Source organism: Telluria sp. LT2P34, from assembly GCF_059685915.1.
On record NZ_JCASIN010000003.1, the window covers coordinates 340,010 to 397,680 of the forward strand.

At 62.2% G+C, this 57,671-nt stretch carries 41 protein-coding genes (2 of these 41 running past the window's edge); 21 read left to right on the forward strand and 20 right to left on the reverse strand.

What is annotated here, in order from left to right; translation table 11 throughout:
• From AC56KZ_RS12175 to AC56KZ_RS12195, 5 genes are all read left to right on the forward strand, one after another.
• Positions 1-1,021, forward strand: partial view of an NAD(P)-dependent alcohol dehydrogenase gene (locus AC56KZ_RS12175; protein ID WP_497162424.1) — the 3' portion only. Its footprint begins 38 nt before the window's first position; only the last 1,021 of its 1,059 coding nucleotides appear in the window; the start codon falls outside the window, past its left edge; its stop codon occupies positions 1,019-1,021.
• A 54-nt stretch (positions 1,022-1,075) separates the two neighbouring features.
• A complete protein-coding gene (gene paoC / locus AC56KZ_RS12180; protein WP_497162425.1) occupies positions 1,076-3,283 on the forward strand; it encodes an aldehyde oxidoreductase molybdenum-binding subunit PaoC in 2,208 nt (735 codons plus the stop codon).
• 20 nt (positions 3,284-3,303) lie between these two features.
• A complete protein-coding gene (locus tag AC56KZ_RS12185; RefSeq protein ID WP_497162426.1) occupies positions 3,304-3,891 on the forward strand; it encodes a flavodoxin in 588 nt (195 codons plus the stop codon).
• 1,160 nt (positions 3,892-5,051) lie between these two features.
• Positions 5,052-5,408, forward strand: a complete 357-nt coding sequence (locus tag AC56KZ_RS12190; protein ID WP_497162427.1) for a hypothetical protein — start codon at positions 5,052-5,054, stop codon at positions 5,406-5,408.
• Positions 5,409-5,589: 181 nt separating this feature from the next.
• On the forward strand, positions 5,590-7,161 hold the full coding sequence (locus tag AC56KZ_RS12195; RefSeq protein ID WP_497162428.1) for a S41 family peptidase: 1,572 nt from the start codon (positions 5,590-5,592) through the stop codon (positions 7,159-7,161).
• A 593-nt stretch (positions 7,162-7,754) separates the two neighbouring features.
• Here AC56KZ_RS12195 and AC56KZ_RS12200 read toward each other — a convergent pair.
• The 4 genes from AC56KZ_RS12200 to paoA form a co-directional block, all read right to left on the reverse strand.
• Positions 7,755-8,555 (reverse strand): formylglycine-generating enzyme family protein, encoded by an 801-nt coding sequence (locus tag AC56KZ_RS12200; RefSeq protein WP_497162429.1) that lies wholly within the window; start codon positions 8,553-8,555, stop codon positions 7,755-7,757.
• A gap of 72 nt (positions 8,556-8,627) precedes the next feature.
• Positions 8,628-10,844, reverse strand: coding sequence for an aldehyde oxidoreductase molybdenum-binding subunit PaoC (gene paoC / locus AC56KZ_RS12205; protein WP_497162430.1), 2,217 nt, complete (start codon positions 10,842-10,844; stop codon positions 8,628-8,630).
• Positions 10,841-11,797 (reverse strand): FAD binding domain-containing protein, encoded by a 957-nt coding sequence (locus AC56KZ_RS12210; RefSeq protein ID WP_497162431.1) that lies wholly within the window; start codon positions 11,795-11,797, stop codon positions 10,841-10,843. The genes paoC (AC56KZ_RS12205) and AC56KZ_RS12210 overlap by 4 nt, the downstream gene beginning before the upstream one ends.
• Positions 11,794-12,474, reverse strand: a complete 681-nt coding sequence (gene paoA / locus AC56KZ_RS12215; protein ID WP_497162432.1) for an aldehyde dehydrogenase iron-sulfur subunit PaoA — start codon at positions 12,472-12,474, stop codon at positions 11,794-11,796. Before paoA ends, AC56KZ_RS12210 begins: the two co-directional genes overlap by 4 nt.
• Before the next feature lie 232 nt (positions 12,475-12,706).
• Between paoA and AC56KZ_RS12220 the strand changes: the two genes are divergently transcribed.
• The 4 genes from AC56KZ_RS12220 to AC56KZ_RS12235 all read left to right on the forward strand — a co-directional run bounded on the left by AC56KZ_RS12220 (position 12,707) and on the right by AC56KZ_RS12235 (position 19,691).
• On the forward strand, positions 12,707-15,934 hold the full coding sequence (locus AC56KZ_RS12220; protein ID WP_497162433.1) for an efflux RND transporter permease subunit: 3,228 nt from the start codon (positions 12,707-12,709) through the stop codon (positions 15,932-15,934).
• A complete protein-coding gene (locus tag AC56KZ_RS12225) occupies positions 15,924-17,072 on the forward strand; it encodes an efflux RND transporter periplasmic adaptor subunit (protein ID WP_497162434.1) in 1,149 nt (382 codons plus the stop codon). Before AC56KZ_RS12220 ends, AC56KZ_RS12225 begins: the two co-directional genes overlap by 11 nt.
• The gene (locus AC56KZ_RS12230; RefSeq protein WP_497162435.1) at positions 17,069-18,508 is read left to right on the forward strand and encodes an efflux transporter outer membrane subunit; all 1,440 of its coding nucleotides are present in this window, start codon (positions 17,069-17,071) and stop codon (positions 18,506-18,508) included. Before AC56KZ_RS12225 ends, AC56KZ_RS12230 begins: the two co-directional genes overlap by 4 nt.
• Positions 18,509-18,590: 82 nt before the next feature.
• Positions 18,591-19,691 (forward strand): MBL fold metallo-hydrolase, encoded by a 1,101-nt coding sequence (locus AC56KZ_RS12235; RefSeq protein ID WP_497162436.1) that lies wholly within the window; start codon positions 18,591-18,593, stop codon positions 19,689-19,691.
• A gap of 531 nt (positions 19,692-20,222) precedes the next feature.
• On the opposite strand, the gene AC56KZ_RS12240 is transcribed toward AC56KZ_RS12235, so the two are convergent.
• On the reverse strand, positions 20,223-21,125 hold the full coding sequence (locus tag AC56KZ_RS12240; RefSeq protein ID WP_497162437.1) for a LysR family transcriptional regulator: 903 nt from the start codon (positions 21,123-21,125) through the stop codon (positions 20,223-20,225).
• A 168-nt stretch (positions 21,126-21,293) separates the two neighbouring features.
• Here AC56KZ_RS12240 and AC56KZ_RS12245 point away from each other — a divergent pair, with 168 nt between their 5' ends.
• The 3 genes from AC56KZ_RS12245 (at position 21,294) to AC56KZ_RS12255 (ending at position 24,246) form a co-directional block, all read left to right on the forward strand.
• Positions 21,294-22,343, forward strand: coding sequence for an NAD(P)-dependent alcohol dehydrogenase (locus AC56KZ_RS12245; RefSeq protein ID WP_497162438.1), 1,050 nt, complete (start codon positions 21,294-21,296; stop codon positions 22,341-22,343).
• Positions 22,344-22,393: 50 nt separating this feature from the next.
• Positions 22,394-22,918, forward strand: coding sequence for a (R)-mandelonitrile lyase (locus tag AC56KZ_RS12250; RefSeq protein WP_497162439.1), 525 nt, complete (start codon positions 22,394-22,396; stop codon positions 22,916-22,918).
• A 341-nt stretch (positions 22,919-23,259) separates the two neighbouring features.
• On the forward strand, positions 23,260-24,246 hold the full coding sequence (locus AC56KZ_RS12255; protein ID WP_497162440.1) for an aldo/keto reductase: 987 nt from the start codon (positions 23,260-23,262) through the stop codon (positions 24,244-24,246).
• A 24-nt stretch (positions 24,247-24,270) separates the two neighbouring features.
• Here the strand turns inward: AC56KZ_RS12255 and AC56KZ_RS12260 are convergent, their stop codons facing one another.
• From AC56KZ_RS12260 to AC56KZ_RS12270, 3 genes are all read right to left on the reverse strand, one after another.
• Complete coding sequence (locus AC56KZ_RS12260) at positions 24,271-25,269, reverse strand: helix-turn-helix domain-containing protein (protein ID WP_497162441.1); 999 nt, start codon at positions 25,267-25,269, stop codon at positions 24,271-24,273.
• Positions 25,270-25,754: 485 nt separating this feature from the next.
• Positions 25,755-26,591, reverse strand: coding sequence for a glycoside hydrolase family 16 protein (locus AC56KZ_RS12265; RefSeq protein WP_497162442.1), 837 nt, complete (start codon positions 26,589-26,591; stop codon positions 25,755-25,757).
• Between the two features lie 16 nt (positions 26,592-26,607).
• Complete coding sequence (locus tag AC56KZ_RS12270) at positions 26,608-27,480, reverse strand: polysaccharide deacetylase family protein (RefSeq protein ID WP_497162443.1); 873 nt, start codon at positions 27,478-27,480, stop codon at positions 26,608-26,610.
• A 646-nt stretch (positions 27,481-28,126) separates the two neighbouring features.
• On the opposite strand from AC56KZ_RS12270, the gene AC56KZ_RS12275 reads away from it, so the two are divergent.
• The 5 genes from AC56KZ_RS12275 to AC56KZ_RS12295 all read left to right on the forward strand — a co-directional run bounded on the left by AC56KZ_RS12275 (position 28,127) and on the right by AC56KZ_RS12295 (position 36,083).
• Positions 28,127-31,114: a TonB-dependent receptor gene (locus AC56KZ_RS12275; protein WP_497162444.1), complete on the forward strand. Its 2,988-nt coding sequence runs from the start codon at positions 28,127-28,129 to the stop codon at positions 31,112-31,114.
• A 134-nt stretch (positions 31,115-31,248) separates the two neighbouring features.
• On the forward strand, positions 31,249-32,820 hold the full coding sequence (locus AC56KZ_RS12280) for a tryptophan halogenase family protein (RefSeq protein ID WP_497162445.1): 1,572 nt from the start codon (positions 31,249-31,251) through the stop codon (positions 32,818-32,820).
• A 30-nt stretch (positions 32,821-32,850) separates the two neighbouring features.
• Positions 32,851-33,561: a SapC family protein gene (locus tag AC56KZ_RS12285; protein WP_497162446.1), complete on the forward strand. Its 711-nt coding sequence runs from the start codon at positions 32,851-32,853 to the stop codon at positions 33,559-33,561.
• Positions 33,536-34,558: a cupin-like domain-containing protein gene (locus AC56KZ_RS12290; protein ID WP_497162447.1), complete on the forward strand. Its 1,023-nt coding sequence runs from the start codon at positions 33,536-33,538 to the stop codon at positions 34,556-34,558. Before AC56KZ_RS12285 ends, AC56KZ_RS12290 begins: the two co-directional genes overlap by 26 nt.
• Positions 34,559-34,568: 10 nt before the next feature.
• Positions 34,569-36,083, forward strand: a complete 1,515-nt coding sequence (locus AC56KZ_RS12295) for a tryptophan halogenase family protein (protein WP_497162448.1) — start codon at positions 34,569-34,571, stop codon at positions 36,081-36,083.
• A 34-nt stretch (positions 36,084-36,117) separates the two neighbouring features.
• Here the strand turns inward: AC56KZ_RS12295 and AC56KZ_RS12300 are convergent, their stop codons facing one another.
• The 9 genes from AC56KZ_RS12300 to AC56KZ_RS12340 form a co-directional block, all read right to left on the reverse strand.
• A complete protein-coding gene (locus AC56KZ_RS12300; RefSeq protein WP_497162449.1) occupies positions 36,118-37,428 on the reverse strand; it encodes a sugar MFS transporter in 1,311 nt (436 codons plus the stop codon).
• A gap of 42 nt (positions 37,429-37,470) precedes the next feature.
• Positions 37,471-38,433, reverse strand: coding sequence for a glucokinase (locus tag AC56KZ_RS12305; protein WP_497162450.1), 963 nt, complete (start codon positions 38,431-38,433; stop codon positions 37,471-37,473).
• Positions 38,430-40,931: a glycoside hydrolase family 3 protein gene (locus AC56KZ_RS12310; protein WP_497162451.1), complete on the reverse strand. Its 2,502-nt coding sequence runs from the start codon at positions 40,929-40,931 to the stop codon at positions 38,430-38,432. The genes AC56KZ_RS12305 and AC56KZ_RS12310 overlap by 4 nt, the downstream gene beginning before the upstream one ends.
• A 16-nt stretch (positions 40,932-40,947) precedes the next feature.
• Positions 40,948-42,330: a GH1 family beta-glucosidase gene (locus AC56KZ_RS12315; RefSeq protein ID WP_497162452.1), complete on the reverse strand. Its 1,383-nt coding sequence runs from the start codon at positions 42,328-42,330 to the stop codon at positions 40,948-40,950.
• Between the two features lie 89 nt (positions 42,331-42,419).
• Entirely contained in the window at positions 42,420-43,451 is a 1,032-nt protein-coding gene (locus AC56KZ_RS12320) for a LacI family DNA-binding transcriptional regulator (RefSeq protein ID WP_497162453.1), read from the reverse strand.
• Positions 43,452-43,475: 24 nt separating this feature from the next.
• The gene (locus AC56KZ_RS12325) at positions 43,476-44,591 is read right to left on the reverse strand and encodes an ABC transporter ATP-binding protein (RefSeq protein WP_497162454.1); all 1,116 of its coding nucleotides are present in this window, start codon (positions 44,589-44,591) and stop codon (positions 43,476-43,478) included.
• A 5-nt stretch (positions 44,592-44,596) separates the two neighbouring features.
• Positions 44,597-45,454, reverse strand: coding sequence for a carbohydrate ABC transporter permease (locus AC56KZ_RS12330; protein WP_497162504.1), 858 nt, complete (start codon positions 45,452-45,454; stop codon positions 44,597-44,599).
• A gap of 32 nt (positions 45,455-45,486) precedes the next feature.
• Complete coding sequence (locus AC56KZ_RS12335; RefSeq protein WP_497162455.1) at positions 45,487-46,362, reverse strand: carbohydrate ABC transporter permease; 876 nt, start codon at positions 46,360-46,362, stop codon at positions 45,487-45,489.
• 5 nt (positions 46,363-46,367) lie between these two features.
• Positions 46,368-47,627 (reverse strand): ABC transporter substrate-binding protein, encoded by a 1,260-nt coding sequence (locus AC56KZ_RS12340; RefSeq protein WP_497162456.1) that lies wholly within the window; start codon positions 47,625-47,627, stop codon positions 46,368-46,370.
• Positions 47,628-47,918: 291 nt separating this feature from the next.
• Between AC56KZ_RS12340 and AC56KZ_RS12345 the strand changes: the two genes are divergently transcribed.
• The 3 genes from AC56KZ_RS12345 to AC56KZ_RS12355 all read left to right on the forward strand — a co-directional run bounded on the left by AC56KZ_RS12345 (position 47,919) and on the right by AC56KZ_RS12355 (position 50,192).
• Entirely contained in the window at positions 47,919-48,125 is a 207-nt protein-coding gene (locus tag AC56KZ_RS12345) for a hypothetical protein (RefSeq protein WP_497162457.1), read from the forward strand.
• Positions 48,126-48,351: 226 nt separating this feature from the next.
• Positions 48,352-49,815, forward strand: a complete 1,464-nt coding sequence (locus tag AC56KZ_RS12350) for an ATPase domain-containing protein (protein ID WP_497162458.1) — start codon at positions 48,352-48,354, stop codon at positions 49,813-49,815.
• Positions 49,816-49,823: 8 nt separating this feature from the next.
• Positions 49,824-50,192, forward strand: coding sequence for a response regulator (locus AC56KZ_RS12355; protein ID WP_497162459.1), 369 nt, complete (start codon positions 49,824-49,826; stop codon positions 50,190-50,192).
• 30 nt (positions 50,193-50,222) lie between these two features.
• On the opposite strand, the gene AC56KZ_RS12360 is transcribed toward AC56KZ_RS12355, so the two are convergent.
• The 3 genes from AC56KZ_RS12360 to AC56KZ_RS12370 all read right to left on the reverse strand — a co-directional run bounded on the left by AC56KZ_RS12360 (position 50,223) and on the right by AC56KZ_RS12370 (position 54,185).
• On the reverse strand, positions 50,223-51,728 hold the full coding sequence (locus tag AC56KZ_RS12360) for a DASS family sodium-coupled anion symporter (protein ID WP_497162460.1): 1,506 nt from the start codon (positions 51,726-51,728) through the stop codon (positions 50,223-50,225).
• 96 nt (positions 51,729-51,824) lie between these two features.
• On the reverse strand, positions 51,825-52,877 hold the full coding sequence (locus tag AC56KZ_RS12365; protein WP_497162461.1) for a zinc-dependent alcohol dehydrogenase family protein: 1,053 nt from the start codon (positions 52,875-52,877) through the stop codon (positions 51,825-51,827).
• Positions 52,878-52,994: 117 nt separating this feature from the next.
• Positions 52,995-54,185 carry a PAS domain-containing sensor histidine kinase gene (locus tag AC56KZ_RS12370; protein WP_497162462.1) on the reverse strand — a complete coding sequence of 397 codons (1,191 nt, stop codon included), beginning with the start codon at positions 54,183-54,185 and terminating at the stop codon, positions 52,995-52,997.
• Positions 54,186-54,882: 697 nt separating this feature from the next.
• Here AC56KZ_RS12370 and AC56KZ_RS12375 point away from each other — a divergent pair.
• Positions 54,883-57,671 carry the 5' portion of a cation-translocating P-type ATPase gene (locus tag AC56KZ_RS12375; RefSeq protein ID WP_497162463.1) on the forward strand. The gene runs 37 nt beyond the window's last position, so the window shows 2,789 of its 2,826 coding nt (coding positions 1-2,789); the start codon lies at positions 54,883-54,885; the stop codon falls past the right edge of the window.

Consider the following 57,671-nt stretch of genomic DNA (forward strand, 5'->3'; position numbering starts at 1 on the left):
ACCCCTGGCACCCTACGAATTCGAGCGCCGCGAACTGCGCCCAAACGATATTGCGATGGAAATCCTTTACTGCGGGGTCTGCCACTCCGACCTGCACACGGCGCGCAACGACTGGGGCTGGAGCTATTATCCGATCGTCCCCGGGCATGAGATTGTCGGCCGCGTGCTGGCAGTCGGCGCGCAGGTAAAGCGCTACAAGGCAGGTGACAACGTCGCAGTCGGTTGCATCGTGGATAGCTGCCAGCAGTGTGACCAATGCCGCAAAGGCGAAGAGCAGCTTTGCCGCGAAACGGCGACAAACACCTATTGCGGGAAAGACCGCATTACGGGTGAAGAAACGCAAGGCGGCTATTCGAAGCATATCGTGGTGCGCGAAGAGTTCTGCCTGCGCATTCCCGAAGGCCTCGACCTGGCCAAGGCGGCGCCACTGCTGTGCGCGGGCATCACGACCTATTCGCCGCTGCGCACCTGGAATGTCGGCCCCGGCAGCCGCGTCGGCGTGATCGGTCTCGGCGGCCTCGGACACATGGCTGTCAAACTGGCAGTCGGCCTTGGTGCGGACGTGACGGTCATGAGCCGCACAATGGACAAGGAAGCCGATGCGCTCGAACTCGGCGCAAGCCGGCTTCTGGCCTCCTCGGATACGGCAGCCATGGCGGCGGCCGCATCGAGCATGGACCTGATTATCGACACGGTTCCGGTCAAGCACGACATCAACCCATACACGGCGCTGCTCGATATCGACGGCACGCTGGTGCTGGTCGGCCAGGTGGGGCCGCTGGCGGAGCCTAGCACGGTCCCGTTGCTGCTGGGACGGCGCCGGGTGGCGGGTTCGCCCATCGGGGGCATCCGCGAAACCCAGGAAATGCTCGACTTCTGCGCGAAGAAAAACATCCTGCCCGAGTGCGAGATGATCGGCATGCACCAGATTAACGAGGCCTTCGAGCGGATGGAGCGTGCCGACGTGCGCTACCGTTTCGTGATCGACATGGCGTCCCTTCCGGCGCCCGCAGTTGGCTAAGGATTCAGACGCGGTGCAAGCCGCGCCGCCCTTTGAGATGAGGATGACAACACGATGAAGTTCGATACCCCGGCAACGCGCAATCCCATCGACCAGCTGAAAATTGTCGGCAAACCCACCGTGCGGGTAGAAGGCAACCTCAAGACCACGGGCACCGCCCGCTATGCGTATGAGCAGACCAGGGCAGCGCCAGGGGCGGTGTACGGCTATGTGGTGGGGGCGGCGATCGGCAAGGGGCGCATCGCGTCGATCGACCTCAACGCGGCAAAGTCGGCGCCGGGGGTGCTGGGCATCGTCACGTCTGAAAACGCAGGGAAACTCGGAATCGGCAACTTTTACGTGGCGCCGGCCCTGGCCGGGTCGGAAGTCGTCCACTATCACCAGGCCGTGGCGATTGTGGTTGCCGACACCTTCGAGCGGGCCCGCGCCGCGGCGCAGCTGGTGCGCGTCAGTTATGTTCGCACGAAGGGCAGCTTTGACCTGGCAGCAAGCAAAGGCACGGCGCCCGCTCCCCAGCCGCTGCAACCCGGTCCGGTGATGGACACCAAGCTGGGCGACTTCGACGCCGCATTTGCCGCGGCGCCGGTCACCCTCGACGAAACTTATACGACGCCCGACCACTCCCACGCCATGATGGAGCCGCACGCGACCATCGCCGCATGGAAGGGCGACAAGCTGACCCTGTGGACCTCGATCCAGCTGGTGAGCTGGGGCATGCGCGACATCTCGAAGACGCTCGGCATCCCGCGTGAGAGCGTGCGCATCGTATCGCCCTATATCGGTGGCGGCTTCGGTGGCAAGGGCTCGATCATGTCGGACGCCGTGCTGGCGGCGCTTGCGGCGAAGCTGGTCGGGCGTCCCGTGAAGGTGGCGTTGCAGCGCCATCTCATGTTCAACAACACCACGCACCGGCCCGCCACCATCCAGCGCATCCGGATCGGGACCACGCGCGAGGGACGCATCACCGCCATCGGTCACGAAAGCTGGTCGGGCAACCTCGGCAACCGGCCGGAAAGCGCGACCGTGCCGACGCGCCTGCTCTACGCCGGCGCCAACCGCATGACGCGCCTGCGCGTGGCCCATCTTGACCTGCCCGAGGGGAACGCCATGCGCGCCCCGGGCGAAACCCCCGGCATGATGGCGCTCGAAGTCGCGATGGACGAGCTGGCCGAAAAGCTTCGCCTCGACCCCGTCGAGTTCCGCATCCTGAACGACACCCAGGTCGATCCTGAGGCGCCTGAAACGCCGTTCTCGCGGCGCCAGCTGGTCGAGTGCCTGCGAACAGGCGCCGCCCGCTTTGGCTGGGACAAGCGAAATGCCCGTCCGGGCAGCCGACGCGAGGGCGACTGGCTGATCGGCATTGGCGTAGCCGCCGCGATCCGGGGCGCGCCGGTCATCAAGTCGGCCGCGCGCGTGCGGCTCGCGCGCGACGGCAGCGTCACCGTCGAAACCGACATGACCGATATTGGCACCGGCAGTTATACGATCATTGCCCAGACGGCGGCCGAGATGATGGGTCTCACGTTGGCCCGGGTGACCGTCCGGCTTGGCGACTCTGCCTTTCCCGAAGGGGCCGGTTCCGGCGGCCAGTTCGGCGCAGCGTCCTCGACCGCCGGGGTGTACGCGGTATGCATGAAACTGCGTGCGATGGTCGCTCAGCGCCTTGGCTACACGTCCGCCGACATCGAATTCACCGGGGGACGCGTGCGCGCCGGCGGCTTGAGCCGCCCGCTCACCGATGCCGTCACTGCCGGCGAACTGGTGGCGGAAGACGCGATGGAGTACGGCGACTTGGCGAAGCGGTTTTCGCAGCAGACCTTCGGCGCCCATTTCGCCGAAGTCGCGGTCGATGCCGCAACCGGTGAAATCCGCGTCCGGCGCATGCTGGCCGTGTGCGCCGCCGGGCGGATCATCAATCCGCTGGCTGCGCGCAGCCAGATCATCGGCGGCATGACGATGGGCGCCGGGGCGGCGCTAATGGAAGACCTGGTGGTCGACAAGCGCGGCGGCTTTTTCGTCAACCACGACCTGGCCAGCTATGAAGTGCCGGTTCACGCCGACATCCCCCATCAGGACGTCATTTTTCTTGATGAAACCGATCCGACGGCAGGGCCGCTGAAGGCGAAGGGAGTGGGGGAGCTCGGCATCAGCGGCGTGCCCGCAGCGATTGCCAACGCGGTCTACAACGCCACCGGCATCCGCGTGCGCGATTATCCGATCACGCTCGACAAACTGCTCGATCGTTTGCCGGTACAGGCTTGAAGCCGCTCACAGGAGAATCAATGGACACCCCCGACTCCGTCTCGCGCAGGCAGTTCGTGGGGCCTTGCACAGCACTTGCGCTTGCCATAGTGGCAGCGCCCCTCGGTGCCGCAACCGATACCAGCCAGCGCAAGGGCGCGCGTGTGCTCGTCGCGTATTTCTCGCGTAGCGGGAATACCCGTGTGATCGCCGGCCAGATCGGACGCTCGCTGGGCGCCACGGTGTTCGAGATCGAGCCCGCCAAACCGTATCCGGAGGATTACTTCCAGACGGTCGAGCAGGCGCGGCGTGAGCGCGACAGCGGGTTCAAGCCCGTGTTGAAGGGGAGGGTGGCGAACCTGGACGTCTACGATGTGGTCTACCTCGGGTTTCCGATCTGGGGCGAAACGGCGCCGCCTGTCATCCGCTCTTTCCTCGCTTCACACAACCTGGCGGGGAAGACCCTGATTCCATTTATTACGCACGGCGGCTATGGCGTCGGTGACAGCCAGAAAGTCCTTGCTGCGCATGCGCCAGGAGCGCGATTGCGCAGTGCTGCGCTGGTCATGGAGGCGGACCAGGAGCGGCGGACGGTCGAGCGCGTTACGCGCTGGCTTGGCGAGACCTAAAAATAGGACGCCGATTTAGAAAATGCCCGTAGCAGCTCTTCGACATGTGGCTAACAGATGGGCGGTACTTGGGAGGGCAACGTGACGTGGCTATGTACAGGTGAACGCTCACATTCGATGATTTGCCTACTCAGTGTCGAATTCACCGCCGTTTGCTATTCCCGCTGATGTTACTTATTTGTTAGCTGGTAGGGACTTCATAGATCATGCGCGCTCGCAATGTGCAAGAGCTAGTGAACTCGATAGGCCAGTTCACGCTGCGGTAGGCACTTCGGAATCGCTCGCCCATACGCTTGGCTTATCTATACAAAAAAAATCCCATCGCAAGCATGTGCCGTATCTCGTTGCGTCTAGTTGCTTGACTCAGCTTTGTGCAGCAGCTGCTCCGCGTCCGATCTCGAGCTGTTCCTTTCTTCTCTGGTGTAGCTCAAAATTTCCTATTTATGTTTTGCCGTCTTGCGGCAATATTGATGCTAACTCCACCGTTTGAAGCTACATTGGGAATATACTTGTGCGTCCGCCAACTGGAGCGAAGCTGTATGAGGACGAAGATTGAGAGTGCCTAACAAAACATCTTACTTGCTCTGAATGCAACAATCTCGTACACTGAGCCATTCCGCCGTCGGCTCTCGGCCGATGGGTTGAAAAAAATCCGAATACATTGTTATCTGGACAGAAATTCTACCAGTCTCGACTGACCAGAATCGCCCGCTATTAAACGATCAGGGCATGATTGGCCATCTGGCACCTTGCAAAATTGTTGCTGCTCGACTTTTTCACCGTAATAGGCCAATTGCAGTCATTGAAGCATACCAAGGATAGACAGGGTGGTTGCAAGAGATGATAAGAAATTAGATAGGGAATACGTGCACGATCCTCTCGTACGCCGAAGGGGGAGCCTCTCCGGTCTTACAGGTTTTCTGATAACGGCGCTAATCCATTGTGGAGTATGGTTTGTACTTAGTCCGCCTCGGCCCCATGTCTCTGTGCATCATGAACATGTAATTCAACGACCGTCTTCGGTCATGATTTATATTCAACCAGCGCTAATCCGGCCTCGCCAAGTCCCAGTCGATAAGTTCTTAAAGCCAGAGACGCCACTTTTGGCATCACCTCTTCCCTCTAGCCGAGCGCGAAAGCTTCATAAGCTGGAGCAGAATGTGGATCCGCAGGATACCCATCTGAAGACGCTTGAAGAAGTAGTCGCGCCAAACGTAACGAATGTGCCACCCGCAGACAATCTAGCTGAAACACCGTCACGACTGAATATTGAAGAACTTAAAGCATTGGCGAGGCGAGATATGGAACGACAGGGTCATGCTCAACCAGGTCATACTGTGCAACTTTCAGAACCAAGCAGCCTGACCGCTAATGCTAGGCAAGAAGCTCTTGAACGTGCGTGGCGCCCAAAGTGCGACAATAATTACAAGCCTAAGATCGGATCGGCGGAATTCAGCGGATTGATGAAACTTCCTTTTCTTTTAAAGGGAACACTTTCTGATAATGGCTGCAAATGATGAACGACCCGCAAGGAATTCTTTTTGCTGTGATTGCTTCAGCTCGGCAGAGGTCCTGCTCAGGTAGACTACTTATGGCTTAAAGCGGCCGATTGCAGTAGCGTGACGACAAAGAAGATCGCCCTGTTCCAAGAGGAAGCAGGCGGAGAAATTCATTCAATAGAACTTAGCTAGGAGCCGTATGCACAAGGTTGGACAACGATCGTTTGCTGATAAATCGACTCGTTTCATGCTGGCTGTAAGCTTTGCCGGCATAACCGCGCTTGCAGGCTGCGAGGCTATTTTTGGGAAGGGCGCTGTAGATAAAACGCCGGAACAGTGGCAGTCCGTCGCCCGCGCTGACCTGGACGCTGTGCATGGGGCGATTATCGCCGCCCATCCTGGCTACATCGACGACGCTAATCCAGGGCCCCGTGCCTGGGCCGAACAGGGCTACCTTGAAGCACAGGCCCTGATCCCGCGAGTGGAAAGCTACGACACGATGATGTCGGCAGTACGCTACTACGTCGCTGGCTTTCGCGATGGCCATTTTATTTATTCCGACAACGTCCGCAGCCTGAACTACCGGGAACGGGTCAACGGCTGGCGCGTCGACTGGCAAGGTGGAAAAGCCGTAGTTACCGCCGTCATGCCTGGGTGGGACGGCCCGTTGCCGCCGCTGGGAGCCAGCTTGCTCGACTGCGACGGCCGCACGCCAGACGCCATTGTGGCTACCGACGTGGCGCCCTACGTCGATTTGCGCGCGCTGCCGACGGTGCGCGATTGGCTGTTCTCGGAACTGAGGTCGCCGCACCTGTCCGGCCTTGAACTGAAGCACTGCACCTTCCGCCGCCCCGACGGCACTTCGCTGGTACTTGACGTTGGCTACCGCAGGGTATCAACCAAGGAGGTTTGGGATACGCTGCGTAATGTTCGCATGAATGTCCCGGATTACCGCAACGGTTACGACTTCCAGGATGGCGTGCTGTGGATCCACGTCTCTAACTTCAATCTCGACCAGAACCAAGCCAAGGAACTGGACACCATGCTGAGGGAACTGGCCAGCTTGGGCAGCGTGCGTCGTATTGTGTTCGACACGCGGGGGAACGCCGGCGGGGACAGCGCGGTTGGGCAGCAGATCCTGGACGCCGCCACCGGTGGCCTGGAGTTCGATACCGACGGCCTTAACCGCCTGCCACGCGTCTACGCCCAATGGCGGGTGTCGGACGTTGCGATCTCCGGCGTGGACCGCTATATCGGTATGATGACGGAGCGCTACGGCACCAGCGATGCGCGCACGCGCGAGCTTGTGAGCCTGCGCGCGCGTCTGCTCGACGCCCGGCGCGACGGCCGGGCCTGGGTCGACACTGCCGGCAGCCCGCGCCTGACAAATGCGGAGATAGCTGCGCGCCGCGGCCGCTTGCGTCGTTTCAACGGCGCAGTGGCTGTCATCACGGACGGCAACTGCGCCAGTGCCTGCCTTGACTTCGTGGATCAGGTGCGCTTGATCCCAGGAGCGGTTCAGCTAGGCCGCGCTACCGCCTCCGACACCCTTTACCTGGAACAGGCGCCCGTCACCCTGCCGAGCGGGAACTTGCTGATGATGCCGATGAAGGTCTGGCGCAACCGTGTGCGCGGCGACGGCGAGGTGCTCATGCCGGATATTCCGCTGAACGTCGACATACATAATGACGAGGCCGTACGTTCAGCTGCACTGGTGGCATTGGACCAACTCCCGGCAAGGCCGCAGCGGACAGCCGCTTCTCAAAATTGATCGTGAAGCAATTTCAATCGAAGTGAAGCAGGCGCAAGCAGGAGTTTGAACGATTATGCTAGGTCTGCTGTGGGTCTATTGTGGTGAAAAAGTCAAGCAGCAACAATTTTGAGACGTGCCAGAGGGCCAATCGTTCCCAGATCGTTTAATAGCAGCGGCTGGTCAGTCGGGGCTGGTAGAATTTCTGTCCAGATGACGACGTAACCGAGTTTCCGACACAATAGGTCGGTAGCAGTCGTTCACAAGGCTCCGCCTTAGAATGGCAAGTTCGTTTCTAGCCGGACTGATGCTATGGCAAAAACACTGCTGTCTGACGAGCTGTGGTCCCTTATCACAGATCAGCCTCCTATACACGCGCGCTCTCCGAAAGGCGGACGTCCACGCATTAACGACCGAGCGACCCTGATCGGGACAATCGACAGGACCATTTCTATAGAAAGCAACAGCGGAAAAGTGAGCGTCGCAACCCACCGGAATACACGCTTAACTCTACCGACCTTTAATTTCTGAGCAAATGAATTGGTGCCGGCCTGAGTGCGCCACGCGGTATTCAGTTTTACCAGCAGGCCCCGCTTGAGGGCTACACGTCAAGTTCACCCCGGTACGTCCATCGCGACCCGAAAACCGATGCTAATGCCCCGATAGTCCGGCTCGTAATCCCGCCGAAACGCCGAGCGCCAGCTGGTGGCTGTTTCGTGCCAGCTCCCGCCGCGCACTACGCGATTTGCACCCGAGCGAGGACCGGGCGGATCGATCGCCGGGCTGTTCGCGTAATAGCCGGCGTCGTACCAGTCCTGGACCCATTCCCAGACGTTCCCGTGCATGTCGTGCAGGCCCCAGGGATTAGGCTTTTTAGTGCCTACCGGGTGACTCGACCCGGACGCGAAGTCTTCGCCGAACCAGGCGTATTCACCCAGCTTGCGCGCGTCGTTACCGAAGGAGTAAGCGGTGGTGGTGCCTGCCCGCGCCGCGTATTCCCACTCGGCTTCGGTCGGCAGGCGGTAGCGCTCGTGGCCCTCCTTGCGGTTCAGGCGCTTGATGAAGTCCTGGGCGTCGATCCACGAAACGTTGGCGGGATTTGTAGGCTTGCGGATGCGTGCCGCCATCCCCGGCAGGTTATAGAAGCTGTTGGAGCGGTCCAGCGTAAATGGACTGCTGCCCATCACTGCCTCCCATTGGGCCTGTGTCACTTCGTATTTGCCGAGGTAGAAAGGCCTGCTGATACTGACCTTGTGCGCAGGCTTCTCACTGGCGCTCGCCCCCTGCACGTCGTTGCCGGAACCCATGACAAAGGAGCCGGCCGGAATCAGTAAGAATTCCATGCCGACGCTGTTGGTGACGGGTTTGCCAGCGGCGGTTAATGTTGCGGCCGAGGCCGCGGCACTGATGCACATGGACACAGCCAATAACACAGGCAGGCAAGCGGGAACTGTAGTGGATTGAAGTATCTTCATTTTCAGGATCACTCAGACTTTCATCGGCAGGCGTGCCAGGTGCTTCTCCAGGGTGATCGGATAATCGCGGACCCGCACTCCGGTTGCGTTGTACACCGCGTTGGCAATGGCCGCCGACACCCCGCACAGGCCCAGCTCGCCCACACCCTTGGCCTTCATCGGCGACGACGTCGGGTCGGGCTCGTCCAGGAATACGACGTCCTGGTGCGGTATGTCGGCATGCACCGGTACTTCGTAGCCGGCCAGGTCATGATTCACGAAGAAACCGACGCGCTTGTCGACGGCGAGTTCTTCCATCAGCGCTGCGCCGACACCCATCGTCATGGCGCCGATGATCTGGCTGCGGGCCGACTTCGGGTTCAAAATGCGGCCGGCCGCGCAGACGGCCAGCATGCGCCGCACCCGCACTTCGCCGGTATACGCATCGACGCCAACCTCGACGAAATGCGCGCCGAAGGTCGATTGCTGGAACTGTTTGGTCAGGTCGCCGTATTCGATCGTATCCTCAGCGACGAGTTCGCCCGCGGCGGCCGCCTGCGCCAGCGGTGCGCTGCGTCCACCCGCGCTGACCTGGCCGTCGCTGAAGGCGGCGCCGGCGGGGTCAAAGCCCAGCTTCACGGCCACTGCTTCACGCAGCTTGACGCAGGCGGCGTAGACGCCGGCCGTCGCGTTGTTCGCACCCCACTGGCCGCCCGAGCCCGCCGAAACGGGATAGCTCGAGTCGCCCAGGCGCACCACCACCTTGTCCATGCCGACACCCATCATTTCGGCCGCCGTCTGGCCGATGATGGTGTAGCTGCCGGTACCGATATCGGTCATGTCGGTTTCGACCGTGACGATGCCCTGGCTGCTCAGGCGCACGCGCGCAGCCGACTTGGTCTGCAGGTTGTTGCGGAATGCCGCCGCCACCCCCATGCCGACTAGCCACTGGCCGTCCCGGACCTTGGCCGGACGCGGGTTGCGCTTGCTCCAGCCGAAGCGCGCGGCTCCGGACCGCAGGCATTCGTTGAGCTGGCGCTGCGAAAACTTGCGTTGCGGGTTTTTTGGATCGACCTGGGTGTCGTTCAGGATGCGGAACTTCACCGGGTCCATTCCAAGCTTCTCGGCCATCTCGTCCATCGCGATCTCGAGCGCCATCATGCCCGGCGCTTCGCCTGGTGCACGCATCGAATTGCCTTCCGGGAGATCGAGCACGGCAAGACGCATCGAGGTCAGGCGGTTGGCGCCGGCATACAGCAGCTTGGTCTGTTCGACCGCCGTCTCCGGGCGCCCGCCTTCCAGGTTACCGGACCAGCTTTCGTGGGCGATCGCCGTGATCTTGCCGCCCGCCGTGGTGCCGATCCGGATGCGCTGTCTTGTGGCCGGGCGGTGCACGGAATTATTCATCAGCTCCGTGCGTGCAAGGGCGACCTTTACAGGCCGACCGGCGGCACGGGCCCCGAGCGCGGCCAGTACGGCATCGCTCTGGATGCGCAGTTTGGCGCCGAAGCCGCCGCCGATATACGGCGACAGAACGCGAATTTTTTCCGGCGGTATCAGGAAGGTCTGGCCGAGGTCGCGCACTGCCCATGCAATCATCTGGCTCGAGGTCCACACGGTCAGCTTGTCGCCGTCCCAGGCCGCGAGCGAGGCATGCGGCTCCATCATGGCGTGGCTTTCGTCGGGCGTCGAATAGCGGGCGTCCAGTTTTACGGCGGCGCTGGCAAAACCTGCTTCGAAATCGCCGACGCGCTCCAGCGCACCGGCGCTGCTGCCCGTATTGCTGCCGCCAACCAGCGGCGCCGTGTCAAGCTGGGCGTTGAGGTCGAAGCGGCCCGGCGCACGCTCGTACTCGACCCGGATCAGGCGCGACGCCGAGCGCGCCTGCTCGAAGGTCTCGGCCACCACCAGTGCAATGGCCTGGTGATAGTGCTGGATGTCGGGGCCCGCCAGCAGGCGTGCCGTGTTGCTTTTGGATTGGCCGAGCTTGCCCGCATTTTCCGCCGTGACGATCGTGATCACCCCCGGCGCCGCCTTCGCTTCGATCAGGTTCATGGATCGGATCCGCCCTTTGGCGATGGCGCTGCCCACGACATAGCCGTAAGCCTGGTTGGGCGCCACGCGGTGCTGTTCGTAGGCGTAGGGCGCGCGGCCGCTGACTTTCAGGGGGCCGTCGATGCGGTCGTAGGGTTTGCCGACGATCTTGAGCTGGTCGATCGGATTCTTGCCGGCAGGAGTATCGAATTTCATGTGCGCCCTTTTGCCTGTGCCAGGGCCGCCGCCAGCGTGCGCTCGACCAGCAAGACCTTGAATGCGTTTTCATGGGTCGGCTTTGCGCCGGCGAGCAGCTGCGCGACGACGGCCTTGGCGCCGCGCTGCATCGCGCCTTCCGCCGCTTCGACACGCCACGGCTTGTGGGCAACGCCGCCCAGCGCCACGCGGCCGCTGCCGTCGCGCCCGACAATGGCAGCAACGGAAACCAGCGCGAACGCGAATGATGCCCGGTCGCGCACCTTGCGGTAGATATGGGTGCCGCCGACGGGCCTGGGCAGCGTCACCGCCGTGATCAATTCACCCGGCGCGAGATTGGTGTCGATGTGCGGGGTATTGCCCGGCAGCCGATGGAAATCGGCGATCGGGATGATGCGCGTGCTGCCGTCCGGGCGGACCGTTTCCACGTTGGCGTCCAGGGCGCGCATGGCAACGGCCATGTCGCTCGGGTGGGTCGCGATGCAGGCCTCGCTGTGCCCGACGATGGCGTGCAGGCGGCTGTAACCTTGCAATGCGCCGCAGCCGCTACCGGGAACTCGTTTATTGCAGGGCTGGTTCGGGTCGTAGAAATAGGGGCAGCGGGTACGTTGCAGCAAGTTGCCAGCGGTCGTGGCCATGTTGCGCAGCTGGCCATTGGCGCCGGAGAGCAGGGCGCGCGAGAGCAATCCATAGTCGCGTCGCACACGCGCGTCGGACGCCAGCGCCGTATTGCGCACCATCGCCCCGATGCGCAGGCCACCTTCAGCGGTCGGCTCGATCTTGTCGAGCGCAAGGCCGGTAACGTCGATCAGGTGGGTCGGCGACTCGATTTCGAGCTTCATCAGATCCAGCAGGTTGGTGCCACCGGCGATGAACTTCGACCCTTGCGTGCGCAATGCTGCGGCGGCCGCTTCCTGTGGGGAGCGCGCGCGCTCGAATGTGAACATCTTCATGCTTTGCTCCCTGCTGTGCCAGCGCCATTAACCTCGGCGATCGCCTCGACGATGTTGGAATACGCACCGCAGCGGCAGATGTTGCCGCTCATACGCTCGCGGAATTCGACGGCGGTCGCTTGCGGCGGTGCATTCAGGTCGGCGGTCACATGGCTCGGGACGCCAGCGCGGATCTCTTCCAGCATCGCGACGGCCGAGCAGATCTGGCCGGGCGTGCAATAGCCGCACTGGTAGCCGTCGTGCTTGACGAACGCGCGCTGCATCGGGTGCAGCCTGTTCGGCGTGCCGAGGCCCTCGATCGTTGTCACCGAGCGGCCCTCCTGCATCAAGGTCAGCGACAGGCAGGACAGGACACGCTGGCCGTCGACGATGACGGTGCAGGCACCGCACTGGCCGTGGTCGCAGCCCTTCTTGGTGCCGGTCAGCTGCAGGTGCTCGCGCAGGGTGTCGAGCAGCGTGCTGCGCGGATCGACCTTCAGTTGCTGCTGCTGGCCGTTGACTTGGAAGGACACGGTCGCCAACTGCGCGGCCGCGCTAGCCTCAGGCTTTGCCGCGGAGGGGAGGGGCGCGGCGATCGCCGCCGCCGTTCCCGCACCCGTGATCATGAACCCGCGCCGGGTGAGGGTGAGTTTGGTATCGCTGTTGTCGTCCATGTCCCTGATCCTTGTAAAAAACATGCAAGGAATCTAACACGAGGTCCGAACTGCGATTAGGGGTGGAAGACAGCATGAAGTCATGAGTGCAGCTCACTAATCAATTTCACCCCGAGGGATTAATGACTCAGCCTCATAAGGCCATGCCGATTCTGCCGTCTTATCACCGAGTCGTTGGCGACATACAGTGACGCTGCGAAAACCGCATTCTGCGGTTTCCTGGACCGGGGCCCATCCCCGACACTGGAGTTGCCCAATGCTGTTAAGTGCCGTCCGAGTCGCATTGCGGCGACCATACACCTTTGTCGTGCTGGCCCTGATGCTGGTGATCGTCGGCCCGATCATGGCCCTGCGTACGCCGACCGACATCTTCCCTGAGATCCGCATGCCCGTTATCGCGGTGGCCTGGAGCTACACCGGCCTGCCACCGGACCAGATGGCGGGCCGAATCTCGACCCTCTACCAGCGCATCCTGACTACCGGCGTGAACGACATCGAGCATATCGAGGCGAACACCTACCCCGGCATCAGCATCGTGAAGATCTTCTTCCAGCCGGGCGTCGATATCGCGGTGGCCAATGCCCAGGTGACCGCCGTATCGCAAGTGGCCTTGCGCCAGATGCCGGCCGGTACCACGCCGCCGCTGATCCTCAACTACAACGCCGCCACCGTGCCGATCCTGCAGCTAGCCCTGTCAGGCAAGGGCTTGTCGGAGCAGAATCTGTTCGACCTGGGCATGAACACCGTGCGCACGCCCCTGGTCACCGTTCCCGGCGCAGCGATCCCGCTGCCCTACGGGGGTAAGCAGCGCCAGGTGCAGATCGACCTGCGACCCGATGCGCTGCAGGCACGCGGATTGTCGGCCCAGGATGTGGCGGCTGCGCTCGCGTCGCAGAATGTACTGGTGCCGGTCGGTATGCAAAAAATCGGCAGCATCGAGTACACGATCCAGCTCAACAGCGCACCATCGGCCATCGAAAACCTGGGCCGTATTCCCGTCAAAGTCGTCAACGGCACGACCATCGCATTGCGCGACGTGGCCGACGTCCACGATGGCAATGCGCCGCAAACCAATATTGTCCACGTCGACGGCGGCCGCTCGGTGCTGATGTCGGTCCTTAAAAACGGCTCGGCATCGACGCTGGCCATTGTCGACGGCGTGCGAGAGCGGCTGGACGCGCTGAAACCAAGCCTGCCGGCGGCGCTGAATGTCGTGCCGATCAACGACCAGTCGGTGTTCGTGCGCGCTGCCGTCAAGGCGGTCGCCCTGGAAGGCGCGATCGCGGCAGCGCTCACCAGCATCATGATCCTGCTGTTCCTGGGCAGCTGGCGTTCGACGATTATTATCGCCGTGTCGATCCCGCTGTCGATCCTGGGTTCGATCATCGGCCTGGCGGCTTTCGGCGAGACGCTTAATTTAATGACCCTCGGCGGCCTCGCGCTCGCGGTCGGCATCCTGGTCGACGACGCCACCGTCACGATCGAAAACATCAACTGGCACCTCGAGCAGGGCAAGCCGGTGGAAGCATCGATCCTCGACGGCGCCCAGCAGATCGTCACCCCGGCGCTGGTGTCGCTGCTGTGTATCTGCATCGTCTTCATTCCGATGTTCTTCCTGGAAGGCGTATCGCGCTTCCTGTTCGTGCCGATGGCCCTGGCCGTGATCTTCGCCATGGTATGTTCGTTCATCCTCTCGCGCACACTGGTGCCGACGATGGCGAACTGGCTGCTGCGGGCCCATGTCGACCACGGGGACGGGGTTGGCGAAAACAGGGCGCCGGTATCGAAGAATCCAATGCTGCGGCCTTTGCAAACATTTCAGCGCGGTTTCGAAGCACGCTTCGAGCGCCTGCGCCACGGCTACAACGGCGTGCTCGAGCGTGCGGTCGCCGGGCGCAAGGTGTTCATTGCCGGTTTCCTCGCGGTCGTCGCGCTCTCGTTCTGCCTGGTGCCTTTCATCGGCAGTAACTTCTTCCCATCGGTCGATTCCGGCCAGGTGCTGATGCATGCACGTGTTCCTGTCGGCACCCGGGTGGAAGAGACGGCAGTGCGCTTCGCCGCCATCGAGCGGGCAATCCGCCGCGTGATTCCGTCCACCGAGATCGAGACCATGGTCGACAACATCGGCCTGCCGTCGAGCAACATCAATCTCACTTACAACAATACTGGCGTAATGGGCTCGCAGGACGGCGACTTCCAGATCGCCCTCAGGAAGTGCCATGCGCCAACCGCCGATTACGTGCGCAAGCTGCGCGTGGTGCTGCCGCAGCAGTTCCCGGATACCACCTTCTCGTTCCCGCCGGCCGACATCGTCAGCCAGATCCTGAACTTTGGTTCGCCCGCACCGATCGACGTGCAGGTCCGCGGCCGCGACGTCGCCTCGAACTATGTCTACGCGCAGCAGCTGCTGAAAAAGATTCGCGCCATTCCCGGCGTGGCCGACGCGCGCATCCAGCAGTCGAACCAGGCGCCGATGTTCAAGGTGGATGTCGACCGCATCCAGGCGCAGCAGTTGGGCCTTACAACCCGTGACGTCACCAACAGCATGGTGGTCAACCTCGCGGGCAGCAGCCAGGTCGCGCCGACCTACTGGCTCAATCCGGCCACCGGCGTGACCTACCCGATCGTGATGCAGACGCCCCAGCGCGAGATGGATTCGCTGGCAGCACTGTCAAACCTGCCGATCGGTAATGGCGCCACGACAGGCGAAACCACGCTAGGCGCGCTGGCGACCTTCGAGCGCGGCACCGGCAGCGCCCTGATCAGTCAGTACGACGTGCAGCCCATGGTGCAGATCCACGCCAGCACCCAGGACCGCGACCTCGGCGCCGTGGCGGCGGACATTCGCGAGGTGCTGGCCGCCACAAGCGCCGACGTGCCCAAAGGCTCGACTGTCGAAATCCTGGGCCAGGTGCGCACGATGGAAAGCGCGTATTCAAGCCTCATGTATGGCCTGCTTGGCGCCGTCGTGCTGATTTACCTGCTGATCGTGGTGAATTTCCAGTCCTGGCTCGACCCGGCCGTGATTGTCTCCGCCTTGCCGGCCGCTCTGGCGGGCATCGTCTGGATCCTGTTCGCCACCGGCACTACGCTCTCGGTACCGGCGCTGACGGGCGCGATCATGTGCATGGGCGTGGCCACCGCCAACAGCGTGTTGGTGATCACCTTTGCCCGCGAGCGGCTCGAGGTCCTGAAGGACGCATCTGCCGCGGCGATCGAAGCAGGTTTCGTCCGCTTCCGCCCGGTCTTGATGACGGCCCTCGCGATGATCCTCGGCATGTTGCCAATGGCCTTCGGCATGGGCGAGGGGGGCGAGCAGAACGCACCCCTGGGCCGCGCCGTGATCGGCGGCCTGCTGTTCTCGACCGTTGCCACCCTGTTGTTCGTCCCTGTCGTCTTCAGCCTGGTCCATGACTGGCAGGCCCGCCGCTCTAGCAAGGCACAACCGCAATTTACTATCGGAGCACCTTCCCATGCCAACTAAGTCCAATGGTCCGCGCACCAAGCGCAACGCACTCATCGCACTCGTCGTCGTTGCCGCCATCGTGGCGGCAGGGCTGGCCAGCCGCAGCTCGAACGCCAACAAGCTCGGGGAAGAGGCCCAGGCACGCTCGGTTCCGACCGTCAGCGTGCTGGTCCCGGCGACGGGTGCCGCCGGTGCTCTCGAATTGCCGGCGCGGGTGGAGCCCTGGTCGCGCGCTTCGATCTATGCACGCGTCAGCGGCTACCTAGAAAGCTGGAATGCCGACATCGGCACCCAAGTGAAAGCCGGCCAGCTGCTCGCAAAAATCGAAACCCCCGACCTCGACCAGCAGCTGCTGCAGGCGCAGGCCGAACTGGCTTCGAGCAGGAGCGAAGTCGCCCTGGCGGCAAGCACAGCCAGGCGCTGGAATTCATTGCTGGAAGCGGATGCAGTGTCGCGCCAGGAAGTCGACGAGCGCTCCGGCGACCTGACGGCAAAACAGGCGGCGGTCCAGGCTTCGCAAGCGAACGTCCAGCGCATCCAGGCAATGCAGCGCTACACGCGCCTGATCGCGCCTTTCGACGGCATTGTCACTGCGAGGAATACGGATGTAGGCGCCCTGATCAGCGTCGGTGGTGGCGCAGGCACCGAGCTGTTCGTCGTCTCAGACGTGCGCAAGCTGCGCGTGTATGTGCAGGTGCCGCAGCGCCAGCTGGCCATGATCCGCGCCGGCAGCGAGGCCCTGTTAACCGTGCCCGAGAGGCCGGATCAAAGCTATCGCGCAACCGTGCAGTCGCTGTCGCAGGCGATTGATTCGCAAACCGGCGCCATGCTGGTCCAGCTGACGGTCGATAACGCCACAGGCGAACTACTGCCCGGTGCATTCGCAACGGTGCGCTTCGAGACGGCGGCGCATGCCGGCGTCAGCGTGCCGCCGGGTGCGCTCATCACGGGCAAGAACGGGGTGCAAGTGGCGACCGTCGACGCCGGCAACCGGGTGCGACTGAGAAGCGTGACCGTGGCGCGCGACCTTGGCAACGTGATCCAGCTAGCCGGCGGCGTGGCGGCAAACGACCGGATCATCGACAGCCCGCCGGACGGTATCGCCGACGGCGAAATGGTGCGCGTCGCGGCCGTGGACAGGAAGGTGGCGCCATGAAGCGCCTACGCCTGCTCTTGCTGGCGGCGGCCTGCGCCGGCTGCGCTCAGACCCCGCCAATCGCTACCCCAGCCATTCCGATGGCGGGCGCTTTTAAGGAAGCGGCCAATACCGCAGCGATCGATCCGGCGAATGCCGCGCCGATGCCGCAGGCATGGTGGACCATGTTCCAGGACGCCGAACTCGATACGCTCGAAGGCCAGCTGCTTGCGAATAGTCCCGACCTTGCTACGGCGCTGGCGCGCTACCAGCAGGCGCGCGCTGCGACGGACAGCTTGCGCGCCGCGCAATCGCCGACGCTGGGAGTGAGCGCAGGCGTGCAGCGCAGCGGCGCCCGCGCGGGACGCCCAGCACGCGGGACCGGCGGCGCTGCCGGGGGCGCGACTGAGGTCAACAGCGCCTCGCTCGGCCTCGAACTCGAATACGAACTCGACCTGTGGGGCCGGGTACGCCAGCGGGTGCGCGCCGGCGCCGCAGAGGAACGCGCGGCCGGGGCTGATTTTGCCGCGGCAAGGCTGGCACTGCAGGCGCAACTGGCCGATACCTTCATCGCACTGCGCGGCGTCGATGCCGAGCTGGCCCTGTTGCGCGATACCGACGCCGCCTACACCCGCGCCACGGAGCTGGTCGAGCGGCGCCACCAGCTGGGCGCGGCGTCCGGACTCGATGCTGCGCGCTCCCAGGCGCAGAGGGAGTCGACCCGCTCGCAGCTGCGCCAGGTACAGGCTGAGCGCGCCGTGCTGGAGCATGCCATCGCCGCGCTGGTCGGCGTCAACCCCTCGAGCTTCACGATCGAGCCGCGCGTCATCGACGCGGCGACCCCGGCCATACCCCTGGGTGTCCCATCGACGCTGTTGCAGCGACGGCCCGACATCGCCGCTGCCGGGCACCGGATCGCGGCCGCTACGGAAAGCGTCGGCATCGCCAGGAATGCCTGGTTCCCGTCGATCACGATCGGGGCTTCGGGCGGTCTACAGGGCAGCGACCTGGCGCGCCTCGTGTCGCTGCCGAACCTGGCCTGGGCGCTCGGCAGCGCAGTGGCGGGCCAGGTGTTCGATGGGGGCCGGCGCCGGGCGCAGCTGGCGCAATCGGAGGCCGTGCTCGAAGAGACCGGCCAGCGCTATCGGTCGACCGTGCTCGGGGCTTTCCAGCAGGTCGAGGACCAGCTGGCGATGCTGACGCACTTTGGCGAAGCGCAGGCATCGGAACGGCAGGCAGCAGCTGCCGCGCAGCGGGCTGTGGACCTGGCGACGCGCCGCTACGAGCAAGGTGCGGCCACCTATCTCGATGTCGTCACGGCGCAGACGGCCAGCCTGGACGCACGCCGCAGCAGTGTTGAACTGGCGACGAGGCACCGGCGCGCGGCGGTGCAACTGGTGCGTGCGCTTGGCGGCGGCTGGGCCAGCGAAGGGCCGGGCGGCGGTACCGCGGGTTGAAGACTCGGCTGTACTGCTTCGTTATACGTGCTCAGCGCAATCGCCGTATGATGCGGCCAACATTTTTACGGATGGAATAACAGTGAAACGATTTCTGGTAGTGACCGTGCTGGTGCTCCCTGCCCTCGGCATCAGCGCCTGCGCATACGTGTATCCCTCGCTTGGACAACTTCCATCAGACCAGCAGTTGCAGGGCGCGCCCCAGTACCGCGATGGGGCATTCCGCAACCAAGTCGCTTCGCCCCCGCGCCCTGGCGGGTTTGGCATGGTCATCAGTATGATTCGCGGCCGGTTCGAGCCAAGGAGTGACCGGCCGGCACCGACCATGGCGCTGCCATCTGTCAAGACGAACCTGGCGGAGCTGCCGCGCGAACAGGACATTGTCGTCTGGCTCGGCCACTCGTCCTACTTCGTGCAGATCGGCGGCAAGCGCGTGCTGGTCGACCCCGTGTTCAGCAGCTACGCGGCGCCCTTGCCGTGGATGGTTCGCGCTTTCGAGGGCACCAGCCCCTATACGGTAGAGGACCTGCCCGAGATCGATGTCGTTCTCATCACCCACGATCATTACGACCATCTCGACTACAAGACCATGAAAGGCCTCGAGCCCAAGACCGGCCTGGTCATTGCCGGCCTTGGCAATGGCGCCCATCTGCGGCATTGGGGCTATGCGCCTGCGAAAATCCGCGAGATGAACTGGCACAGCAGCGTCGAGGTCGCACCGGGCTTGCAGGTCCACGTACTGCCGGCACAGCATTATTCCGGCCGCTTCATGCAGCGCAACCAGAGCCTGTGGGCGAGCTATGCGCTCGAGACGGCAGGGCGGCGTTTGTACTTCAGCGGCGACACCGGTTTCGGTCCGCACTTTGCCGACATCGGCAAGCGCTTCGACCGCTTCGACTTCGTCGCGCTCGACGCCGGGCAGTACAACGAAAAATGGGCGGACATCCACATGACCCCGGAGGAGGCATCGCGTGCCGCCGAGATCCTCGACACAAAGACAATGCTGAGTGGACACGCCGGCCGCTTCAGCCTGGCGCGCCATGCCTGGGATGAGCCTTTCGACCGGGCCGTCGAGGCCAGTAAAGGGAAGAATTACCGTCTCCTGACGCCACGTATCGGCGAGCCAATCGATCTAGAGGATTCACGTCAATCGTTTGTTCACTGGTGGAAGGACCTGAAATAGCAAGGCGTGTTCATTGCAAGATACCAGCGCTTGAACAACGCTGGGCCGTATTTATGTTTCTGGGGACTGGTCGACGTTAGCAAACGTAACTTACATTGATCACACCCTGTACGAGCCTAGACTAGGGTGAAGCTAAGTTTATTGGAGAGTGATGATGAATACTCGGGGCGCAAGTTTGTTAAAGCGATGTACAGCGGGACTAGTGCTCGCCGCCGGTCTGGGAGGGTGTGCAGTGTATGGGCCACCCTATGCAGGCAACGATCCGTATTATGGAAACGGGGGCTACTCGAATGGATATTACGGAAACGGCGGCTACTCGACCTATTCAGGTCCGCCCGTGGAGGTGAATCTCGGGCTCGGCTATTATGGGGGCAACCGTCATGGCCACTATCGTCGCGATGGACATGAGCATCGGCGACCGCGTGATGGCGATGGACGCGGCCGTGGGCGCCGCCACCACTGAGCGCCGACCTGGCCTGACGTTTCCTCGTCCAGTGCCCGGCACTGGACGTTTCTACAGTGCTTCTGGTGTCATGCGATCGGCACAGGCGTGTGCCGCAACGCCCCCACCACTAGTGCCAGCGCAGGCGAATGCTGCAGCCGACTCGCATAATAGATGTGATAGCCCGGGAACACCGGCATCCAGTCCTCCAGCACGCGCTGCAACCTGCCCGCATCGACATGCTCCTGCGCCATGTCTTCCGGCACGCAGGCCAGGCCAAAGCCGCCAAGCGCTGCGCGCAGCGTCCGGCGGCTGCTGTTGAACGCAATCTGTCCATCGACACGGACGTTCAGCTTCTGCCCGTCCTTCTCGAATTCCCAGGCATACATGCCACCATGCGTCGTCAGGCGCATGTTGATGCAGTTGTGGATGGTCAGTTCGTGCGGCGTCGTCGGCGGCGGAATCTTCGCGAAGTAGGCGGGCGTCCCCACCACGGCCATACGCAGGTCGGGCGCGATGCGCACCGCGATCATGTCCTTCGCCACCTGGTCGCCGAGCCGCACACCCGCGTCATAGCGGCCGGCCACGATGTCGATCATGCCGTACTCGACGACGATCTCGACCTTGATATCGGGGTAGTCGCCCAGGAAGGTTTCGAGCTTCGGCCAGAGCACTGTGTCGGACACATGCTCGGCCGCGGAAATGCGTACGGTGCCGGCCGGCTTGTCGCGCATGTCGGACAGCGCCTCGACCTCGGCCTGGATTTCGTCGAAGCGCGGCCCGAGTGTGTTCAGCAAGCGCTGGCCGGCATCGGTGGGCGAGACGCTGCGCGTCGTGCGCGTCAGCAGGCGGATATCGAGTTTCGCTTCCAGTCCGCGGATCGTATGGCTCAGCGCCGACTGCGACACCCCCAGCTGCGCAGCCGCACGGGTAAAACTGCCTTCGCGCGCGACGGTCACGAACGCCAGCAGGTCATTGAAGTTTTGGGCCATCGGTCGCTTCCCCTATCTATCTGCTTCGATGCAAGAGGAGCAAACTATACCGCAGGTTTCTTGCGGAATTGATTACTGTGGCTCATAAGACTATGCCGGTTGTGCTACCTAATCATAGATCCTCAATGAGGCTACAGTGACAGCATCGAATAAACCGGAGTAGCAACCATGGATGTACGCGCTTATGCAGCGACCGCGCCAACGCAAGACCTGGCGCCCCTGAATGTGGAACGTCGCGACATGCGGCCTACCGACGTCGTCATCGACATTCTTTACTGTGGCGTTTGCCACTCGGACCTGCACACCGCACGCAACGACTGGGGTAATACGGTCTATCCGGCGGTGCCTGGTCACGAAATCGTCGGCCGTGTCGCCAGCATCGGCGTCGATGTCACGCGCTTCCAGGTCGGTGACCACGTCGGCGTCGGCTGCATGGTGGACTCCTGCCAGCACTGCAAGCCCTGCGGGCACGGCCAGGAGCAGTACTGCGAGAACCACGCCACCTACACCTATAACGCGGTTGACCGCCGCGACGGCCGGCCGACTTACGGCGGATATTCGGAAAAGATCGTGGTGAGCGAGCAGTTCGTCCTCCGGATCCCCGATGGCCTCGACCTGAAGGGCGCGGCGCCGCTCCTGTGCGCTGGCGTTACCACCTGGTCGCCGCTGCGCCACTGGAAGGTGGGGCAGGGCAGCAAGGTTGCTGTAGTCGGCCTCGGCGGCCTGGGCCACATGGCGCTCAAGCTCGCCAACGCGCTTGGCGCGGAGGTGACGCTGTTTACACGCACGCCGGGCAAGGAAGACGATGCACGCCGCCTCGGCGCGCACAAGGTCGTGCTCTCGACAAGCGCCAGCGAGATGGAAACGGTGAATGGCGAATTCGACCTGATCATCGACACGGTGCCTTACGTGCATGACCTGAATCCATACATTCCCACCCTCGCCACCGGCGGCACGCTGGTACTGGTCGGCTACCTGGGTCCGCTCGATCCGGCCCTGAACACGGCGCCGATGGTAATGAACCGCAAGGCGGTCGCGGGTTCCCTGATTGGCGGCATCGCCGAAACCCAGGAAATGCTCGATTTCTGCGGCCTGCACGGCATCACCTCGGATATCGAGATGATCGCGATCCAGGACATTAACGGTGCTTACGAACGCATGCTCAGGAGCGACGTGAAGTACCGCTTCGTGATCGACATGGATTCGCTGAAGGCGTGACAGCTGCCACTGCGTTCTGCAAACCGTTCAATACATCTCAAGGAGCCCCAATGAAGCATGAAAAGTTCAAGCATTTCGGCGCTGCCTTTTTCGCGCTCGTGCTGGCCGCGCCGGTTGGCGCACAGACGCGCGAGCCTGGAACGGCGTCGCAGTCGGCCGACGCGGCCGTTGCCCAGGATATGAAGGTCACCAGGCGCGGTACGCAGGCGTCCCGCAACGGCCCGGCAGAGAATTTCACGGGCGCCGTTCGGGTGGACCCGCTGTTCGCCGCTAACCCGCCATCGCGTACTGCGGCGTCTTATGTCACGTTCGCGCCGGGAGCGCGTTCCGCGTGGCACAGCCATCCACTGGGCCAGACCCTGGTCGTGACGGCGGGTGTCGGGCAGGTTCAGCGCTGGGGCGGAAAGCTCGAAGAGATTCGCACCGGCGACGTGGTTTGGACTCCGCCCGGTGTGAAGCACTGGCACGGCGCGTCGGCCTCGACTGCGATGACCCACATGGCCATTACGGAGCAGCAGGACGGCAAGGCGGTCACATGGATGGAGAAGGTCAGCGACGAGCAGTACGGTAAATGAACTGTGCGCGCCGCAATGGCAGGCGCAAATTAGTGCTTGCTCAAGGAAGCGGCGTCACAACGGGCCGATCGGCCCAAGTTTTCGCGTACCAGCCACGCGCGGTCATGCGCACGCGGTAGTGGTGCGCTAATTTTTCGTCACGACGAAGCGGCGGCAGTCTTCCTGGACGCCTGGCTCCGGATCCTGGTTCAGCCGCTCCATAGTTAGTGGACATGAAAGTCAACGACATCTTTTAGCAAGATCGCGATAGCTCGGGCAAGGCAGTGGTAGAGGCCCTTATGCGTAATCGATACAGTGTTCTATGTCAGCAGCGTGCTGCTATCAACCACATGGAGAAGCAAATGAAGATGCGTCAATTAGGTAAGAGCGGCCTGGAAGTGTCGGCACTTGGCATGGGTGCGATGAACCTGAGCTTTGGTACCGGCAAAGCGGTCGACGAAAGCGAAGGCGTGCGCGTGCTGCGTGCAGCCGTCGAGAGAGGCATCAACTTTTTCGATACCGCGCAGGCCTATGGCCCTTATGTCAATGAGAAACTCGTTGGTGAAGCACTTTCGCCGATGCGCAAGGACGTAATCATCGCCACCAAATTCGGCTTCAAGCTGAAAAATGGGGCAATCACCGGTGCGGACAGCCGTCCGGAAAACATTCGCGCCGTCGCCGAAGCATCGCTCATCAGCCTCAAGACCGATTACATCGACCTGTTCTACCAGCATCGTGTTGATCCTAATGTCCCGATCGAAGACGTGGCCGGCACCTTGAAAGACCTGATACAAGAGGGCAAGATTCGGCATTACGGCCTGTCGGAAGCCGGCGCTGCGACAATTCGGCGCGCGCACGCCGTGCATCCAGTGGCTGCAGTGCAGAATCAATACTCGATCTGGACCCGTGAACCCGAAGCCGAGGTCATCCCCGTCTGCGAAGAGCTGGGCATCGGCTTCGTGCCTTGGGGGCCTCTTGGCACCGGCTTCCTGACCGGCACCATCGATAGCAGTACGAAGTTCGACAGTGCCACCGACCTGCGCGCCAACTTCCCGCGTTTTACGCAGGAGGCAATCAAGGCCAATATGCCGGTCGTGGAACTCCTGCGCTCGTTTGCCGCGGAACGCAATGCCACTCCGGTGCAAGTTGCGCTCGCATGGCTGCTAGCGCAAAAGCCGTGGATCGTTCCGATTCCGGGCATGGACAAGATTGCCTACATTGATGACAACATCAAAGCGATCGACCTTGATCTGAGCGCCGCCGACGTCGAGAGCCTGAATGCAAAGATGTCGCAAATCCATGTTCAGGGCGGGCGCCTCGACGACGGCCTGCTGTCGATGTCGGAGTAAGGAGCATGACGGCGCTGGCGTTCATTAACGCTGGCGCCGGTAGTCGCTTGGCGTGAGGCCCGTCTCCTTGCGGAACAGCTGGGCGAAATGGCTCGGATTCGAATAGCCAACCGCGTTCGCGATCTCGACGACGCTGGTAGCTGTTTCGCGCAGCAGGCGTCGCCCTGTTTCCATGCGTAGCTTGATCTGGTACTGCGAAGGCGGCATCCCCGTCGCCTTCTTGAACAGCCGGTTGAAGTGGAATTCGCTCATTCCGGCTATTTCCGCGAGCGCTCCCAAACTAAATGGTTCGGCCAGGTGCTCGCTCATCCATAGCGTCACGAGCCGTAATTTGTAAGCTGGCAAGCCGGATCCACCAAGTTGGGACGCACCGACGTCGACGTAATGCCGCGCCAGGTGCACGGCGATGGCGTCGGCCATGCCTCGGACAAAGAGTGCGCTTCCGGTTGACTGCGTCAACTCGTCGCGCAGGCATTCGAGCAGGGAGGCCAGTTTTGCATCTTCAATGCCGGACGTGTTCCTGAAATGCGCTTCTTGTGACCTTTCGCCATACAGTTCCTGTAGCGCCGAATCGAAGATTGGCATGCCGAGCAGGAGCAGAACAACCTCCAGTGGTTCAGCCGAGAGCCGTTTCCAACGGAAGGCATAGGGAGCACCTGCCATTGTCAGGAACAGAGAGCCAGGGCGGATGTGCGTTGTTATCCATGTACCGCCTAACTCCCGCTCCGATGTCTGCGCCTCGCCGGAGACGATCCAGACGATAAACGGTTCGTTCACGGCAGGCATGTCGAATGCCTCTTCGTCAGACGCGAGCGAAAATATCGACATCTGAACGTCGTGCCAGGCGGGGCCATGGCTTTTAGTCAGCGTGTCGCCTGGTGGGTAGCTGGCCAGACTCTCCGCAGAGGTCAGGTTCGGGGTAGGGGGCGTGGTCATTTGTGCTAATGATAACGCCAGTCTACGCTCGCGCTCATGAGAAGGCCTGAGCCGCGCGATCAGGGTAGCGAGCAGATTCACCGTCATCCGAACTGCCGCTTGAATAGGCCGGTGAGTGAAATAGGGAGTCGACAACTGTACTAGGTGCAATGGTAGATACCGTCAGATTGTGCAATGCGCTTACCGGAGGTCTTTGCGAGCACGTCGAGCAGTCCTTCTGGCGACTCCGCGCATCGAGAACTCAACGGTTTTGGTCAAAATGCCGGCGGTTGTCTGTCATGGTATCGTCAATGGTATTGTTGAGCATCCGCGCCGAAAGCGCGAGTGGAATCAACGCGTTAGCTCATCTATTGATCATCGAGTGGGAGTGACCGAAGTTCTCTAAGTAGTTGATTTGAATGTGAATCTGATGAGCCGTTGATCATTCGAGTAAATGATCAACGGCTTTTTACTGTCTGCGCGGATGAAGTGGCTCATTCTTTGCCAAATCTATGCCGATTTTCGTCATCATCCATGATGCCGCGGGGCCGGCCCTGGCGCAGATGGATTACACAGGTGCCTGCCGGCAGGTGCTACTGCGCAGGAGCGGCGCGGCGGTAGACGCGCACATAGTCCACCAGCATCTGCTGGGGCAAAACCGTCGTTCGATCGGGATTGCCGGGCCATTGGCCGCCAACGGCCAGGTTCAACAGCACGAAGAAGGGGTGCTCGAACACCCAGTCGCCCTTGACTAGCTCAGGGCGGGCAGTGTGGTACAAGATGCCGTCGCGATACCAACGGATCTCGCCGCGTTCCCATTCGACCGCAAACACATGGAAATTGTCGGCATGGATGCCGCGCGCCAAAGGCAACTTGCCGCTGAAAGCCTTGTCGCCCGAATACCCCGGTCCGTGCAGCGTGCCGTAAGCGGTCGACGGCTCCTTGCCAATAATCTCCATGATGTCGATCTCGCCGCTGCGTGGCCAGCCGACTTCCTTGATGTTTGCGCCCAACATCCAGAAGGCGGGCCAGATGCCCTGGCCCTTCGGCACCTTGATGCACGCCTCGAAGCGGCCATGCGTTTGCTCCATCAGGCCGGCGGTCTTGATGCGTGCCGAGGTGTAATCGTTGTCGCCATAGCGTTCGCGCCGCGCTTCGATGATGAGCATGCCGCCGGCAACCCTGACATTCTCCGGCCGGCCGGTGTAATGCTGCAGCTCCTTGTTGCCCCAGCCGTGGCCGCCGGTCTCGGCCACCCACTGCGTGCGGTCGAGCTGGGCGCCGTCGAACTCGTCGCTCCAGGTAAGTATCCAGTTGGCCTGAGCGACAACGGGCGAAGGCGCAGCGGCGGGCAGGCCGCTTGGTGTGGTAGAGCAGCCAGCGGCGGCCAGCGCGAACAGCGGCGCGAACAACAGGCGGATCAGACTCATGTGTTTCCTTGTGGTGTCACGGCACGGCAGGCTTGCGCGCCTGCTGCTGCCGGACGTGTTTCATGATGTTGATGAAGTTGTCGGTCCAGACCAGCTGGCGGTTGGCGGCCAGAAAGCGCAGCAATTCCCCGTGAGCTTGCGCGGACACGCTGAGGTAGTCGCCGCCGATGCCATGGAAGGTGAAATTGACCATGGTCCCGCGCTGCATCGCCCGCTTGACTATGGCGATCAGTTCCGTTCCGCTGCTGCCCACGGGTGCCGACACCGGCACTGCGAGCGGATCGAGCGAGAGCATGTCATCGATGATGCCGCTGCCGATGCCGGCCTTGACCGCCACGAAGCTGGCCCGCAGCGCGGGCAGGTAGTCGCGTCCGCCGGCCATGGTATCGCCGCAAGGGACCGTGTAGGTGCGTTCCTGGCGGCCGTCGATCGCCGTCAGCATCGTGTTGCCCAGCAGGACCTGGTCGCGCATCTGCTCCACACTGGTGGTATCGAGGTTGCGGTGCGGCTCGACCCAGTCGCGCCCGGGCTCGCTGCGCGCGCACTGGTGAAACAGGCTGTGGTTGCCTAATTCGTGCCCACGCTGCGCGGCTGCGCGCCAGTCTTCCATGCGCCGCGCCACTACAGGACTCGACAATTGCAGGTAGAAGCTGCCCTTGAAGCCGTATTGGTCGAGGGCGGGTAAGGCGTGGTCGAGCTGGGAATCAAGGGCGTCGTCATAGGCGAGGCTGACCGCGGCTTGCGCCCCCTTGGGCCATGCGAAAGCCGGTGGCGAGGGCTCTGCGGCGGCGGCAGCCGCGCCTGCCTGCACTCCCAGGGCCAGGCTGAAAACGGCAATCTTGGCAGGGAGGGAGATGCAAGCACGGCCCGCGAGCAGCTTATTTTCCATCCACACCCCCATTCCTGGGTCGCGCCATGTGCATCCTCTCAGCCTTGTATTGGAAACGTTACCATCCACTCGGACCAACTATATCACTGCCAAATTTTCGATGTCAATTGCTAACCATCACGGTCATGCAGGTATTGCCCGCACGGCAGACCCGTCAGGCGTGTGATCGATGTTGCAAATCAGCCGCATTTCTCTTCATACCTAGGTGAAATATTCCGTTGACAATTTTTTTTTCCGACCCTAATATTCAGACAACTTGTATGGAAACGTTTCCATGCACCGGACGGATTGCTTGAACAAACCGCGGCATCGCGAGATTCAGATCGGAGCGAATGCAAGATAAACGAGTGTATGGCGCGACCCTTCACCCGCTACCTGGCAGCGAAGACATTGTGACCGCCCGATGCGCCATGCGCAGGAGCCCAGCCATGCCGATCCTGCAGGCATCGGTCGGCCGCGTGGCAAGGAGGTGTTCAGGCTTGGGGAAACACCAGGGAACGAGATCAGGGAACAGGGTAGGGATGGCAGCACGGAAGGAAAAGCGGCAAGCCGGCACAAGTAGTGGAGACACCGTCGAAGTGGGTAGCGGTCAAACTTAAAAAAACAGGAGAGCACGATGTATTACCCCAAGGCTAAACAGAAATTGATGAGCCTGGCAGTAGCCAGCGCTTGCGCAGCATTCATGCCGGCGCATGCTCAGGAAGTCGCTTCAACGCCGGGCGCCGTGGCGAGCGATACCGCTGCAGTGGCGCCGCAAGATGCCAGCGACCCGACCTCGCCGCCTGCGGTCCAGACCGTCCGCGTCACTGGCCTGCGCGCCAGCCTCGAATCGTCGATGAATCTAAAGCGCAACGCGCAGGGCTTCGTCGATGGTATCGTGGCTGAAGATATTGGAAAATTCCCGGATACCAACTTGGCGGAATCGCTGCAGCGCATCAGTGGCGTGTCGATCGACCGCAGCATCGGCGAAGGGTCGAAGGTCACGGTGCGCGGCGTCGGTCCCGATTTCAACCTGGTGCTTCTGAACGGCCGTCAGATGCCTACCTCGAGTCTGGGCGACCGTCCGGGCCGCGCCTATGACTTCGCCAACATCGCTTCGGAAGCGGTCTCGCAGCTGCAGGTGTACAAGTCGGCGCGCGCGGAGACCCCGACCGGCGGTATTGGCGCCACCATCAACGTGCTGACCGCCCGCCCACTGTCGCGCCCGGGCCTGCAAGCCAGTATCGGCGTCAAGGGCGTGTTCGACCGCTCGGCGGAGAACCTGCCGGAAGACGTCAAGAGTGGCAATAAGGTGACCCCGGAAATATCAGGCATCTACAGCAACACCTCCGCCGACGGCCGCTTCGGTATCGGCCTGTCTGCCAGCTACCAGGAACGCAACCTGGGCTATAACGTGGCTTCAGTGGGCAATGGCTGGAAGGGCCCGTTCCGCGGCGACGAGAACAACTGGGGCACGATTCCGCAGCCTGGACCGAACGGGCAGACGCCGGGCGTGGTCAACCGACCTGACCCGACCGACCTGTACCAGGTGCCGCAGAACATGAACTACGCGATGAGCGGTATCCAGCGCCAGCGTACCAACGGACAGCTGGTATTCCAGTTCGCGCCGACCAAGGCGCTGACCACCACCCTGGACTACACCTATTCGGAAAACAAGATCCAGACCCGCCGCCAAGACGTGTCGGCCTGGTTCAACTTTGGTCCGTCCACCAGCACCTGGACCGATGGCCCGATCGCTGCTCCGCTGGTGTACACCGAACTCATCCCAGGCAATAACAGCGACATCGCCATGGGCGGCGCCGACTTCGCGACCAAGACCCAGAACAAGTCGATCGGCTTCAATACTGCCTGGCGCGTGAACAACGATGTGCGGCTCTCCCTTGACGTCCACAAGTCGACCGCCGAATCGAAGCCGGACAGCCCATGGGGCTCGTCCAACACCCTGGGTACCGCCAGCTTCAGCCGCGGCGACACCAGCGTCGACTTCTCGCAGGACTTGCCGGTGCTGAGCATTAAGGGCGCCGACTTCCAGCGCGCACCGCAGCAGGTCACCGGTTCGGTATTCGAGAACGGCTATGTGAAGAGCGAAGTCAGGCAGGTTCAAACACATGGCAGCTGGAAGATGATGGAAGCCTCGGAGCTGAGATTTGGTCTGGGTCATACCGATGTCAACAACCGCTCGGCATTCTCGGTGCAGCAGCGCGATACCTGGGGTGGCGCCACCGTGCCATCCGACTACCCGGCGAGTAATTTTCACCGCGAGAGCCTGAGCCAGTACTTCGACCAGATCGACGGCCACGACAATCCGAACCTGTTCAACACCTTCTACACCTTCAACTTCGACCAGGTGCGCCAGCTTGCGGCAAAAGCATCGGGCCAGCCAGGCCTTTACCTGCCGAAAACCACCTACGACACCGACCAGCGCACCCGCGAAAAGTCGAAGAGCCTGTATTTGCAGTTCAACACCGATTGGAATACGGCGTTGCCAATCCACACCTCGATTGGCGTGCGCTACGAAAAAACCAACGTCACCTCGACCGCGCTGGTGCCAATCGCAACCCAGATCAGCTGGGTCTCGCAAAACGAGCTTCCGATCACCTTCGGCGACCCGGCCTTCACGACCCTGGCAGGGAAATACAATCACGTGCTGCCGAACTTCGACTCCGACATCGACCTGCGTCCGGACATGAAGGCCCGGTTCAGCTACGGCCACACCATCGGCCGTGCCCGCTATGACCAGCTGACCGGCGGTCAGGTGCTCGACACCCTGGCTCGCGTCGAAGGCGGCACGGGGCGCCAGGGCAACCCTGGCCTGCTGCCGGTGAAGTCGAAGAACATGGACCTGGCCTGGGAGTGGTACTACAACAAATCGAGCTTCCTCTCGGTCGGCCTCTTCCGCAAGGCCCTGGAGAACTATGCCGGCCAGTCGCAGGTCGTCGCCCAGCCCTTTAACCTGCGTACGCCAATTGGCGGCGCCTACTGGAATGCGGCACTGGCCAACGGCTGCTCGAACGCGGACACCACCTGCATCCGCAACTACATCTTCCGCAACCTCGCCGGCCGTCCCGGTGTGACACGCGGTGCGGATGACGCTTCCGGCAACGCGACCGGGACAATTGTCGGCCAGCCGAGCGACCCGATCGCCAACTTCAGGATCACTTCGTATTCGAACCAGAAGGAAGCGCGCCTGCGTGGCCTGGAACTGAACGTCCAGCACATGTTCGGCAATAGCGGCTTTGGTGTCCAGGCAAACTACACCAAGGTCCAATCGGGCCTGGAATACGACAACGCCAGCATCGGCGAGCAGTTCGCACTGGTAGGCTTGAGCGACTCGGCCAACCTGGTGGGCATATTCGAAAACGACAAGTGGAATGTGCGCGCGGCATACAACTGGCGCGACAAGTTCCTCTCCTCGACCTTCGACGGTTCCGGCCCCAACCCGAACTATGTCGAAGCCTACGGCCAGCTTGACCTCAGCATCGGATACAACGTCAATAAAAACGTCAGTGTCCAGTTCGAGGCCATCAACCTGACCGACGAGACCCGTCGTGTACACGGGCGCAACGAGCGCCAGGCCTTGTATGTAGAGCAGTCTGGACCACGCTACATGCTGTCTGGCCGCTACAAGTTCTAAACGGGAATCTCCACCCGGGCTGGTCGCCTGGGGGAGGTCTGGAAACCAGCGGGTCATGGCCTTCGCCACGGTCCGCTGTGTGTATTTTCAGAGTAGACTTGCCCAGAATTAAGTATTTTTTGGAAACAAATAAGGTGAACACTACCATCAGGCATGCTGTCATCGTGGGCGGCGGCTCGGCCGGATGGCTGAGCGCAGCAACCCTTGCATCGAGCTTCCAGGCGCAGGATCGCGACGGCCTGCGCATCACCCTGATCGAATCGCCGGACGTGCCGACGATCGGCGTCGGCGAAGGCACCTGGCCGACCATGCGCGATACCTTGCGCGCGGCCGGTCTGTCCGAAACCGCCTTCTTTCGTGAATGTGACGCCGCCTTCAAACAGGGCTCGCGATTCAACCGCTGGGTCACCGGCGGCAAGGATGACTATTATTTCCATCCCTTCGTGTTGCCACAGGGGTGGGGCGACGCCGACGTCAGCGGACGCTGGCGCGAGCGCCATGTCGAAGTGCCTTTCGCCGACCTGGTGAGCTACCAGCCGCACCTGTGCGCGCATGGCCGCGCACCCAAGCAGGCAAGTACCCCCGAATTCGCGTCGGTCGCGAACTATGGCTACCACCTAGATGCGGGCAAATTCGCCCTGTTCCTGAAAAAGCACTGTTTGGAAAAACTCGGCGTGCATTACGTGCCGGACCACGTGACCAGCATCCGCTCGCACGAGAATGGCGACATCGCTGCCCTGCATACCAGGGCGCACGGCGAGCTGGCGGGCGACCTGTTCGTGGATTGCACCGGCATGCAGTCGCTGCTGCTCGGAAAGCACTACGGCGTGCCCTTCCTTCCCCAGCGGCACGTGCTCTTCAACGACAGCGCCCTGGCGGTGCAGGTGCCGTACGCGCACGAGAGCGATCCGATCGCCTCGCAGACCACCTCCACCGCACAGCAGGCCGGATGGATCTGGGACATCGGCCTGCCGAGCCGGCGCGGCATCGGTCACGTGTATTCAAGCGCGCATACGAGCGATGAGGAAGCGCAGAAGGCGCTGCGCGCATACATAAGCGCCACCGGCGGCCCGCAAGACATCCCGGCGCCGCGCAAGCTCAGCTTTGAACCTGGCTACCGTGCACGCTTCTGGCACCGGAACTGCGTCGCCATCGGCCTGTCAAGCGGTTTCATCGAGCCGCTGGAAGCCTCCGCGCTGGCGATGGTCGAACTGTCGGCCGCCATGCTGGCCGACGAGATGCCGGCCACGCGCGCGCAGATGGATATTTGCGCCAGGCGCTTTAACGACGCCTTCACCTACCGCTGGGAGCGCGTGATCGATTTCCTCAAGCTGCATTATGTGCTGAGCCGCCGCAGCGGCGATGCCGACACCAGCGGTTACTGGCGCGACAACCGGCGCAGCGAGACCATCCCGCAGCGCCTGGCGGACCTGCTGGCGCTGTGGACCCACCGGCCACCTTCCCGCTACGACCTCGATCGCATCCAGGAGGTGTTCCCGGCGGCGAGTTACCACTACATCTTGTACGGGATGGGTTTCACGCCCGAACCCGGCCCGGCCCGGCGCGAACGCTCAGGGGAGGGCGACGGCGCAATGGCTGACGGCTTCTTGCGCCAGGCTGCCGAACTGACCCGCAAAATGCTGCCTGCGCTGCCGGACAACCGCACGCTCGTCGCGCACATCGTGCGCCATGGGCTGCCGAAGTAAGACAAATGACAACAAGGAAAGAGACAAGCGATGGCCAACCCCGTACTCCTGAATAATATCGAACACAAGGATCTGCGCGTGATCACCCGCCATGGCCGGGATATGAACGAAAGCCACGCGTTCGTGCCGACCTTCCCCGCTGAATTTCGCATGCTGCAGGCCCACTATCCGATCGTATTCCGCAAGGAGAGCGAGGCGCATCCGTTCGAACCGATTGCCTTGTTCGGCTTCGGGGCCGACGAAAACCTGTTCCTCGATGAGAATGGCTGGGATGCCGCTACCCTCCCGCTGCTCGTGGAACGCCTGCCTTTCCTGATCGGCCGCGACGGCGCGGACCTGATGATCCACATCGATCTCGACAGCCCGCGCATCAGCAAGACCGAGGGCGAGCCGATCTTCCTGCCGCACGGCGGCATGTCGCCTTACCTGGAAAACATCAACGCGACGCTACTGACTGTCCACGAAGGCATGGGCGCCAGTACGCCCTTCACGGACGCACTCGTCGAGCTCGAACTGATCGAGAGCTTCGCACTCGACGTCACGCTCGAAGATGGCTCGCAGAACCGCCTGGCCGGCTTCTACACGATCCACGAAGAGCGCCTGGCCGCGCTCGACGCCGCGGCGCTCGCCAGCCTGCACGAAGCCGGCTGGCTCGCCGCGATCTACTTCCAGATCGCATCGCTGTCGAATTTCCGTGCGCTGATCGAGCGCAAGAATGCGCGCCTTGCTGCCCGCCGCTAAACCGATCCGGGAGCTCAAGGGCCTGACCCCGCGCGACCTCGATCCGGACATCCTCGCGTCCAGCGAGCCGCTCGTGCTGCGCGGGCTCGTGGCCACATGGCCGATGGTCCAGGCTGCGCGCCGGTCGCCGGCCGCGGCCGATGCCTATTTGCGGCGGTTCTATCGAAACGCGACCGTCAACGCGATGCTCGGCCCACCCGAGATAGAAGGCCGCTTCTTCTACAACGAAAATCTGGACGGATTCAACTTTGCGCCTGTGCGCGTGGGCCTCGACAAAGTGCTGGACGAGCTCGCACGCTACCGCGGCGCGGAGCGGCAAGCTGCCATCTACGTCGGATCGACCACGATCGAAACCTGCCTGCCCGGTTTCCACGGCGAGAATCCCATCGACCTCGGCGGACGCGATGCGCTGGGTTCGATCTGGATCGGCAACCGCACCCGTATCGCTGCCCACTACGACCTGCCGGACAATCTGGCCTGCGTGGCCGCTGGACGGCGCCGCTTCACACTGTTCCCGCCGGAGCAGGTCGCGAACCTGTACATCGGCCCGCTCGACCTGACACCGGCCGGGCAGGCCATCAGCCTGGTCGACTTCGCGCAACCCGACCTGCAGCGCTTTCCGCGCTTTGCCATCGCGATGGAACACGCACTGGCGGTCGAGATGGCGCCAGGCGACGCGCTGTTCATACCGAGCATGTGGTGGCACCACATCGAGGCGCTTGAAGATTTCAACGTGCTGGTGAACTACTGGTGGCGCCAGTCGCCCGAGTTCATGGACACGCCGATGAACGCGCTGATGCACGCGTTGATGAGCGTGCGTGACCTGCCGCCGGCGCAGCGCGCGGCATGGCGAGAGCTGTTTCGCCACTACGTGTTCGAAGCCGACGGCGATACGGCGGCCCATATTCCCTTGGCGGCGCGCCGTGCGCTGGCGCCGATGGACGGCGACGCCGTGCGCAGCATCCGGGCCCAACTACTAAAAAGAATGAACCGCTGAGGAGACAAGCATGGATAGCAGTGGAAGGGAAATGAACGGGATGGGCAAGCCCGTGCGCCGGGTCGTCATCGCGGGCGGGGGCACCGCCGGCTGGATGGCGGCCGCCTGCATCTCGAAGGTACTGGGCAAGCGCCTCGACATCAAGCTGATCGAGTCCGACGAGATCGGGACCGTCGGCGTGGGCGAGGCCACGATTCCGACGCTGCTGAACTTCCACAGCCTGCTCGAGATCAACGAGCAGGAATTCATGGCCGAGACCAGGGCCACTTTCAAGCTCGGCATCAGCTTCGAAAACTGGCGCAACGTGAACGAGGACTACATCCATTCCTTCGGCCTCACCGGCACCGATCACTGGACCGCCGGCTTCCAGCATTTCTGGCACAAGGGCCGCGAGCGCGGCCTGGCGGGCGACTACGGTGACTACTGCCTCGAGCTGCGCGCCTCACAGGAGAACAAATTCGCCCACCTGCCGCGCGCAGGGATGAACTACGCCTACCACCTCGATGCCAGCGCCTATGCGCGCTACCTGCGCAAGTTCAGCGAGCGCTTCGGGGTGCAGCGCATCGAGGGCAAGATCGTCGACGTCGGCGCCAGCGCGCTCACCGGTCACGTGCGCTCGGTCACGCTCGATTCGGGCGTGGACATTGAGGGCGACCTGTTCATCGACTGCACGGGATTTCGCGGACTCCTGATCGGGCAGGCGATGGGCATCGAGTACGAAAACTGGTCGCATTGGCTGTTCAACGACAGCGCGGCGGCGCTGCAGACTGCCTCGGTAGGCGAGGCGATTCCCCTCACACGCTCGATCGCGCATCCCTTCGGCTGGCAGTGGCGTATTCCGCTGCAGCACCGGGTCGGCAATGGCATCGTCTTCTCCAGCCGCTATGTCGACGAGGACACCGCCATCGCTGGGCTGCTGGGCAATGTCGAGGGCGAAGCACTGATGAAGCCGCGCGTGATCAAATTCACGCCGGGCCAGCGCCGCCAGGTCTGGAAGAACAACGTGATCGCCGTCGGCCTGTCGAGCGGCTTCCTGGAACCGATCGAATCGACCAGCATCCACCTGATACAGCGCAGCATCATCCGCCTGATGCAGATGTTCCCGACCAGCGGCATCGCGCAGACCGATGTCGACGAATTCAACAGGCAGGCATGGAACGACGTCGAGCACATCCGCGATTTCATTATCCTGCACTACAAGGTCAACAACCGGATCGACGCACCCTATTGGAACGATGCGCGCAACATGGACGTGCCGAAATCGCTGCAGCATCGCATCGACCTGTTCCGCGAAACCGGGCGCGTGTTCCGCGTGTCGGACGAGCTGTTCGCCGAGAATTCATGGATCCAGGTGATGCTGGGGCAGGGCATCATGCCCTACCGCCATCACCAGACGGCCGATCTGATGGGGGACGAAGAGTTGTCGCAGTTCCTCGGCGCAATCAAGGGACAGGTCGACCGGACCGTGGCCGGCCTGCCTTCGCACCAGTCCTATGTAGAGCGCTACTGCGCGGCGCCGAAGTAAGTCAGGCCCGCGCCGGCAAACCCTGGTTCAATCCTCAGGCAGCCGTCACCGGCTGCTTGTGCAGGTTCGCGAACTTTATGCCGAAGTACAGGATGAACAGGTAGCACACGGCCGGCACCATGAAGGACGGCTGCAGGCCGACTGTGTCGGCGAGCATGCCCTGCACAAAGGGCACCACGGCGCCGCCGACAATGGCCATGCACAGGATGCCGGAGCCCTGGCCCGTGAATTTGCCCAGGCCGTGCAGCGCGAGGCTGAAGATGGTCGGGAACATGATCGAGTTACACAGGCCAACTGCGATAATGGCCCACATCGCCAGTTGTCCCTCGCCGAAGGTCGCCACCAATACGAGCACGATCGAGCCAAGCGCGTTGACGGCCAGGGTCTTGCCAGGGCTGACGTAGCGCATCACGGCGAAGCCGATGAAGCGTCCCACCAGCGCGCCGCCCCAGTACAGGCTGACGTACTGGGCCGCTTCCGCGTGGCTCAGGCCGGCGATGTTGCGCTCGCCGAGGAAGTTGATCAGGAAGCTGCCGATGCTCACTTCCGCGCCGACGTACAGGAAAATCGCGACCGCGCCCAGCACCAGGTGGCGGTAGGCCATCGCGCCGCCTTTGCCGTCGGAGGCCGGCTTGCCGTCGGCCGCGTGCGCGATCTTCGGCAGCTTCGCCAGCGCGAAGAACACGGCCAGCACGGCGAGGGCCGCGGCCAGGCCAAGGTAGGGGCCCTGCACAGCGGCCGCTTCCGCCGCCTTGTATGCGGCCTGCTCCGCCACCGGCAGCGTAGCGAGCTGGTCGGCGCTCAGCGCGACGCTCGACAGGATCAGGATCCCCCCCAGGGCCGGCGCAACTGTGGTGCCGAGCGAGTTGAAGGCCTGGGTGAGCGTCAGGCGGCTCGATGCGGTGTTGGCCGGTCCGAGTGCGGTGACGAAGGGGTTGGCCGCCACCTGCAGGATCGTGATGCCGCTTGCCAGCACGAAGAAAGCAAACAGGAACAGGCCGTACCCGCTCCTGGAAGCCGGATAGAACAGAGCGCAGCCGGCAGCCGCGATCATCAGGCCGGTGACCGCGCCGTTCTGGTAGCCGATCCGGCGGATCAATGCCCCGGCCGGCAGCGACACGATGAAATAGGCCCCGAAGAAGCAGAACTGGACCAGCATCGCCTGCAGGTAGGTGAGGGTGTAGATCGACTTCAGGTGCGGGATCAGGACGTCGTTAAGCGACGTAAGCAGGCCCCACATAAAGAAGAGGATGGTGACGATGACGAGCGCGCTGGTGTGTGCGCTGTGTCCGGCCTCGGGCGCTTGCGCCAGTGGCGCAGCGGAATCGGGGGCTGTGTTTTGCATGGTATCTCCGAGTGTTATTGCAGTGCGGTTATTGCAGTGCTGTTATTGCATTGCCGAAATGTGATCCGACAGCATGGCCGATACGCCGCGCAGCGCCGGGTACTGCTCGGTGATGAGGTAAGTCGGGATGCGCGCGAGGTAGGGGCTGAGGCGCCCCTTGTCCTCGAAGCGCGCGCGAAAGGCTGACTGCGTGAACAGCTTGCCGAGCCGAGGCACGATACCGCCGCCGATGTACATGCCGCCGGTCGCGCCCAGGGTCAGGGCGACGTTGCCCGCTACGCTGCCCAGGACGGCGCAGAAGATCTCGACGGTCCTGGTGCAGTCACGCGAGCTGCCGTCGATGGCAGCGCTGGTAATCGCCGGCGCATCGATGCGCTTGCCCGTCAGCGACCAGTGAATCAGCTCCAGGCCCGTACCAGACAACAAGCGCTCGGCCGATACGTGACCGTATTCTTCCCACAGCGTTTCCAGGATCGCCACCTCCTCTTTCGTCGATGGCGCGAAGCTCACATGGCCGCCTTCGCCGGCCAACGCGATCCAGCGCTTTCCCGCCGGGATCACGCCAGCCATCCCAAGGCCCGTGCCCGGGCCGATCAGGCCGATCGGCCGGTTGTGCAATTCGACACCGCCTCCAATGCGCTCGCGCTGCCCGGGCGGCAGATGCGGCAGCGACATCGCCAGCGCCGCGAAGTCGTTCACTACCAGCAGGGTGTCGAGCCCGCGCTGCCGGCGCAGTTCCTCGATCGAGAAGCTCCAGTGGTGATTCGTCATGCTCACCCGGTCTTCCTCGACCGGGTTGGCGATCGCGATGGCCGCATGCCGCACGCCGGAAGCGGGCAGGCCTCGCTCGGCCGCCTTGCCGAGGTAGGTCTGGATGGCGTCGCCCAGGGTCGAATAGTCGGCGCAGGCCAGCACTTCGATATCGTCGAAGCCTTCTCCGGATTGCAGGGCGAAACGGGCATTGGTGCCGCCGATGTCCGCCAATAACTTCAACTCGTCGTTCATCGCAGCTCCTCGCAGCGCACGGCGTCCGGTTCGCTCGCTGCGCCGCCGGCGATTTCGATGTTGGTGAAGGCGGCGGCGAAGGCGGCGTCGCTGCTTACGCTGAAGGGCGTGTCGACTTTGGCCAGGTCGGTTCCCCTCGCCTGGAAGCAGGCGAGCGGAATCTTGACGGTCTGCTTGCCCTTGCCGGCCAGGCGGCTGAACAGGGCCGTGGTGTCGAGCGTGCCACCGCCCATGCGCATAGCGACCTTGCCGGCGGGAGAGCCTGAAACGATGGTGTCGAAGCGGAGCGCTGCCTTGCTCCTTGCGGCGGCCGGCAGCACCATGGTGCGCACACCGCGTGCTTCGACGATGGCCGGCCCGGTCCAGGTCACCAGCTTGGCGTCCTGCTGGGTGTTGACCTGGGCGGTCTGCACCGTAATGCCCGGCAGGGTAAAGATCAAATTCAGGTCGGCGCCCAGCACCAGCTGCTGCTGCCCGGCGCGAATCGCCAGCGGGAAGCTGGCGCGGTCGGCCTGGCTGAACACCGGAACGTTGTTGCTGACGCCACAGCCGCCAGCCGGGTAGGCCGCGTCGAGCTTGCCCACCTTCGACCGGGTGGCGCTTGTCAAGCCGTAGCCGTATGCGAACAGCGGCGCGTAATTCTTGTCGCCCACGTTCAGGTCAGTCTGGCAGGCCGACTTCGGCCACGAGAACGGCAGCTTACCGGTGAAATCGTGGCGTCCGCGACCCGCAACCAGCAGGTCCGACACGCCCTTGCCCTCGGTGCCCGGCAGCCAGGCTGCCACAAACACGTCCGACAGGTTGAGCAGGTCGTTCACAAAGAGCGGACGGCCCGAGACGAACACGGTGACGACAGGCTTGCCTTTGCCGGCGACCGCCTGCAGGGCCGCCAGGTCCTCCGGATGACGTCCGCTGTGGCGCAGGGTACCGTTGGGACCGATGTCGCCGTCTCCTTCCGCGTAGGGGCGCTCGCCGATCACGGCCACCACCACGTCGAACTTCGACACGTCCACGCCCTGGGCGTCGGCGCTGAAGCTCACGTTGTCCTTGCCGGCGGCTTCGCGGATGCCGGCCAGGATCGTGTCCGCGTTCGGGAAGTCGGCATTGGTGTTGGCCGTGCCCTGCCAGGTGATCGACCAGCCGCCGGTCTGGTTCGACAGGTCGTCAGCGCTCTTGCCGACCACGAGAATTTTCTTGCCGGGTGCGATCGGCAGCAGCGGGCTGTCGTTCTTGAGCAGCACCAGCGATTCACGCACGGCGCGGCGCGCCAGCTCGCGCGCCTGCATCACCTCGTCCTTGCCGGCGTAGGCGTTCTGCGCCGGGCTCTTGTCGAACAGGCCGGCGCGCAGCTTGACACGGATGATGCGCCTGACCGCATCGTCGATGCGCGCCATAGGAATCTGGCCGCTTTCCACCTGCCTGATGGTATTGGCGATGAAGGCTTTCCAGTCGTCCGGCACCATGATCATGTCGTTGCCGGCATTGATCGCCTGCGCGCAGCTGTCGTTGCGGCAGCCGGGCACTTCGCCGTGGCCGTTCCAGTCGGTGATGACAAAGCCGTCGAAGCCCATCTTCTTCTTGAGGACATCGGTGAGCATGAGGCGGCTGCCATGCATTTTGCCATGGTTGGTCGCGCCGCCGACGTCGTTCCAGGAGTTGAACGAGGACATTACCGTCTGCACGCCTGCTTCCAGGGCGGGGTAGTAGCCGGCGCCGTGGATGTTGATCATCTGCGACCTGGTCGACTTGTTCACTCCGCGGTCCTTGCCAAACTCCGTGCCGCCGTCGCCGATGAAGTGCTTGGCGGTGGCGATGGTGTTGGCGTCGTCCTTGAGGCTGCCCTGCATGCCGCGCACGTAAGCGCCGGCATAGCTCTTTACCACGTCTGGGTTCTCGGAATAGCTTTCGTAGGTGCGTCCCCAGCGATCGTCGCGCACCACGGCCAGGGTGGGGCCGAACACCCAGGCGATGCCGCTCGCACGCGTGGCCTTCGCCGTCGCCGCGCCGATCTGTTCGAGCAGCGCCGGATTGCGCGCCGCGCCCAGTCCGATATTGTGCGGGAAAAGGGTGGCGCCGAACACATTGTTATGGCCGTGAACGGCGTCCGTGCCCCACACCACCGGCACTTTGATTGCCATGTCGGTCGCCATCGAAGCTTCATGGTGGCGCTGCGCCAGCGCCAGCCATTCGGCCGCCTTCGCATGCTTGTTCCCGTTCGGCCAACTGCCGCCGCCGTTGAGCACCGAGCCGAGGTAATAGCGCTTGACGTCGTCCGGTGAGGCGCTTTTGATCTCGGGCTGGGTCATCTGGCCGACCTTCTGCGCCAGCGTCATCCGACCGACGATGTCGCGCACGCGCTGCTCGAGCGCGGCGTCGGTGGCGATGGCGCTGCGTATCGTCGGCCAGTCGGTCAAGGGCGCGGCATGCGCTGGCAAGGCGGCCGGCAAGGCGAGCGCGATGGCAAGCGCCAGTGCCGGGTTGCGAAGTATCGGTTTCATGGGTTGTCTCGCTGTCTTATGGTGTCGTGTCTTGTTCGCCGCGCAGAAAAGAGCGGTACCACTTGCCGCTGCCCTTCAGGCGGCGTTTCTGGCTTGCGTAATCGATATGGGTCAGCCCGAAGCGCTTCAGGTAACCTTCGGCCCACTCAAAGTTGTCGAGCAGGCTCCAGGCAAAGTAGCCCTTTACCGGTACTCCTTCATCGAGCGCCGACTTAAGCGTGGCCAAGTGGCGCATCAGGTAATGGCGGCGCCCTACGTCGTCGATTTCGCCGTCGGCGGCCACCTCGTCGGCAAAGCAGGACCCGTTCTCGGTGATGTACATCGGGCCCGGATGGTAATCGCGCTCGATACGCAGCAGCAGTTCGGCCAGGCCCTCGGGCGCCACTTCCCAGCCCATGTAGGTAGTCTGTGCGCCGGCTGGGGGCGGCAGCACGCGAGCCGACAAGGGCGCATGCTGCGGATCGTGCGCGATGGTCTCGGGGAAGTAATAGTTCACGCCAAGGAAGTCGGTCGGAACCGCGATGGCCTCCAGGTCGCCCGGCAGCACGACCGGGGCGGCGTCGCCGATCGCGTCCAGAGTCGCCTTTGGATAGCCGCGGCCGTACAGCGGGTCGAGGAACCAGCGGTAGCGCAGACCGTCATGACGTGCGGCGGCGGCCACGTCGTCCGCATGATCGCTGGCGGGGCGCACCGGGTGCAGGCTCAGGGCAATGCCCGTCTTGGCCTCGCGGACATTGGCGCGGATCAGCGGCACCGCCTTGCCATGCGAGAGCAGCACGTGGTGGGCAACCTGGAGCGCGATCTTGAAGTCGGTGTTGCCCGGCGCGTGCCAGCCTTCGAAGTTGCCGATGATAGCCGTACACCACGGCTCGTTGTGGGTGATCCAGTGCTGCACGCGGTCCCCCAGGCGGCGCGTAACCGCATCGACGAAGGCCAGGTAAGCGTCGACGGTGGCGCGCTCGTTCCAGCCGCCGCGGTCCTGCAGGAATTGCGGCAGGTCCCAGTGGTAGAGCGTGGCCCAGGGCTGCAGGCCCCGCTCCAGCATCCCATCGACCAGGCGTGAATAGAAGTCCAGGCCTTCTTCGTTCGGCTTGGCGCCTACTTCGGAAAAAATGCGCGGCCAGGCGATCGAGAAGCGGTAGGCGTTCAATCCCAAGTCGCGCCCGATGTCGAAGTCTTCCGGCCAGCGGTGATAGTGGTCGCACGCGACCGAACCGTTGGAGCCGTCCTTGATCTTGCCCGGGATGGCGGCGAAGCGGTCCCAGATCGATTCGACCCGTCCGCCTTCCTGGCCGGCGCCTTCGATCTGGTAGGACGAGGTGGCGCAGCCCCACAAGAAGTCGGGGGCGAAATCGCCGCGCGACGGTGCGGCCGGCTCGGGACTGGAAGCTGTTGTCATGATCTATTTTGTTTTATTTCGTTACGCTAGGATATTTGGAAAGCTTTCCATTTGCAATGTAAAAAAAAGGCCGACGCGCGGCCTGTGCGCTATTTTTTCTTGCTGCGCGTCGTGCCTAGCACCTCGGCCAGTGAGGCGCGCACTGTGACGCTCACCGGGAAGGTGCGCGTCACCGGGCGGTGCAGGTCGTAGCAGCGGTTGAGCAGGGCGTTCAGGCCGTTGAGCGTCATTTCGCGCCACGGCATGTGCACCGACGTGAGGCGCGGGGCCGAAAACGCGGCGCTCGGCGTGTCGTCGTAGCCGATCACCGACAGGTCACGCGGGACACTGACGCCGGCTTCCTGGAAGTAGGCCAGCGCGCCCACCGCCATCTCGTCGTTGGCGCAGAACAGGGCGCTGCACTTGTAGCCGGAATCGATCAGCGCCTTGGCCGCGGACCAGCCGCCCTGAGGCGAGAAGTCGCTCTCGAGCGTCCAGACCTTGCCGGTATCGATGCCATCGGCTTCCAGTTCGCGCATGAAGCCGTCGACGCGAGCCACGTTGTCGGCCAGCGCCGCCGGGCCGGAGATGACCGCGATGTCGCGATGCTTGTAGTTAAGCAGGGTGCGCGCAGCCAGACGACCGCCCAGGGTGTGGTCGACCGTGAAGCATTGCTCCGGTATCCGCGTGGATTCATGGTTCAGCGCCACCAGTTGTTTCTGCTTGGCGCCGAGCGAGGCGAGGTCTTCGTCGGTGAGGGCGCTGGTCATCATGACGATGCCGTCGCAGCCGCGCTCGATCAGGAACTCGATACCCTCCAGGGCCTGGCGGCGCGCGTCGCCCAGGCCAACGCCGAAGGCCACCACCATGTGCAGGCCGGCAGCGCGCAACTCGGTATCGATGATCTGCAGGATCGGGGTGTAGAAGGTACCGCTCAGGACCGGGATGTAGACCCCTACCATGCGGCTGGTGCCGGACAGCAGGGCGCGTGCGGCATGGGATGGACGGAACCCGAGCTCGTCGATCGCCTTGCGTACGCGTTCGAGCGTGGCCGGCGACACCGAGCCCTTGCCGCTGACTACGCGTGAGGCGGTGCCGAGGCCGACGCCGGCGAGACGCGCTACGTCCTTGATGGTTGCCACTGACGATCCTTCATCGGTAAATAGTTACTCGAAACACTGAAGCATACTGCATTCATCCGACACTGGCACCTGCCTTGAAAGGCGCTTTCCAGTGACCGGATCGAATAGCGACACCCGCGCCGCATCGATGTCGAAGCGCACTGCCTGCCCGCTCGCCAGCGGCCGCTGGTCGTGCACGATGCCGGAAAGCTGGTGTCCGCCGCAGTCGAGCCAGACGACCTGGTGGTTCCCCATCGGCTCGACGAGCGTGACGGTGGCCTGCAGGAGACCATCGGCAACAATGTGAATGTCTTCCGGCCGCACCGCCAGCGTCACCGCGCCCGAAGGCGCAACGCAGTCCGGCGTCACGGTCAGCGCCAGCGTGCCGGCACTGAAGCGGCGCCGCGCAGCGAGTTCCCCGTCGAGCCGGCCCTCGACGAAATTCATCGAGGGCGAACCGAGGAATCCGGCCACGAAGCGGTTGGCCGGGCGCTCGTAGACTTCGCCCGGGGTGCCTATCTGCTGGATGAGGCCGCCCTGCATGACCACGATGCGGGTGGCCAGCGTCATCGCCTCGGCCTGGTCGTGGGTCACGTAGATCATGGTCGAGCCTAGCGTCTGGTGCAGCATCTTGAGCTCGCGGCGCAGTTCGGCGCGCAGCTTGGCGTCAAGGTTCGAGAGAGGCTCGTCGAACAGGTAGACGCCGGCTTCGCGCACCAGGGCGCGGCCGATCGCCACCCGTTGGCGCTGACCGCCCGAGAGCTGGGCAGGTTTACGGTCCAGCAGCATTTCCAGCTGCAGCATCTCGGCCACCTTCTGCACGCGCCGGTTGATCTCAGCCTTGGGCGCGCCCGAGATGCGTAGTCCGAAGGACATGTTCTTCTCTACTGTCATCGTCGGATACAGGGCATAGGACTGGAAGACCATGCCGATCCCGCGTTCGCTCGGATCGGCATGACTCATGTCGCGTCCGCCGATCTCGATCGAGCCTCCGGCCAGGTCGATCAGGCCGGCAATGCTGTGCAGCAGAGTCGACTTGCCGCAACCCGAGGGGCCGAGCAGGACCACGAACTCGCCCGGCTCGATATTCAGGTCGAGGTCGCGGATGACCTGGTTGCTGCCGCGGTTGATGCACAGTTTGCGCAGGTGAACATTCGACATGGGTTTCAACCTTTCACGGCGCCGGCGGCGATACCACGCACGAACCAGCGTCCCGAGATGAAGTAGATCGCCAGCGGCACCGCTGCCGTCAGGATGGTGGCGGCCATGTTGACGTTGTACAGGCGGATGCCGGTGGTGGTGTTGATCACGTTATTCAGCTGCACCGTCATCGGCGCATTGTCGCGGCCCGCGAACACCAGGCCGAGGATATAGTCGTTCCACACGCCGGTGACCTGCATGATGGCGGCGACCACTACGATGGGCAGCGACATCGGCAGCATCACCTGCAGGAAGATGCGCCAGAAGCCGCCGCCGTCGATGCGCGCAGCCTGGAACAGCTCATGCGGCACCGAGGCATAGTAGTTCCGGAACAGCAGGGTCATGATCGGCATGCCGAAGATGACGTGCACCAGCACGATGGCCGGCAGCGAACCGAACACGCCGGCACGCGCCATCATCCATACGAGCGGATAGATCATGACCTGCACCGGAATGAACGCGCCGGCCAGCAGCACGCCGAAAAGCAGGTTGGCCCCGCGCGGCTTCCAGAACGAAAGCGCGTAGCCGTTGATGGCGCCCAGCAGAATCGGGATGATAGTGCTCGGCACCGTGATCGCCACCGAATTCCAGAAGCCGCCGCTGACCTGGTTCCAGGCGTTATTCCAAGGCTCGACGGTAACGAAGACGGGCAGGGCAAACACGTTGCCGCTCCTGACCTCGTCCATCGACTTGAAGGACGTGATGATCATCACATACAGCGGCAGCAGGAAGTACAGCGCGGCGCTGAACAGGAATGCATACACGCCGATGCGCGCAGGGCTGATGCGTTTGCGGCGCGCGCTTGATGCGGTATCGAAGGACATGGCCGGAGCGACTGCCTGCAAGGTGGTCTGGCTCATGCGCGCTTGCTCCGGCTGCGTGCGTACGCATAGGGCGCCAGCAGGGCCAGTACCGGGATGAGCAGGGTAACGGCGCCGGCGGAGGCCAGCCCGATGTTCGAACGCAGGAACAGGTGGTCCATGATGAACTTGGCCGGCACTTCGCTGGCGACGCCGGGACCGCCACCGGTCATCGCCACCACCGCATCGTAGAGCTTGACCACTGCGGTACACAGCAGCAGGAACACCGTGGCGAGCGTCGGCCCCAGCATCGGCAGCACAACCTGCAGGTACACGCGCCAGGCCGGGATGCCGTCCAGACGGGCGGCCTTGTAGATTTCCGGATCGACGCCGCGCAGGCCTGCCAGCATCAGCGCCATCACCAGTCCCGAAGCCTGCCATACGGCGGCAATGACGATGGTATAGATCACCATCTCCTGGTCGACGATCCAGTCGAAACTGAAGTGAGCGAAGCCCAGCCGGCGCACCGCGCCCTCGATGCCGGCCTCCGGCGCCAGCAGCCACTGCCACACCAGACCTGTCGCGACGAAGGACATCGCATACGGGTAGAGGAAGACCGTGCGCAGAAAGCTTTCGCCGCTGATGTTCTGGTCGATGAAGGCAGCCAGCAGGAAGCCCAGCACCATGCACGCGAGAATGAAGAGCGCGCCATACACAGCGAGGTTGTTCAGCGAGATCAGCCAGCGCTCGTTGTCGAACAGGCGGACGTACTGTGCGGCGCCGATGAAGTTATCGGAGGGGAAGGTGCGCGAAGCGGTGAACGAGGTACGCAAGGTCCACAGCGCCGCGCCAATGTAGGCGACAAGGACCGTCAGCGCCATCGGGAGCAGGGCGAGGTGGGGAGTGAAGTTCCGCGAGCGCAGGGTGGTCATGGATGTCAGTACTTCAGCGCGTTGGCGATGCTCTTCTGGGCGCGCTCGACTGGCATGCCGGTGTTCCAGTAGGCGGTCAGCACGTCCTGCATGGCGCCGTTCTGGTCCGGCGTCAGATACACCTCCGTCACGCCGGCCTGGCGAGTGCGGTCCTTCATGATCTCGATGCCCTTGCGGGCGCACAGGTCCAGTCCCGTTGCGTCGACATCGGTACGGACCGGGATCGAACCTTTCAGCTTGCTGAAACCCACCTGCAGTGCAGGCTGCGATACGACATCGGCCAGCAGCTGCTGGGCGCGCAGGATGCCGTTGTCGACGGTACGCGGGAAGACGAACACGTCGCCCTGGATCAGGTAAGGGGTCGCCGGCGTGAAGCCGGCCATGCAGCCGTAGTGCTGGCCCGCGACTTGGCGCGCATTGGTGAACTCGCCCTTGGCCCAGTCGCCCATCACCTGGAAACCGGCGTGGCCGGCGATGACCAGGGCAGTGGCGTCGTTCCAGTTGCGGCCCGGGGAGCCAGCGTCGACGTAGGATTTCAGGCGCTTGAAGGCGAGCAGCACGTTGCGGAAGGCCGGCGAGAGCAGGGTCGCCTGGTCGCGGTCGCGGATGGCGCGGAGGTAGAGGTCCTTGCCGCCCATGTTGGCCAGGATCGCCGAGAACAGCACGGTCTCCTGCCACGACTGGCCCCCATGGGCGAGCGGGATGATGCCGGCCGCTTTCAGTTTGTCGAGTGCGGCAAAGAATTCCGCCATGCTGCCCGGCTCGCTGGTGATGCCGGCCTTACGGAAGGCGACCTTCGAATACCAGAACCAGGTCTGCATATGAATGTTCAGCGGCACCGCGTAGTAGTGACCCTGCACCTTGATCACGTCGATGATCGGCGTGGGCAACACTTGGTCCCAGTTCTGGGCACGGGCCACGAGGTCGACGTTGTTGAGCATCCCCGCTTCGATCACATCAAGGAACTGCTTGGAGGTGTTGAACTGGGCCGCGGTCGGCGGATTTCCGCCAACGATGCGGTTGATGGTCACGGCACGTGACTGATCGCCGCCGGCGATCGCGGTATCGATCCACACGCCGCCTGCGTTGCGGTAGGCCTGAGCGACGTGCTTGACTGCGGCCGACTCGCCGCCGGAGGTCCACCAGTGGATGACTTCCGCTTTCGGTGCGGCCTGTTCCGAAGCAGCAGTTTGCGTCGAACCGGCAAGCATCATGGCAAGGGCAAGCCGTGCGCCGACAACCGCCAGGGTGCGGGATGTGAACATCGTGTCTCCGTTAACGCCGTTCGTGTCGGTAAGTTGGAAACGTTACCATCGGCTTTTCGCGACTATATCACCGGGGGAATTCAGGGTCAAATAGATATTGCAGCGTGGATTCTGTCACATTTTAATGCTAGCAATACAAGTTTTAGCATTAATTGGTTGCACTAAAAAAGGGCGCAAGGTCATGTGTTCCTGGAGAAAGTCAGTGGCATGGATTTCACTCGGTGCTTGCATCGCGGACTACGATGGCTGCTGGCACCATCACATAACAAATACGGGCTTTTTGGAGACAACGTGACCACCACCGAGATTTTCCGTATCGCGATGCTGCCGATTTTCGTCGCACCCTGTAAGTCGTGGCGGCTCGGCAAACCGACCACCTTGCCCCGCTGGTCGTGGTCCAGATCATGGTACTGCGCGCGGTATCGATCAGCCGGTGCTGATGAGATCTTCTTCGCAATCAATGGCTTGGCTCAGCCATTAATCATCGAGTGGGAGTGACTTCCTGCGGGAGATCATTGTAAGTGTTTGAAAAGGCTCGCTTCGGCGAGCTTTTTCATCGCTGCACCCAGGTTGACCCCGCCCATGCCGTACGATGATTGATTGGATGAGACTGTTTGCTGGTGCGGAAAATCATCGCCGTTGAATTTTGTGCAATAATTTAACATTGCGCGTTCGGTTACTCTGATGATCGTCTGTTTCGCTCTTTTCCCTTACTGAAGACCTGATGTCCGTTCATTCTCTACAAGCCAATCCTCCCGACATGCAAGCGTTGCTGAAGACTTATGTCCCCGGACTCGACGTCGTGCTTGGCGGCGGACTGCCCGCCGGCCACCTCTACCTGGTCCAAGGGCTGGCTGGCAGGGGCAAGACGACCATGGCGTGTCAAATTGGATTCAACCATGCGCGCCTGGGCAAAAAGGTAGTGGTCATGACTTTGCTTGGCGAGTCGCATGCCAAGATGATCAACCACTTTGCCAACTTCAGTTTTTACGACGATGCGCTGGTGGGCAAGGAGATCGTCTTTTTCTCGGCTTATGCAAGCCTTGTCAAAGGCGGGCTACGAGACCTGCTGCAGCTGATCGTCGCTACCCTGTCGGAAGAGCACCCGCATATCCTGATCATTGACGGCTTCCGGTCAATACGTAATTCGAGCGCTACCGATCTCGCGCTGGCCGAATTCATGCATTCGCTTAATTCGCTTGTTTCATCGATGGGCTGCACGACCTTTCTGCTCTCTCCGGTCGAAGGCAACATTACCGACATCGAGAACACGCTGGTCGATGGCGTCATCGAGCTTGGACAGTGTAGTCAAGGCATGGGCGTCATCCGCGAACTGCAGGTCTTCAAAATTCGCGGCGCCAAGCACTTGTTAGGCAAGCACGTCTTCGAAATGCGCAGCGAAGGCCTGGTGGTGTATCCCCGCTTCGAAGCCCTGGCCACCCACGCCAAGGCTCCGCCAGCTGTGCGCGGCCGCTTGAGCGTGGGCATTTCGAGCTGGGACGAACGGATTGGCGGCGGAGTTGTCTCCGGCTCGATTACCTGCCTGCTAGGCAGCCCGGGGGTTGGCAAGACCATGATGGGCCTGCACTTCATCGACGCCGGCCTGAAAAATGGCGAGAACTGCCTGATCGTTGGCTTCCATGAGTCCCCCGAAACCCTGGTGCACAAAGCCGAGCAAATCTCCATCGTGCTGCAGCCTTACGTCGACAGTGGAAGCTTGCAGATGATATGGCAGCTGCCGCTCGAAATTCTGATCGACGACCTGGCCTCGCGCATGCTCGCGTGTATCCGTGAGCACAAAATCAGCCGGCTCCTGATCGACGGGGTCGAAGGCATGGATAACCTGATCATGCATCCGGAGCGTTCGCGCGGTTTTCTCATAGCACTGAGCAATGAGCTGAGATTGCATGGGGTCACGGTCTATATGACCGAACAGCTGCATTACTTCAAGAAGGGCTCGCCGGCAGCCGAGCCTTCTTCCTCGATGCTGTACGAGAACATCATGTTGCTGGAGTATTTTGCCGTGGCCGACATCAATCACCGCAGGATTTCGGTGATGAAGTTGCGCGAGAACGAGTACGACGGCGCCAACCGCATCTTGACGATTTCGGGTGAAGGTATGGCGGTCGGTGGCCTGACGTCTTCAGCAAACGTGAAAGAGCCTGAAGCCGACGGCAATGTGGGCTAGGCATGGGGATGCACGTGAACAAAAGACCTCTGATTCTGGTGGTCGATGATGAGGTCGATATTACCGAAACTTACGCCCTGTACCTCGATTTCCAGGGATTTGAAGTCATTACCGCCAACAATGCGTCGCAGGCACTCGATCTACTGTCGAGCAAGGTTCCGGACCTTATCATTTCGGACTGCATGATGCCGCAAATGGACGGCGTCGAGCTGTCTCGGCAGATCAAGTCCAGGCCTGAGACCCGGAACGTTCCGATTATCCTGATGAGCGGCGCACCTGAACGGCACGACATGAACAGCCCGACATATGAGGTCTTCTTGCGAAAGCCGATATTTTTCGATCGTCTGATGCCGGAGATCTGGAAGCTGCTTGGATAGTTGTTTCAGGCAGCCTCGGCCAGACCGGGCCTACCAATAGCCGAGCAGTTTCCACCAGGCGCCGCCAATCACCGCGAAGATCGCGAGCTCAAGCACGCACATGACGAAGCCCACGCGCCACCAGGTTCCCATGGTGACGTAGCCACTGCCAAAAATAATCGGCGAGGTTCCCGTGGCATAGTGCGTCAGGGTCATCATGATCGACGAGCCAGCCGTCATCATCAACAAGAACGGTACGAGGTAAGCCCCAGGGAGCAATTGCGCCGCGACCACGAGGAAGGCCAGCATCATGGCGCTGATGTGGGCCGTCGTGCTGGCAAACAGGTAGTGCGAGAACACGAAGGCCAGCAGCAAAACACTTCCCGCCGCCATCCACCCCATGCCGCTCGCAACAATCGCATCGTTCATGCCGGTCGCGCCCCAGGCGATGACGCCGAGTTTGTTCAACTGCTCGGCAAGCATGACCAAGGCACCGAACCAGATCAAAGTGTCCCATGCGCTTTTTTCGGACAACACGTCGTCCCAGTCGAGGGTGCCGGTGATGATCAGGACGAACAAGCCAATGAAGGCCACCACGGTCGGATCGAGCGTCAGCGACGGACCAAACAGCAGTGCCGGCAGGTTCGCCCACAGAACCAGGAGTAATCCAAAGGTGCCCAACATGACTTTTTCCTTTGGCCCCAGCGGGCCCATCCGCTTGAGCTCGTCACGCGCATAATCGACCGCGTCCGGTGTCGCCTTCAGCAGGGGCGGCGACAGCAGGTAAATCACGAGGGGCATCACGAGCAGGCAGACCAGGCCTGGCAGCACCATGCAAAGCGCCCATGTCGTCCAGCTTAGGTGGAAGCTTTGGTTACTTGCCTTGGCAACAAACTCGACCACCAGCGGGTTGGGCGCGGTGGCCGTCAGGAACATGGCCGACGTGATGGGATTGGCGTGGTAGTTGACCAGGGCAAGATAGGTGCCTACTTTGCCCTGTGTACCATCGGCCGGGTCGGACTTGAATGCGGTGGCGATCGATTTCATGATCGGATGGACGATGCCGCCGCCGCGCGCAGTATTACTTGGCGTGAATGGGGCCAGCACCAGCTCGCATATGGTGAGCCCGTAGCCGATGCCGATGGTACGCTTGCCCAGCAGTGCGATGAACATCAGCCCGATGCGACTGCCAAGCCCGGTTTTCTTCAAGCCACGCGATATCAATATGGCGACAACGATGAGCCAGATCAGGGGGCTGGAAAAACTGCTCAGCGCATCGGCCATCGCCCCTTTCGACGAAGGCGATGTGACTTGCGACAGGGCGACGATCACGATCGCCATCATCGCCATGACGCCAATCGGCATCACCTTGAGGATAATGGCCACGATCGTCGTGAGGAAGATCGCGACCAGCGTCCACGCCTTGGGGTCCAGCCCTGCCGGGCAGGGCATCAATAGCAGGGATGCCAGTACGACGGTTGTGATGAGTGCGGGGATGGGGCGAAACGGCACCACTTCGCCGAAGTAGCGCAGCGACGCGCGCAGTTTCAGTAACATCGGACGTCCGGCACGAGGCAGGAAATAAACAGGCCTCGGAACAGGAGACGCGAAGGGCTGTTCATCATTCGGCTGCAGCCAGCAGCTTCCTGATTCTCATCCACGACTTTCTTCAAAGGCGATAATGACCTTCAAGGCCTGTGTTTCCGCAGCACGGCCGAAGGTATCGTAGGCCGCGAGAATGTCGTCGAAGCTGAAATGATGGGTCACTAGGCGCGTCGGGTCGATTTTTCCGGAGCCGACGGTTTTTAAGAGCATCGGAGTCGAATAGGTGTCGACGAGGGAAGTCGTGATCGAGATGTTTCTCGACCATAAGCGCTCGAGGTGCAGTTCGACAGCCTGGCCATGCACGCCGATATTCGCAACGACGCCGCCTGGCGCAACAATATCCTCGCACAGCAGGAAGGTGGCAGGCACGCCGACCGCTTCGATCGCGGTATCGACGCCTTTGCCATCGGTGAGCGCCATCACGCGCGCCCTGATGTCGTCTGCAGCGCTGTCAAGCACATGCGTTGCGCCGAATTGTTTCGCCATGTCAAGTCGATGCTGGTCCAGGTCGATCGCGATGATCATGGCCGGCGAGTACAACTGTGCGGTAAGCAGTGCCGCGAGACCGATCGGGCCGCAGCCGACAATGGCCACTGTCGAGCCAGGTTCGACTTTGCCACTCAGGACACCGCACTCGAAGCCGGTCGGCAAGATATCGCTGAGCATGACCATGGCTTCCTCGTCCACCCCAGGTGGGATCGGGTACAGGCTCGTTTCGGCGTGAGGTGCACGAACGAACTCTGCCTGCGTGCCGTCGATCGTATTGCCCAGCATCCACCCACCTGTCGCGCAATGCGAAAACATGCGGCGTCGGCAGTATTCGCATTTTCCGCAGCTGGAAATGCAGGAGATCAGTACGCGGTCGCCTACGTGAAAAGTCGTCACGGCGCTGCCAACTTCCTCGATCACGCCGATTCCCTCATGTCCGAGGGTTCGCCCGGGCGTGCAGGTAGCGACATCACCTTTCAGGATATGCAGGTCCGTACCGCAGATAGTGGTCTTGAGCATGCGGACAATGGCATCGCCTGGGTCGCGGAGTGCGGGGCGCGTCCGATCTTCATGTGCGATCTTGCCTGGGCCATGGTAGACGAGGGCTTTCATACGGCACCCCCGCGCAGGATCGTCAGCCGTGCGGCAGCGTTCATTACAGAATGCTTTTTCATAGTTGCTTTCGTGTGTGCGCTACCGGACCGGCAGGCGCGATGCGTGTTGCGGGCGTCAATCAGTCATTTCCATCATAGGAACAATCGATTCCTTCGCAAGACCTGAAAGGACTGGGACGCAATGCAAGGGGAGATTCACGGTGAATTGACTTCCGCGACCTTGGCCTTCACTTGCGGCGGTTACGGTACCGGAATGCAAATGTACGAGACGTTCGACCAGCGCCAGACCGATGCCCATCCCGTCAATATTCTGGCTGTCCGGACGTTCGACCTGGGTGAACAGGTTGAAAACCCGATGCAGCATATGGACTGGTATGCCTTCCCCACTGTCCTGCACGCGGATGACTGCGAACCCGTCCGATCTTTCGGTGGTCACCGTAATGACGCCGCCTGACGGCGTATATTTGGCAGCATTGGTCAGCAGGTTCGACAGGACTTGCGTGAGCCTGATTGCATCGCCGTCGACTTGCAGCGGTTCGGCAGACTGAATGACACGCAGCTCATGCTTTCCGCCGTCCACGAAGGCTTGGCTGATTTCGATCGACTGGTCGACGATCGTTCGCAAATCGAAGGTTTGTTTTTGAAGCCTCAGCTTCCCGCCGCGCACTTTTGACACGTCCATCAGATCGTTGACCAATCGAACCATGTGGTTCGTCTGACGCTCGAGAACGAGCATTGCGTTGGCGCGCGCCGCTGGACTGATCTGGGGCATTTGTAGCAGGTTGCCTACCGTGGTAAGCACGCTCAACGGGCCCCTCAACTCATGCATCACCACCGAAACGAAATTGTCTTTTTGTCGATCGGCTTCTTCAAGTTCCGCAGCTTGACGACGCAAGGTGTTTTCGAGTTCGCGGTGAATCGACATGTCGTGCACCGCGCAGGCGATAAAAACGCCCGCTTCCGTATGCAGGGGGCTGAGCATCACGTCGATTGGAAATTCGCTACCGTTTTTATGTGTGCCCAGTAAATTAAGGCCGCTTCCCATTGAACGCGGCCGCATGTCGGCGTTGTACATCATACGATGGGCGATATGCCCTGTTCGGAAGCGGCCAGGCATGAGCATTTCCATTGGGCGCCCAATAACTTCGTCGCGGCCGTAACCGAACAGCCGCTCAGCTTGACCATTGAACTGAACAATGATCCCGGACTGGTCGACGACCGCGACTGCGTCAGGCGCCACCTCGAGAAAGCCGTGAAAATTCTCGGCAAGTTGTTTGCAACGATGTGGTCCGCTTGTAATCGGCATAGTGTCTCCGTTTCGTTATAAGAACCAGGCCGTAAGGGGTGCGATCTTCACGCCGGAGTTATGCCTGGAAAATCGACATGGCTTTCCTTCTTTGCAGCAAACGTGCAATCTCGAAGCGAAGCGAGTGTGTGTCAGGAAAATCAATTAGCCGGGATGAGCGGAGGATATTCCGCAATAATTAAAACCAGGCAAACTTCATGGATAGGAAGGCGGGAGCGTCAGCGGCAAACTGGTGTGCCGTCGCGGGATGGACGCGGTAGGAACAGTGAGTATCCGCTAATACACGCAATCGCGGTCATTTAATTTGCATTTCAAAAATTTTGCAGGGGGCTGAGTGCTGATCATGGATGCTGCATACGGCAAGTCGTCCGTTGTCAGCATGGCCATACACCGGAGGAGCGCAGCCCTGGGCCGGTCTGAAATAATCGACCGCGCAGGGGCGTATTAGCGGATACTGCGTTTTCAAACCGCGTTTCCCCTCCGTCCGGCCGCAGCGCCTGCCGGTCAGGATGTCGATCGTTTCCAATCCAACCGACGGTCGCGTCCCTTATCCCAGCCATTCGATGTCCCGGCGCGCCCATTTGGCCAGCCCCGGGAAAGTCGCTTGCTGCCGCTCATAGTCCGAGTTCTGACAGTTTCGTTCAAGGGGAGCTAGCCCTGCGCCGGATGTTCAAGCTAGATATCAAGACTGGGCCTAATGACGCTACCCCGAATTATTCCGCAGAAGGCGGCCGTCCAATCCGCTCACCCGCTCGATGTCGCTCTGCTCAGTGGGCCAGCAGTCGCCCTGGAGTTTGCTACCGGTATCGACGTGGGCCTGACATCAGACGAGGCGGCACTGCGTCTATCGACCGACGGGCCGAACGCGCTTGCTGCTGCGGTCGTGGTACCCGCGTGGCGACGCCTCCTCACGCATTTCCAGGATCCGCTCATCTACTTGCTGTGCGCAGCGGTCGTTATTTCACTGGTCGCCTGGACGGTTGAAGGACATGCCAGCTGGCCTGTAGACGCCATCGTCATCGCCCTGGTCATTTTGCTCAACGGCGCCCTCGGTTTCCTGCAGGAGGCAAAGGCGCGCGACGCAGTTGCGGCCTTGTCCAGGATGACAGCCCCTAGCTCATCAGTAGTACGCGACGGCCAGGTCAGGCGCATATCCAGTGCCGAGCTGGTATGCGGCGACATCCTCGTTTTGGCCGAGGGGGACGCTGTGGCGGCAGATGGGCGTCTTGTCTCTACGACATCGTTACAGATTGACGAAGCGTCGCTCACCGGCGAAAGTACGGCAGCCCTCAAGGACAGCGGCATCTTGCAGGGAGCAGTTGCTTTGGGTGACCGCTGCAATATGGTTTTCATGGGTACGACGGTTCTGCAAGGTTCCGGACGCGCCGTCGTTACCGCATGCGGGATGGCAACGCAGATGGGGGCCATTGCCGGGATGCTGTCGGGTACCGTGGATGAACAGACACCGCTGGAGAAAGAAGTCGGCCGCATCGGGAAAATGCTTGGCATTGCCGTCCTTGTCATCGCCACTGTCGTGATGGGATCGATGTTCCTGATGTCGGACATTCGCGGCAGTGCCGACACCATGCAGGTTTTGCTGCTGGGTGTTTCACTTGCAGTGGCCGCCGTGCCGGAAGGCCTGCCAGCGATATTGTCGGTCGTCCTGGCCCTTGGAGTCCAACGTATGGCGCGCCACAAGGCCGTCGTCAAGAAACTTTCATCTGTCGAGACGCTCGGCGCGGCGTCGGTGATCGCGTCCGACAAGACCGGCACGCTCACCCGGGCGCAGATGACGATCGAGAGGATCATCACCGCCTCCGGCGAAAGCCTTGTCACGGGCGTTGGCTACCAGCCCGAAGGCGGCGTGGAATATGCAGGCGCCATGTTGAAGGCAGGCCCGATGCTCGAGGAGGCGATCGTCATGCTGGGCGGGGGCAGCCTGGCCGGCAATGCAGAGCTGCACCAGAGCGAGAAGGGGGAGTGGGAACAACATGGCGACCCGACCGAAGTGGCATTCCTGGTAGCGGAACAAAAGCTGGGCACTGCCTTGCGTCGTCAAGGCCGCTTCAAGCGCGTGGGCGAGAGTGCCTTTACATCGGAACGCAAATTCATGTCGGTGCTCGCGCAGGATATCGAGCATGACGGTGCGTGCGTGCTGGTCGCTAAAGGTGCACCCGATGTCTTGCTGGGTCGCTGCAATCGGGAGCGGGTAGGGATGGAAGTGGTCGAGCTCGACGAAGTGCGCCGCACTGCCATCCTTGCCGGCGTCGACCGGCTATCGGATGCCGCACTGCGCACGCTTGCCGTCGCTTACCGCCCCCTTGGTTCAAAAGAAGAAGTGCCGGCCTCGGAATCCCTGGAGCGCGACTTGATCTTCGTCGGCACCGTGGGCATGCTCGACCCGCCGCGCGAGGAGGCGGCCGTGGCGATTGGCGAAGCGCAGAGGGCCGGCATCCGGGTCATCATGATTACCGGCGACCACCCACGCACTGCGGCGCGTATCGCTACCGACCTGGGTATCTCTCGGGCTGGTGATGTAGCGCTCGCTGGCGCCGACCTGGATAAGCTGGATGAGTCCGCATTTGCCGAGGCCGTGCGCCGCACAGCCGTCTACGCACGGGTCTCGCCGGCGCACAAGCTGCGCATTGTCGGCGCATTGCGCAAGGACGGCAACGTCGTCGCGATGACTGGTGACGGCGTCAACGACGCACCTGCGCTGAAAGCGGCTGATATTGGCATTGCAATGGGCATTACGGGGACGGAAGTAAGCAAAATGGCAGCCAGGATGGTTCTTGCGGATGACAACTTCGCTACGATCGTCAAGGCCGTGCGGGAAGGGCGCGCAATCCTCGATAATATCCGCAAATGTCTGCGGTATTTGCTGTCATCGAATATGGGCGAAGTCATCACGGTTTTCGTTGGCGTGCTGGGCGCCGGGGTGTTCGGATTTGCCAGCACCGACGGTGCGATCGTCCTGCCATTGTTGGCAACACAACTTTTGTGGATTAATCTGGTCACCGACTCCGGCCCAGCGCTTGCGCTCGGGGTCGATCCGCCGATCGACGATCAAATGGCGTCCAAGCCGCGCGGCCTGCATTCCCCGGTGCTGGATGCACAAATGTGGCGCGGTGTCGTCCAGACGGGCGTCGTCATCGCAACGGTGACGCTGCTTACGATAGACATGTACCTGCCTGGTGGCTTCATCGAAGGAAACAGTGACTTCGCCACTGCCCGCACAGGTGGTTTCACGGTGCTCGTGCTGGCTAGTCTGTTCACCTGCCTGACCGCGCGCTCGGACAAAGTCAGCGCATTTGCCAATTTGTTTGGCAATGTCTGGCTACTTGGGGCGATGGGCGTATCGCTGCTGCTGCAGGTCGCAGTGGTGCATATTCCATTATTGAATGTCGCGTTTGGTACCGCACCCTTGGAACTGACACAGTGGATTCAATGTGCCGCGATGGCCAGCGTTGTGTTGTGGGTCAGTGA

What these genes read in the sequence shown, in the direction of transcription:
- AC56KZ_RS12225 (WP_497162434.1), top strand. Translation starts at nt 15,924, where the DNA reads ATGCCAACTAAGTCCAATGGTCCGCGCACCAAGCGCAACGCACTCATC.
- AC56KZ_RS12315 (WP_497162452.1), bottom strand. Translation starts at nt 42,330, where the DNA reads ATGACAACAGCTTCCAGTCCCGAGCCGGCCGCACCGTCGCGCGGCGAT.
- AC56KZ_RS12310 (WP_497162451.1), bottom strand. Translation starts at nt 40,931, where the DNA reads ATGAAACCGATACTTCGCAACCCGGCACTGGCGCTTGCCATCGCGCTC.
- AC56KZ_RS12365 (WP_497162461.1), bottom strand. Translation starts at nt 52,877, where the DNA reads ATGAAAGCCCTCGTCTACCATGGCCCAGGCAAGATCGCACATGAAGAT.
- AC56KZ_RS12195 (WP_497162428.1), top strand. Translation starts at nt 5,590, where the DNA reads ATGCACAAGGTTGGACAACGATCGTTTGCTGATAAATCGACTCGTTTC.
- AC56KZ_RS12335 (WP_497162455.1), bottom strand. Translation starts at nt 46,362, where the DNA reads ATGACCACCCTGCGCTCGCGGAACTTCACTCCCCACCTCGCCCTGCTC.
- AC56KZ_RS12245 (WP_497162438.1), top strand. Translation starts at nt 21,294, where the DNA reads ATGGATGTACGCGCTTATGCAGCGACCGCGCCAACGCAAGACCTGGCG.
- AC56KZ_RS12370 (WP_497162462.1), bottom strand. Translation starts at nt 54,185, where the DNA reads ATGCCGATTACAAGCGGACCACATCGTTGCAAACAACTTGCCGAGAAT.
- AC56KZ_RS12230 (WP_497162435.1), top strand. Translation starts at nt 17,069, where the DNA reads ATGAAGCGCCTACGCCTGCTCTTGCTGGCGGCGGCCTGCGCCGGCTGC.
- AC56KZ_RS12270 (WP_497162443.1), bottom strand. Translation starts at nt 27,480, where the DNA reads ATGGAAAATAAGCTGCTCGCGGGCCGTGCTTGCATCTCCCTCCCTGCC.
- AC56KZ_RS12200 (WP_497162429.1), bottom strand. Translation starts at nt 8,555, where the DNA reads ATGTGCATCAGTGCCGCGGCCTCGGCCGCAACATTAACCGCCGCTGGC.
- AC56KZ_RS12340 (WP_497162456.1), bottom strand. Translation starts at nt 47,627, where the DNA reads ATGTTCACATCCCGCACCCTGGCGGTTGTCGGCGCACGGCTTGCCCTT.
- AC56KZ_RS12260 (WP_497162441.1), bottom strand. Translation starts at nt 25,269, where the DNA reads ATGACGGTGAATCTGCTCGCTACCCTGATCGCGCGGCTCAGGCCTTCT.
- AC56KZ_RS12255 (WP_497162440.1), top strand. Translation starts at nt 23,260, where the DNA reads ATGAAGATGCGTCAATTAGGTAAGAGCGGCCTGGAAGTGTCGGCACTT.
- AC56KZ_RS12305 (WP_497162450.1), bottom strand. Translation starts at nt 38,433, where the DNA reads ATGAACGACGAGTTGAAGTTATTGGCGGACATCGGCGGCACCAATGCC.
- AC56KZ_RS12240 (WP_497162437.1), bottom strand. Translation starts at nt 21,125, where the DNA reads ATGGCCCAAAACTTCAATGACCTGCTGGCGTTCGTGACCGTCGCGCGC.
- AC56KZ_RS12275 (WP_497162444.1), top strand. Translation starts at nt 28,127, where the DNA reads ATGAGCCTGGCAGTAGCCAGCGCTTGCGCAGCATTCATGCCGGCGCAT.
- AC56KZ_RS12185 (WP_497162426.1), top strand. Translation starts at nt 3,304, where the DNA reads ATGGACACCCCCGACTCCGTCTCGCGCAGGCAGTTCGTGGGGCCTTGC.
- AC56KZ_RS12265 (WP_497162442.1), bottom strand. Translation starts at nt 26,591, where the DNA reads ATGAGTCTGATCCGCCTGTTGTTCGCGCCGCTGTTCGCGCTGGCCGCC.
- AC56KZ_RS12220 (WP_497162433.1), top strand. Translation starts at nt 12,707, where the DNA reads ATGCTGTTAAGTGCCGTCCGAGTCGCATTGCGGCGACCATACACCTTT.
- AC56KZ_RS12350 (WP_497162458.1), top strand. Translation starts at nt 48,352, where the DNA reads ATGTCCGTTCATTCTCTACAAGCCAATCCTCCCGACATGCAAGCGTTG.
- AC56KZ_RS12285 (WP_497162446.1), top strand. Translation starts at nt 32,851, where the DNA reads ATGGCCAACCCCGTACTCCTGAATAATATCGAACACAAGGATCTGCGC.
- AC56KZ_RS12295 (WP_497162448.1), top strand. Translation starts at nt 34,569, where the DNA reads ATGGATAGCAGTGGAAGGGAAATGAACGGGATGGGCAAGCCCGTGCGC.
- AC56KZ_RS12300 (WP_497162449.1), bottom strand. Translation starts at nt 37,428, where the DNA reads ATGCAAAACACAGCCCCCGATTCCGCTGCGCCACTGGCGCAAGCGCCC.
- AC56KZ_RS12330 (WP_497162504.1), bottom strand. Translation starts at nt 45,454, where the DNA reads ATGTCCTTCGATACCGCATCAAGCGCGCGCCGCAAACGCATCAGCCCT.
- AC56KZ_RS12360 (WP_497162460.1), bottom strand. Translation starts at nt 51,728, where the DNA reads ATGTTACTGAAACTGCGCGCGTCGCTGCGCTACTTCGGCGAAGTGGTG.
- paoC (WP_497162425.1), top strand. Translation starts at nt 1,076, where the DNA reads ATGAAGTTCGATACCCCGGCAACGCGCAATCCCATCGACCAGCTGAAA.
- AC56KZ_RS12355 (WP_497162459.1), top strand. Translation starts at nt 49,824, where the DNA reads ATGCACGTGAACAAAAGACCTCTGATTCTGGTGGTCGATGATGAGGTC.
- paoC (WP_497162430.1), bottom strand. Translation starts at nt 10,844, where the DNA reads ATGAAATTCGATACTCCTGCCGGCAAGAATCCGATCGACCAGCTCAAG.
- AC56KZ_RS12290 (WP_497162447.1), top strand. Translation starts at nt 33,536, where the DNA reads ATGCGCGCCTTGCTGCCCGCCGCTAAACCGATCCGGGAGCTCAAGGGC.
- paoA (WP_497162432.1), bottom strand. Translation starts at nt 12,474, where the DNA reads ATGTTTTTTACAAGGATCAGGGACATGGACGACAACAGCGATACCAAA.
- AC56KZ_RS12325 (WP_497162454.1), bottom strand. Translation starts at nt 44,591, where the DNA reads ATGTCGAATGTTCACCTGCGCAAACTGTGCATCAACCGCGGCAGCAAC.
- AC56KZ_RS12210 (WP_497162431.1), bottom strand. Translation starts at nt 11,797, where the DNA reads ATGAAGATGTTCACATTCGAGCGCGCGCGCTCCCCACAGGAAGCGGCC.
- AC56KZ_RS12250 (WP_497162439.1), top strand. Translation starts at nt 22,394, where the DNA reads ATGAAGCATGAAAAGTTCAAGCATTTCGGCGCTGCCTTTTTCGCGCTC.